We start from the raw sequence: 55468 nt of genomic DNA, 5'->3' as shown, positions 1-55468 counted from the left end.
CAGGAGTCGTGGCTCGGCGCGGTCGCCGCGGGCCTCTTCGCCTGCGCGGTCCTGATGGTCAACAACATCCGCGACATCCCCACCGACCGCGCCTCGGGCAAGCGCACGCTCGCCGTGATCGTCGGACCGACCGTGGCCCGCGCGCTCTACAGCGCGTTCGTGCTGGTGCCGTTCGGCATCTCGGTGATCCTGGCGCTGTTCTACCCGCTCGCGTGGCTCACACTGTTCGTGCTGCTCGCGATCCTGCCGGCGATCCTCATCACCCTGACGGCGCGCACGGCGAAGGAGCTGATCCTGGCGCTGCAGCTGACGAGCCTGGGCGGGCTCGCCTACGCGGCGATCCTCGCGGCGGCGCTCGCGTTCTGAGGCGCTGCGCCGGCGTTCCTCGCTTCTAGCGCTCCTCGCGCGAGCGGTCGACGGCGGCGTCCTCGATGTCGTCGTCGGTCGGAGCGCGCGGCACGTCCTTGCGACGCTCGTAGATCGCCTGCGCGATGGTCTCGCGGGGCTTGCGCAGCACGATGTACGACAGCGACATGCTCGCGACGGCGGCGATCACTCCCGCCGTCACCGCGGCGGTGAGATCGGAGTCGAGGAACGTGCGCGCCGGCAGGTACACCAGCACGAAGACACCGGCGAACATCGCCAGACGCAGGAGCGAGTAGACGACGACGGCGCGGCTGAGTTTCACCGGGACAGTGTACGTCGGGCCCCTGCGCGAGGACCGCTGCACACCCGTCCGTGAGCACCCCGGGAGGCTCCTGTCCAGCCTCCGAGCGCCCGGTCGGCGAACAGCGTGCGGACGTAGACTGAATTCCGTGATCCGCCTCTTCATCGGCCTGCTCGTGGCCCTCGCCGTCTTCACGGTCTACACCGTGATCGACGTCGCGATGAGCAACCGGCACGCGGTGCGCGCGATCCCGAAGTGGTCCTGGATCCTGGTCGTCCTCCTGCTGCCGCTGATCGGCGCGGGCCTGTGGTTCTGGATCGGGCGACCGCGCAAGGACCGCTCGGCGGGCCGGCGCTTCACGGCTCCCGACGACGACCCCGACTTCCTCGGCACGATCCGCCAGGAGCGCGATCCCGAGAAGGAGCGCGAGCAGGCCGAGCGCATCGCCCAGCTCGAGCGCGACCTGGCCGACCTCGACGACCCCGACAAGTCCGACGGCCCCGGCCGACGGGATGCCTGAGCACCCCCCGGTCGCGCCCTCCACCCGTTCCGCGGTCGACCTCCTCACCCGCTTCGTCGCGCTCGGCGTCCGCGACGTCGTCGTCGCTCCCGGATCGCGGTCGCAGGCCCTGGCACTCGTCGCCGCCGAGCTCGAGACCCGCGGAGCGATCCGCCTGCACGTGCGCGTCGACGAGCGCTCGGCCGGATTCCTCGCCCTCGGGCTCGCGCTCGAGACGGGGCTGCCCGCGCTGGTGATGACCACCTCCGGGACCGCGACCGCGAACCTGCACCCCGCCGTGCTCGAGGCGGACGCCTCGGACGTGCCGCTGATCGTGCTCACCGCCGACCGCCCGGACGAGCTGCGCGGCATCCGCTCGAACCAGACGACGGAGCAGCGCGAGCTGTACGGCCGCGCCGTGCGGCTGTTCGAGGACGTCGCCGCGCCCGGGCCCTCGTCGCTGCCGGAGGAGACCGCGGCGCTCGCCGACCGCGCCTTCTCGGCGGCGCTGCATCCGGGCGGGCCGGTGCACCTGAATCTCGCGTTCCGCGATCCGCTGTCCTCGCGCCTGCCGGAGTTCGAGATCCCGCCGGCGGCCGAGCCGCTCGCCGCAGGGCCCTCGGAGGAGGTCGAGCGGGTCGCCGCCGGTCCCGACGAGCCGCTGACGGTCGTCATCGCCGGAGACAAGGCGGGCGACGTCGCGGAGGCCGTCGCGCGCGCGGGCGACTGGCCGCTGCTCGCCGAGGTCTCCTCCGGCGCCCGTTTCGGACCGCAGCTCGTCGTCGCCTGGCGCCGGCTGCTGGGTGAGGCCGACTTCGGCGGACGCGTCCGCCGCGCGATCGTGTTCGGCCACCCGACGCTCTCGCGCGAGGTGCCGGAGCTCCTGCGCCGGGACGACGTCGAGGTGATCGTCGTCGACCGCGGCCGCCCGCAGTTCTACAACCCGGGCCGCCGTGCGCGCCGGGTCGCCGGGATCGAGGTGCAGCGCCCCTCCGACTCGCCGCGCCCCGACCGCGCCGAGCGCGCCTGGGCCGGGTCGTGGGTGTTCCGCAGCCGCGCGCTCGTCGTCGACCCCGACGCCCTGCCCGAGGTCGCCGACGGCGGCACGATGTCGCTGGAGGACCGCCGCGGCTTCGCCCGCAACGCCCTCGCCGCCGTGCGCGCGCCGCTGACCCGCGAATTCGTGGTGTCAGCGGTCTGGCGCGTGACCTGGCCGCACGACCGCCTGCTCTTCGGGGCTTCGCGCCTCATCCGCGTGGCCGACGGGTCGCTGCCGGGGAAGAAGATCACCGTGCACTCCAACCGCGGCCTCGCGGGGATCGACGGGACCGTCTCGACCGCGCTCGGCATCGCCGTGGCCTCGCAGGCGGGCGAGCGGGGGGCCGCCGGAGTGACGCGTGTCGTCCTCGGCGATCTCACGCTGCTGCACGAGGCGGGCGGGCTGATGCTCGCCCCCGGCGAGCGGAGGCCGCGCGTGCAGCTCGTCGTGGTGAACGACGGGGGAGGCACGATCTTCGACGGCCTGGAGGTCGCGTCGAGCTCTGCCCCGGACGCGTTCGACCGGGTGCAGTTCACTCCGCAGTCCGTGGATCTGGAGTCGCTGGCGCGGGCATACGGATGGGCGTACTCGCGGGTCTCGACGCGCGGTGAGCTGGAGCAGGCGCTGACGGCGCCGGGCGACGGGCCGGGGATCGTGGAGATCCCGCTGGGGCGCTGAGAGCACGGTCGATCGGGACGATGGCGTCGCTCCTCCCCAAGGGGACGGTACGACGTTCTTCCACTGATCCGTGACCGGGCGGAACGGGTTGCGGCGGACCCGGCTTGACTCGGCGCATGGCAGGAACAGGGGCAGCGGAGGCGGCGCTGCGGGAGGTTCGGGCGCACGGCGACCGCGCGGCCGAGCTGGCGCTCAGTGCCGCGCCGGTCCTGCTCGCGGCCGCCGAAGCGCTGCACGCGGGCTACGTGGCGGCTCTCGCCTGCCCGGAATGGTTCGCACGCGGGCGGAGCGAGTCGCCCGGCCTGGTGGAGCGATCCATCCGAGCCGAGTTCGCCGTGGTGCTGCAGGTGTCCGAGCGGGTCGCCTCGCGCGAGATCGAGCACGCTCGGCTGCTGGTCGAGGAGCTCCCGCGGACGCGCGCCTCTCTCGGCGCGGCTCGGATGCGATGGGAAGCGGGCAGGATCGTCTGCTCGGTCGCGGCCACCCTCCCGCCCCGATCCCGCGCCGAGTTCGACGCCCGCGCGGCAGAGCTCGCCGTCGCGATGACCCCGACGCAGCTGAGGCGCGCGCTCGCGCAGCTGCGAGAGGAGTTGCACGAGCAGCCGCTCGCCGAGCGGCACGCACGCGCTCGAGCGGACAGGTCGGTGTGGATCACGTCCGACGATGACGGGATGGCGACGCTCTGCGCCCGCCTACCGGCGCCGATCGCGGTCGGCGCCCTGACACGCCTCGACAGGATCGCCCGCGAGCTCCGCTGCGACGAGGACCTGCGCACTCTCGCGCAGCTGCGAGCCGATGCGCTCGGCGACCTGCTGTGCCACGGCGAGGTGGCCGGTACGGTTCCGTCCGACGAGCTCTCCACGACCTTCGCGCCCGGCATCCGCGCCGAGGTGAGGCTGATGATGTCGGACGCCACCGCTTCCGGATCCGACGACGCCGCGGTCGATCTGGACGGCTACGGGCTCGTCCCCGCCGACGCCGCCCGCGATCTCGTCGGAGCGGACGCGACATTTACCCCGGTTCGGACCGACCCGAGGACGGGCGTGATCGTCTCGGTCGGGCGAGCGCACCGCACGCCGCCTCCGCCGATGCGCCTGCTCGTCCGACTGCGGGACCGGACCTGTCGATTCCCGGGCTGCACCCGGTCGGCGACCGCCGCGGAAGCCGATCACACCATCGAGTGGCGGAACGGCGGCGAGACGACACCCTCGAACCTCGCCTCGCTCTGCGTCGCGCACCACCACGTCCGACACGGGGACCGCTGGACGTACGTCCTGCATTCCGACGGGGTCGCGGACTGGACGACGCCGACAGGCCGTCGCATCACGACGCGGCCGTCGGCGACAGCTGCGGCACTTGTTCCACGACTCGGATCGGACCATCCGCCGTCACCACTCCGCGAGGAGTGACCGCTGCGCGTGCCGGGTCGAGGAGGCCCGGTGACGCTCAGCTCAGAGCGTCCTGCACCGGACGGAACTTGATCCGCGTCTCCGCGAGTTCGGCGTCGGGGTCGCTGTCGGCGACGATGCCGGCGCCGGCCCAGGCTGTGACCGCGCCGTCCGGAGCGATCTGGGCGCTGCGGAGGCCCACGGCCCACTCCCCGTCGCCGCGACCGTCGATCCAGCCCACGGGGCCGGCGTAGCGGCCGCGGTCGAACGGCTCGAGCGCGTCGATCAGCTCGAGCGCGGTGCCGGTGGGCGTGCCGGCGACGGCGGCCGTCGGGTGCAGGGCGTCGACCAGGTCGAGCGCGGTGGAGGCGTCGCCGAGCGTGCCGCGCACGTCGGTGGCCAGGTGCCACAGGTTCGGCAGCTTCAACGTGAACGGCTCGCCGCTCGTGCTGAGCGACGAGGTGTGCGGCCGCAGCTCCCTGAGCAGGCTCGCGATCGCGAAGGCGTGCTCGGAGCGGTCCTTCGTGCTCTCGAGGAGCGCCTGCGCGATCGCCGCGTCGGCCGCCGCATCCGTTCCGCGCGCACTCGTACCGGCGAGGACCCGCGCAGTGATCGCTCCGTGATCGACCCCGACGAGGGTCTCCGGGCTCGCGCCGACGAAGCCGTCGACGGCGAAGGTCCAGCAGTCGGGGTAGGTGCTCGCGAACTCCACCAGGATCCGCCGCAGGTCGGCCCCGCGGGGCAGGCGCCCGCGGAGGTCCCGGGCGAGCACGACCTTCTCGAGCGCCCCCGCGCGGATGCTGCCGACCGCCGAGGCCACCGCCGAGCGGTAGCCGTCGGGAGTCATCGCGCCCGGCAGGAGCGGGACGCGGTACTCGTCCCCGAACGGCCGCGCGGCAGTCGGCTCCGAGCCGGTAGCGCCCTCCGAGGAGATCCTCGTGACCCAGGAGCGCCCCCCGCGGGACCCGACGACCGTCCGCGGCACGATCAGCACGCTGGTGGCCGACGATCGGCCCGAGAAAGCGAACGCCCCGAAGGCGACGAGCCCCGTCCCCGGCAGTCCGATCGGGTCGTCCACCTCGGCGGAGGCGGACAGCACCTTCCACGCGTCGGCCGCCTCGCGCAGGCGGTCCGGCCCGGAGAACTCGAGACGCAGCGCCTCACCGAGTCCTACCAGCCCGGCACCGTTGCGCTGCCAGAGGAGGGGACGCCGCGGGTCCGCGAGAGAGGGGAGCGCTGCGGGGGAGTCCAGCGGGGTCGTTCCCACGTGAAGAGGGGGAGCCCCGGCGCCGATGAGCGTCACGTCCCCAGGGTACGCCCGCGGCTGGACGGGGCCGCTCGGAGCGGGAGGGTGTGCAGACAGCGCGAGGAGCGCCAGAGGAGCGGACGTCCCACGCCCCGCCCTCGCCCGCCGGATCCGCGCCGGTACTGTGATCCGCGCCGGAGCCGCCCGCTAGGCGGAGCTGGGCGGTTCCGGTGTCCCGCACGTCCTCCCGGAACGCTCCGGCGGGGGCGGATGCACAGCCGCCGCCCCGCCGCCCGCTCTAGACTCGTTGATCGTGACTAAGGCAGACCTCACCAAGCGCCCCGACGAGGTCGCCGCCATGTTCGACACGGTGGCACCGGCCTACGACCTGACCAACACGGTCCTCTCGGCGGGCAACGACCACCTGTGGCGCATCGCCACGACCCGAGCCGTGAATCCGGCGCCGGGCGAGCGGATCCTGGACGTCGCGGCGGGCACGGGCACCTCCTCCGCCTCGCTCGCCCGCTCGGGCGCGCACGTCGTCGCGGCCGACTTCTCGCCGGGGATGATCGCGGTCGGCCGCACCCGTCAGGCGGGCGACGACCGGATCGAGTTCGTGCAGGCCGACGCCATGGACCTGCCCTTCGAGGACGAGTCGTTCGACGCCGTCACGATCTCGTTCGGCCTGCGCAACGTCGCCGAGCCGCGCACGGCGCTCGCCGAGTTCTTCCGCGTCGTGAAGCCGGGCGGCCGCGTCGTGATCTGCGAGTTCTCGACTCCGCCGCAGAAGCTCCTCGCCGCCGCCTACGACCTCTACCTCGCGAAAATCATGCCCGCGATCGTCGGACTCGCGTCCTCGAACGACCCGGCCTACGACTACCTCGGAGACTCCATCCGTGCGTGGCCCGAGCAGAAGGTCGTGGCGTCCTGGCTCCGCGCCGCCGGCTTCGAGCGGGTCGCCTACAAGGACCTCACCTTCGGCATCGTCGCGCTGCACCGCGGGATCAAGCCGATCGTCGCCACCTCATGACACCCGGGGGCCTCGAAGGCCGAGACGTTAGGGTTTCAGTGTGAACGCCACTGCGCCCGTCGCCCGCCGCAGCCCGTCCCTGACGGCGCAGCTCGGCCTCTCCGAGCGCATCTTCTCGACCGCATCCGACCGCTCGCTCGCGCGTGCGATCGACGAGGGGCTCGAGCAGGTCGAGACGGGGCTGGTCCACCAGCTGTCCTTCGCCGACCAGGTCGCCGACGTGTCGACGCGCTACCTCCTCGAGGCCGGGGGCAAGCGCGTGCGCCCCATGCTCACGCTCCTCGCCGCGCAGCTGGGCCGCGGCAACACCCCGCAGGTGCTGCTGGGCGCCCAGGCCATCGAGATCACGCATCTCGCGTCGCTGTACCACGACGACGTCATGGACGAGGCGGAGAAGCGCCGCGGCGTCCCCTCCGCCCAGACCGTGTGGGGCAACAACGTCGCGATCCTCACCGGCGATCTGCTCTTCGCCCGCGCCAACCAGCTCATGATCGAGCTCGGCGATCGCGCGATCCGCCTCCAGGCCGACACGTTCGAGCGCCTCGTCCTCGGTCAGCTGCACGAGACCGTCGGGCCGACCGAGGGGGAGGACCCGGTCGAGCACTACCTCTCGGTGCTCGCCGACAAGACCGGCTCGCTGATCGCTGCGGCCGGGCGCACCGGAGTCGTCTTCGCCGAGGGTCCCGCCGAGTACGAGGAGGCGATGCGCGTCTTCGGCGAGAAGATCGGCGTCGCGTTCCAGATCGTCGACGACGTGATCGACCTGTCCCCGCAGCCCGAGGAGACCGGCAAGAACCCGGGCACCGACATCCGCGCCGGCGTCTCGACCCTGCCGATCCTCCGCCTGCGCGAGCGCGCCGCCTCCGACCGCGGTGCCGCCGAGCTCCTCGCCCGGATCGAGAGCTACGTCAGCCGCTCGAACGACGAGATCGCGCACACCGACGAGCAGCACGCGGACATCTCCGACGCCATCGCGCAGCTGCGCGACCACGATGTGACGGCGCAGACCCTCGCCGAGGCCCACCGCTGGGCCGACGAGGCCGTCGCCGCTCTCGCCCCGCTGCCCGACGGCTCCGTCCGCAAGGCGCTCACGCGCTTCGCGGACACGGTCGTCGACCGCAACGGCTGAACCCGATCGTCGCGGCGCTCCCTGCGCCGCAGGAAATGAGACCGGACGTGCGCCACGGCGCCCCGGCAGGAGGAACGCAATGACCAAGCTCAGGCTGGCCATCGTCGGTGCGGGGCCCGCGGGCATCTACGCCGCCGACCTCATGATCAAGGCCGAGAAGAAGTACGACGTCTCGATCGACCTGTTCGAGCAGCTGCCGGCTCCCTACGGTCTCGTCCGCTACGGAGTCGCGCCCGATCACCCGCGCATCAAGGGCATCATCACGGCCCTGCGCGAGGTCCTCGACCGCGGCGACATCCGCATCTTCGGCAACGTGCACTTCGGCTCCGACCTCACCCTCGAGGACCTCAAGCGCCACTACCACGCGGTGATCTTCTCGACGGGAGCGATCCGCGACGCCCCGCTCGACGTCCCCGGCGTCGACCTCGAGGGCTCGTACGGAGCGGCCGACTTCGTCAGCTGGTTCGACGGCCACCCCGACGTGCCGCGCACCTGGCCGCTCGAGGCCTCCTCCGTCGCGGTGATCGGCAACGGCAACGTGGCGCTCGACGTCTCGCGGATGCTCGCGAAGCATGCCGACGACCTGCTGCCCACCGAGGTCCCGCCGAACGTCTACGAGGGTCTGAAGGCCTCTCCCGTCACCGACGTGCACGTCTTCGGCCGCCGCGGACCCGCGCAGGTCAAGTTCACTCCGCTCGAGCTGCGCGAGCTCGGCGAGCTGCGCGACGTCGACATGATCGTCCACGACGAGGACTTCGTGCTCGACCCCGCCTCGCAGGCCGCGATCGAGACCAACAAGCAGGTCATGGTCATCAACCGTGTCCTGAACCAGTGGCGCACCCGCGAGACCGGCAGCGCCTCCCGTCGCCTCCACCTGCACTTCTGGGCGAAGCCGCTCGAGTTCGTCGACGACGGGCAGGGCCGCGTCGCCGCGATCCGCTACGAGCGCACGGAGCCCGACGGCGAGGGCGGCGTGCGCGGCACCGGCGAGATCCGCGAGGTCGCGGTGCAGGCCGTCTACCGCGCGGTCGGCTACTTCGGCTCCCCGCTCGACGGCCTGCCGTTCGACGAGATGCGCGGAGTGATCCCGAACCGCGAGGGCCAGGTTCTGGACGACGAGGACCAGCAGGTCCACGGCGTCTACGCGACCGGCTGGATCAAGCGCGGCCCGGTCGGCCTGATCGGTCACACCAAGTCCGACGCGATGGAGACCGTGGGCCACGTGCTGCGCGACCAGGCGTCGTGGTGGACCCCCGCGCACCCCGAGGAGTCGGCCATCGTCGGGCTGCTCGACGAGCGCGGCATCGCGTACACCGACCTCGAGGGCTGGCACCGCCTCGACGAGCACGAGCAGGCGCTCGGGGCTCCGGAGGGACGCGCCCGCGTCAAGGTCGTCCCCCGCGAGGACATGATCGCCATCTCGCGCGCCGAGCTCGTCTCGGACTGAGCCCGTCGCGGGCCGATCCGCCCGCGTCGACGAGGACCCTCCGGTGCATGCCGGGGGTCCTCGTGCATGTCGGAGGGCTCCCGTACACTGCGGGCAGCCACGAGGGCGGGACGGACGGGGACATGATGACGAGCACGACGCAGCCGGGGCCCCACGACGTGATCCGGGTGCGGGGCGCCCGGCAGAACAACCTGCGCGGCGTCGACGTCGACATCCCCAAGCGCCGCATCACGGTCTTCACGGGCGTCTCCGGCTCGGGCAAGTCCTCGCTCGTCTTCGGCACGATCGCCGCGGAGTCGCAGCGGCTGATCAACGAGACGTACTCCGCCTTCCTGCAGCAGTTCATGGGCTCGCCCGCCAGGCCCGACGTCGAGTCGCTCGACGGGCTCTCGGCCACGATCGTGGTCGACCAAGAGCGGATGGGGGCAAACGGCCGCTCCACGGTCGGCACCGCGACCGACGCCTACACGATGCTGCGGATCCTCTTCAGCCGGATCGGCGACCCGCACGTCGGCACGAGCGGCGCGTTCTCGTTCAACCTGCCCGAGGGCATGTGCCCGCGCTGCGAGGGCACGGGCCGCGCCTCCGACATCGACCTCGACGCCCTCTTCGACCGCTCGAAGTCCCTCGAGGGCGGCGCGCTCGATGCGATCCCCAACTTCGTCGTCGGCGGCTGGTACTGGAAGGGGCTCGCCGAATCCGGCCTGTACCCGGCCGACGTCCCGATCGCCGAGTTCACTCCGGAGCAGCTCGACGCGTTCCTCTATCGCCCCGCCACCAAGATGGCGATCGCGGGCATGAACATGACCTACGAGGGCCTCGTGGTCAAGGTCACCCGGCTCTACCTCGCGAAGGAGTCGCCGCAGGCGCACATCCGCGCGTTCGCCGAGCGGGTGGCCACCTTCGCCGCCTGCCCCGAGTGCGGGGGAGCGCGGCTCACCGGAGCCGCCCTCTCCTCCCGCATCGGCGGCCGGAACATCGCCGAGTGCTCGTCGATGCAGGCGACCGACCTGGCCGAGTGGCTGCGCGGGGTCGACGACCCCTCGGTCGCCCCGATCGTCGAGACCCTGCTCGGCACGCTCGACTCGCTCGTCCAGGTCGGGCTCGGGTACCTCTCGCTCGACCGCGAGTCGGGCACCCTCTCGGGAGGTGAGGCGCAGCGCGTCAAGATGGTCCGGCACCTGGGGTCGAGCCTCACCGACATCACCTACGTCTTCGACGAGCCGACCGCGGGCCTGCACCCGCATGACGTCTCGCGCATGATCGAGCTGCTCCGGCGCCTCCGCGACAAGGGCAACACCGTTCTGGTCGTCGAGCACAAGCCCGAGATCATCCTGATCGCCGACCACGTGGTCGATCTCGGGCCGCGGGCCGGCGCGCACGGCGGCGAGATCCGCTACGAGGGCTCCGTCGAGGGGCTGCGCGCCTCCGACACCCTCACCGGCGAGCACCTCGACCACCGCGTCCCGCTCAAGGAGTCGGTGCGCCGCCCGACGGCGTTCGCCGAGATCCGCGGTGCCGCGACCCACAACCTGCGCGGCGTCGATGTCGACGTGCCGCTCGGGGTACTCACTGTCGTGACCGGAGTCGCGGGCTCGGGCAAGTCGTCCCTCCTGCACGGCAGTCTGGCGAAGCGCCCCGGAGTGGTCGTGGCCGACCAGTCGCCGATCCGCGGCTCCCGCAGGAGCAACCCGGCCACCTACACCGGCGTGCTCGACGCCATCCGCACCGCGTTCGCGAAGGAGAACGGCGTGAAGCCCGCGCTGTTCAGCGCCAACTCCGCCGGAGCCTGTCCCGTCTGCAAGGGGGCCGGCCTGATCTTCACCGAGCTGGGCCCGGCCGCCACGGTCTCGTCGGTCTGCGAGGAGTGCGAGGGCAAGCGGTTCACCGCGGAGGTGCTCGAGTACCGTCTCCGCGGCCTGAACATCCACGAGGTGCTGTCGCTGCCGATCGTCGAGGCGGCCGAGTTCTTCGGCTCCGGTCCGGCGCACACGATCCTCGCTCGACTGGTCGACGTCGGCCTGGGCTACCTCACGCTCGGCCAGCCGCTCAACACCCTCTCGGGCGGCGAGCGGCAGCGGCTGAAGCTCGCGATCAACATGGCGTCGAAGGGCGCGGTCTACCTCCTCGACGAGCCGACCACAGGGCTCCACCTCGCCGACGTCGACAATCTGCTGGGACTGCTCGACCGGCTGGTCGACTCCGGGAGCTCGGTGATCGTGATCGAGCACCACCAGGCGGTGATGGCCCACGCCGACTGGATCATCGACGTCGGCCCGGGCGCCGGCCACGAGGGCGGCTCGATCGTCTTCGAGGGTCCGCCGAGCGCCCTCGTCGCCGACGGGTCGACCCTGACCGCCCGCGCCCTGAAGGCGTACGCGTCCTGAGCGGCGAGTGGCGGCCGGACGTCCTCGGCGCCGGCTTCGAGCAGCGGACGCTCCCGCTGGGGGAGGACGACGAGGGAGAGGTCGTCGCCACGCTCGTCCGCCATCGTCCGGTCGCGCCGCGCTGGCGGGGGCCGGCGTCCGGCATCGACGTGCTCTACGTCCACGGCTGGAGCGACTACTTCTTCCAGACGGGGCTGGCCGAGTTCTGGCACGGGCTCGGGGCCCGCTTCTTCGCGCTCGATCTGCGCAAGTACGGCCGCAGCCTGCGCCCGCACCAGACCCCCGGGTTCGCCTCCGATCTCGCCGTCTACGACGAGGACATCGCGGCAGCGCGGTCGGTGATGGGGGAGCACGGTCACCGCGGCCGGCGACTCGTGCTGATGGGCCACTCGACCGGCGGCCTCACCCTCAGCCTCTGGGCCGCGCGGCACCCCGAGGAGCTCACCGCACTCGTGCTCAACAGCCCCTGGCTCGAGTTCCAGGCGCGGGCGGTCGGGAGGCAGATGCTCGCGCCGTGGATGATGCTGCGCGCCCGCGTCGCTCCGCACGGCACGCTGCCGGTTATCGACCAGGGCTTCTACTCGCGCACGGTGTCGGCGACGCTCGAGGGCGAGTGGGAGTACGACCCGGCCTGGCGTCCGGAGCGCGGCTTCCCCGTCAGCCCGGCCTGGTTGACGGCCGTGCTCGCGGGGCACCGCCGCGTCGAGCGGGGCCTGAACCTGCGGATGCCGGTGCTCACCCTGCTCTCCTCCCGCAGCGTGCTGCTGCCGTGGTGGAGCGACGAGATGCGCTCGGCCGACGTGGCGCTCGACGTGCGCTCGATCGGCGAGCGGGCCGCCACGCTCGGAACGACGATCACGATCGCCCGGATCGAGGGCGCGGTGCACGACGTCGTGCTGTCGGCCCCGCGCATCCGAGCCCGGGCGTACGCCGAGATCGAGCGGTGGGCGCGAGGCTACCTCCCGGCCGACCGCCCGATCAGCGGGCGAACGGGCCGCGCAGCGCCGCCCACTGGAGCAGCATGATCGTCTTCGCGTCGACGATCTGCACGCCGATCTGCGTCAGGGCCTCGTCGAACGACAGCTCGACGACCTCGGTGTCCTCGCCCTCGTCGGCGAGGCCCGCGAAGGCGCCCTCGCGGGAGCCTGCGCGGTAGCGCCCCGCGTAGAAGTGCAGCATCTCGGTGATCGAGCCGGGGCTCATGTAGGAGTCGAAGACGTGCTCGAGGCGGCCGACCTCGAGTCCGGTCTCCTCCGACGCCTCGCGGCGCGCGCCCTCCTCGGGCCCGTCCTCGTCGAGCAGCCCGGCGGGCACCTCGAGCAGCATGCCGTCGAGGTTGCCGTTGACGTAGGTGGGGTAGCGGAACTGCCGCACGAGCACGACCGTCCGCGCCTCGAGGTCGTAGAGCAGCACGGCCGCCCCGTTGCCGCGGTCGTACGTCTCGCGGTGCTCGGTGGTCACCCGGCCGTCGCGGTGGCGGTACTCGAACTCGGTCGTGCGCAGCACGTACCAGTGGCTCGAGAGCAGGGTGACCCGCTTCACCACCACGTCCGGGTTGCCGGTGAGGTCGTAGCCCTCCTGGTCGAGGCCGGTGCGGCCCCGACGGTCGGGCTCGTCGATGCCGACGCTCATGCGCGTGCTCCTGTGCTCAGCACGCCTCAGCGGAAGTTGACGAACTGGAGGTCGAGATCGAGGTCGGCGCCTCGGAGCAGCGACATCGTCGCCTGCAGGTCGTCGCGGCTCTTGGACGAGACGCGCAGCTCGTCGCCCTGGATCTGCGACTTCACCGACTTGGGGGCCTCGTCGCGGATCAGCTTGTTGATCTTCTTCGCGTGCTCCTGGTCGATGCCGTCCTTCAGGGTGGCCTCGATCCGGTACTCCTTGCCCGAGGCGAAGGGCTCGCCGGCGTCGAGGCTCTTGAGGCTGATGCCGCGCTTGATCAGCTTCGACTGGAAGACGTCGAGGATCGCGTTCGCGCGCTCCTCCGTGTTGGCCTTGATCAGGATCTTCTCGCCGCTCCACGCGATCGAGGCGCCGACGTTCTTGAAGTCGTAGCGCTGCTCGACCTCCTTGTGGGCCTGGTTCAGGGCGTTGTCCGCCTCCATCTTGTCGACCTTGCTGACGACGTCGAACGTTGAATCTGCCATGGCTCCGAGTTTAGCTTCCGGGCGTCGCGGACTCCCGGGCGGTGCGGGGCGTCCGCGGAGGCTGTCCTGGTACCACTGGAGGATGCGCCGTCTCCCCGCCCTGCTCCTGCTGCCGCTCGTCGGCGCGCTGCTCGCGGGCTGCAGCGCCGCCACCACGTCGACGATCGAGTACGAGGGGGGAGTGGTGACGGTCCCGCCCGCGGCACCGGCTCCCGCGGCACTCGATCCCGCTCTGCTCGAGGACTCGGACGCGACGGCCGCGACTCCCGTGCGCTTCCTGACCAGCCCGGAGTGGCTGTCCGGCACCGCCGAGGGGAGCGGGATCCCGGAGCGGGCGCTGACCGCGTATGCGGGAGCCGCGCTCCTCACCTCCTCCGTCGATCCGGACTGCAGCCTCGACTGGGCGACGCTCGCCGGCATCGGCTACGTCGAGAGCCGGCACGGCACCATCTTCGGCAGCGCGCTCGGCGAGGACGGCCGTGCTGCGGAGCCGATCTACGGCCCGCGCCTGGACGGCACCGAGTTCGACCGGGTCGAGGACAACGACGGAGGGGCGCTGGACGGCGACCCGGAGGTGGACCGCGCGATGGGTCCGCTCCAGATCATCCCGGCCACGTGGATGCGGTGGGCCTCCAGCGGCTGGGATCCGCAGAACGTCGACCAGCAGGCGGTGACCGCGGCGCGCTACCTCTGCGAGGCCGGCGGGGACCTGTCGACGGAGTCGGGCTGGCGCGCGGCGATCGCGGCCTACAACCCGGCGACGAGCTACGCGGGCAAGGTGGCCGAGGCGGCGTCCCGCTACGCCGCGGCGGCGGAGTGAGGCGCCGATTTCCGATCGTCGGGCCCCGCGGGTATATTTGTCCAGCGCCTTCGGTCGAGAGCACGATTCCCGGTCGGGTGCGCCTCGGCGAGTTACCCTAGCGGCCAAAGGGATCTGACTGTAAATCAGACGGCGTAGCCTTCGGGGGTTCGAATCCCTCACTCGCCACACACTCCGCGGAACGCCCCGGCACCCTCAGGTGCACGGGGCGTTCTGCTGTCCGGCTCCTAGGCTGGAGCCATGAGCGCCCACGCCTCCCTCCTCGCCATCGCCCGCTCGATCGCCGTCGAGGCGGCGCACCTCGCCCGACAGCGGCGGGAGGACGGCGTCGAGATCGCGGCGTCCAAGTCGTCGCCCGAGGACGTGGTCACGGCCGCCGACCGCGAGGTCGAGCAGCTGATCCGACGACGTCTCGAGGAGGCGCGTCCCGACGACGGCTTCCTGGGGGAGGAGTCGGGCGGCGGAGGCGGGACCAGCGGGCTGACCTGGGTCGTCGATCCGATCGACGGCACCGTCAACTACCTCTACGGCATCCCGTCCTACGCGGTCAGCATCGCGGTCGTCGAGGGCGAGCCGGATCCGCGGACGTGGACGGCGCTCGCCGGCGCCGTGGTCAACGGGTCGACCGGGGAGGTGTACGCGGCCTCCCAGGGCGGCGGCGCCTCGCGGGACGGAGCCGTGCTGCGCGCCGTCGCGCCCGCCTCGCTCTCTCTGGCGCTGGTCGGGACGGGCTTCGGCTACGACTCCGCGCGGAGGATGCGCCAGGGCGCGGTGGTGCAGGAGCTGCTGGGGTCCGTGCGCGACATCCGCCGGATCGGTTCGGCGGCGCTGGATCTGTGCGCCGTCGCGTCGGGTCAGCTGAACGCCTACTTCGAGCGGGGGCTGAACCCGTGGGATCAGGCGGCGGGCGTGCTGATCGCCCAGGAGGCGGGCGTGCGCGTCGAGGGCTTCGACGGCCGTCCGGCGAGTTCCGACCTGCTGATCGCGGCGCCGGACCCGTTGTTCGGCGAGCTCGAGCCTCTGCTCCGCCGCTTGCGCGCCGACGAGGTGTGAGCGCTCTCCGAGACCGGTCGGAGTGCGGAGTCGATGCATGCGTGTGAATGGGCACGCAACGGAGCAGTGGTCGCAGCGGCGTCCGACGCTCGGATCGTGCCTCTGCATCGACCGCTCTGGTCGGATTCCGTAGTCCGTGGGTATCCTTTATGAATTCGTGACATTCGCACAGGATGCCCTCGCGAAGACCCGAGACGCCGTCCGGCCCCTGACGGAGTGCGCCTCGTCCGCCTGTCCCCGACGGAAGATCCCGATTTCGTGAGCCCCGATTCGCCCTCCCCCGCTGCGTCCGCATCGACCCCCGGCGAATCGACCCCACCGCTCTCCCGACGCGCGCTGCGCGAGCGCGAGCGGGCTCAGGCCCTCGCGGCCGAGGTGGCCGCCGAGACCGACACCGCCGCTCCGGTCGCCACCGACCTGCTCGACGCCGAGCGCCGGGTCGCCCGGGCGCGTGCCGCTGCGACCCGCGCCCCCGCTCCTGTGCCGGCTCCCCGGGTGACCCCCTCCGACCCGCGCCGCGCACCCGCGTCGGCGGGCTCGTCGCCCTGTCCTTCGTCGCCGCCATCGTCGCCGCGACCTCGCTGCCGGCGACCTCCCTCCTCACCGCCGAGGACGTCCAGGCGCAGAACCTGACCGGTGTGCTCGCTCCGGGCGTCGACCTGCGCGAGGGCTCGCAGTCCTTCGTCGCCGGGGCCGTCGGCGCCGAGACCGTCGCGCGCGACGGCTTCGGGGTCCAGGAGCGCAAGACGCAGACCGACGTCGCGGCCATCGTCCGCACCTCCGACGCCGGCTTCACGAACGACCAGAACGCCTCGATCCAGTGGCCCTTCGCCGTCGGAGTGCCGGTGGGCGACCGCTTCGGCTACCGCAACTGCGCGGGCTGCTCGGTGAACCACGGCGGCACGGACTTCAACCCCGGCAACGGCTCGCCGATCCAGGCGATCGCCGACGGAGTCGTGCGCACCGTGATCGACGGCGAGGGCTCGCTGGGCGTGCACGTGATCGTCGACCACGAGATCGACGGCGAGCTGATCTCGAGCGTCTACGCCCACATGCAGCACGGCACCGCCGCGGTGAAGGAGGGCGACCCGGTGAAGGTCGGCCAGCTCCTCGGACTCGTCGGCAGCACGGGCATGTCGACCGGACCGCACCTGCACTTCGAGATCCGGATCGACGGGGTCACGAAGGTCGACTCGTACCTCTGGCTGAAGGCCAACGCCGGACGCTGACCGCCGGTGGAGCCGGGCCCGGCCGCTGGGCCGGTACCGTGACCGGACGCGAGTGCGATGTGCAGGTATTCGTACGATCTGCAGGCCTTCGCAGCGTGAGAGCGCGCTCAGCCGCGAAGACTCCTCCGCTCGACCGCGGAAGCCCTGCACATCGCACCGACGCCTGCAGATCGCACGGACGCCTGCAGATCGCACGGACGCCCGCAGAGCGTGCAGGCGCCGGACCTGCCCGAGCCGTCAGCTCGTGCGCAGCCAGACCGTCGTGTCGCCCGGCAGCGCCGGCTCGTGCAGCTCCACGGAGGAGAGCACGACCGTGCCGACCGGCAGCTCCACGGGCTCGGAGCCGGTGTTCGCGACGACCGTGACGCCTCCGTTCCGGAACGCCACGACCTCCTCCGGGTACCCGTCGAGCCACTCGATCGACCCCTCGCCCAGCCGCGACGCGCGGCGCTCGGCGAGCAGCGCCCGGTAGAGCTCGAGGGTCGACCCCTCGACTCCGCGCTGCGCGTCGCGGGCGAAGGGCGCCCAGTCGCGGGGCTGCGGCAGCCAGGAGTCGCCCGACGTGTTGAAGCCGTAGGCGGGAGCCCCGGCCTCCCAGGGCAGGGGGACGCGGCAGCCGTCGCGGCCGTAGCGCTCGCCCTTCGTGCGGAACCAGGTCGGATCCTGCCGCGACTCGTCCGGCAGATCGATCGCCTCCGGCAGGCCGAGCTCCTCGCCCTGGTACACGTAGGCGGAGCCGGGCAGCGCGAGCATCAGCGCCGTGGCGGCGCGGGCGCGGCGCAGACCCAGCACCGGGTCGGGGAGTCCGGCGGACTTCGGGCCGATGCCGTAGCCCTGCGGGTTGTCGGCGGTGAGGGCGAGGCGGCTCGCGTGGCGCACGACGTCGTGGTTCGAGAGCACCCAGGTCGACGGGGCGCCCACCGCGGCGAACGCCGTGAGCGAGGAGTCGATGATGTCGCGCAGGGTGGGACCGGCCCACGGCGTCTCGAGGTAGGCGAAGTTGAACGCCTGGTGCATCTCGTCGGGCCGGACCCAGCGGGCGAGCTTCGGCAGAGGCTGCACCCACGCCTCGGCGCAGAGCACGCGGTCGGCCGGGTACTCGGCGAGCAGCGCGTGCCAGTCGCGGTAGATCTCGTGCACGCCGTCCTGGGCCCAGTAGGGGGCCGTCTCGGGGTCGGGGTCGTCGGCCGGCGCCACTCCGCCCATGGAGCCGCTGTCGGCGGGCGGCGTGTAGTCGGGCAGGCCGTCGGCCTTGATCATGCCGTGCGCCACATCGACCCTGAAGCCGTCGACTCCGCGGTCGAGCCAGAAGCGCAGCACCTCGCGGAAGCGCTCGCGCACCCACTCGTTCGTCCAGTCGAAGTCGGGCTGCGACGTGTCGAAGAGGTGCAGGTACCACTGGCCGGCCGCGCCGTCGGGCTCGGTGATCCGCGTCCACGCCGGGCCGCCGAAGACGGACTCCCAGTTGTTCGGCGGCAGTTCGCCGGTCTCGCCCCGGCCGTCGCGGAACAGGTAGCGCGCGCGCTCGGCGCTGCCCGCGGGCGCCGCCAGCGCCTCCTGGAACCAGCGGTGCGCGCTGGACGAGTGGTTGGGCACGAGGTCGACGATGATGCGGATGCCCAGCGCGTGCGCGCGGGCGAGCATCGCGTCGAAGTCGGCGAGGGTGCCGAAGAGCGGATCGACGTCGCAGTAGTCGGCGACGTCGTAGCCCGCATCGTTCTGCGGGGAGGTCATGAAGGGCGAGAGCCAGATGGCGTCGACGCCCAGCTCGGCCAGGCTGTCGAGGCGGCCGGTGATGCCGGGGAGGTCGCCGATGCCGTCGCCGTCCGCGTCCGCGAAGGACCGCGGGTAGATCTGGTAGATGACGGCGGAGCGCCACCACTCGGAGCCCGGAGTGCTCGGCGAGTCGGCGGGGAACACGACCGGCTCGTTCGCGGGCGCGCCGGAAACAGGGGATTCGAGGGGCATGCGGCCAGGATAGAGCACCCCTCGCGGGCAGGTGGTGCACGACGTCGTAGGGTCGACGGGTGACCGACGAGACTCCCGACGAGGCCAGAGCCCGCCGCCGCCGCGCCCTGCTCTGGGTGGTGCCGCTGCTGGTGCTCCTGCTCGGCGGCCTGCTCGCCGCGACCCTCGCGATCGGCGGCTTCGCGGCACGCTCGATGATGGGCGCTGCGGGAGCACCGGCCGCCGGAGCGGCGCTCCTGCGCTGAACGCCTCGGCGCCTGCTCGAGGCCCCGCTCCGGGCTCGAGCCGTCGTAGACCCGGCCTACGCCGTCGCCGCCGGCCCGTCCTCGTCCTCGGGCTGCGGCGCGCGCGAGGTCCGCGCCGCCTCCTCCGACGTGTGACCCGACTCCGGCCCCGTGGTCGTGCGCGCCTGCTCATCGGCCCGCGACACGGCCTCGGCGAGCTCGTCGGCCACGAGGTACCCGGTCGAGACCGCCTCGGCGCGGTACGCGGCGCGGCCGACCATGTGCGCCGAGACCGGCACGGTCAGCAGCTGGAACCCGATCACCAGGATGATCGTGCCGGCGGCGGCGAACCCGGGGTTCCGGATCGCGACGGCCAGCATCACGCAGATCAGGCCGAGCACCTGCGGCTTGGTCCCCGCGTGCATCCGCGAGAGCAGGTCGTCGAAGCGCATCAGCCCGATCGCCGCGACCAGCGAGAGCAGCCCGCCGGCGAGGAGCAGCACGGCGGTGAGGACGTCGAGCACGAGGTCCATGTCAGTCCTCCTCGCGGTTGGCCATGAACTTGGCGACGCTGATCGAGCCGAAGACGGCGAAGAGCGCGAGGCCGAGGGCGACGGGGAGGGTGGTGGCGTGCCGGTTGACCGCCATCTCGGCTCCGATCCCGCAGATGATCGTGGCGACCAGCACGTCCGCCGCGACCACGCGGTCGAGCACCGAGGGGCCGAGGAGGATGCGCACCAGCGCGAGCACGCACGCGATGCCGAACACGGGCACGAGGATCCAGACGAGCCAGTCGATCATCGGAGCACCCCCGCACCCTCGCCGAGCGGCTGGTTCACGCGTGCGACGTCCTCCTTCGAGCCGATCGCGCGGACGATGCGCGCCTCGGTCCGGAGCACCGTGCGGCGCACCTCCTCGATCCGCTCGCCCTCGTCGTGGGTGACGCCGAGGACGTGCAGGTAGAGCACGTTCTGCTGCGGGTCGACGTCGATCACGAGCGAGCCCGGGACGAGCGACACCGCCTCGGTGGTCCAGACGAGCATGCCCTCGGAGCGGCTGCGCAGGTGCACCGCCACGATCGCGTTGTGCACCGGGACCGGAAGGGTGAGGATCTGCCACGACACGCGCACGGACGCGCTGGCGATGTCGAGCAGCAGGCGCAGGAGGAAGAGCAGCACGAACCACGGGTTGATGCGGTTCGAGAACTCGACGGGCGGGAGGTAGAAGACCCGGGTGATCAGCAGGGCGATCAGGAAGCCCGAGACGATCGAGAGCACCGAGACGTCGTCCCAGAGCAGCACCCAGATGCCGACGAGGGTGACGAACATCGCGACGCGGTTCCAGATGTCCACGCGGCGGCGGGGGCTCATCGGGGGCCCTCCTCTCCGAAGGACGAGTCGCGGTACACGGTGGCGATGTAGGTCGACGGATCGGCGATCTCGGCCGCGGCGTGCTCGCTCGCGTCGTAGAGCGGCCCGGCGCCGACGGTGAGCGCGATGCTCACGAGCACCATGCCGGCGGTCGCGAGCACCATCATGGGCGGCGAATGCCGGGTGCGGACGGTTCCCGTGTCGTGCGGATCCTCCTGCAGCTGGTCGATCAGCGGCGACTCGTAGCCGGGCACCTCCTCCTGGCGGCGCCAGAACGCCATGTTCCACACGCGGGCGACGGCGTAGAGGGTGAGCAGCGAGGTGACGGCGCCGGCGGCGATGACCGCCCAGATCAGCCACGAGGGCTGCTCCGTCGCCGACTCCGTGCCGGCGACGAACAGGCCGACCTTGCCGAGGAAGCCGGTGAACGGAGGGATGCCGCCGAGGTTCATCGCGGGGATGAAGTAGAGGAGCGCCAGCAGCGGCGAGGCCTTCAGCAGACCGCCCAGCCGCAGGATCGACGTCGTCCCTCCCACGCGCTCGATGAGCCCCGTCGCGAGGAACAGGGTGGTCTGCACCGTGATGTGGTGGATGACGTAGAAGATCGTCGCGGCGTAGCCCGCCTGCGACCCGATCGCGATGCCGAAGACCATGTAGCCGATGTGCGAGACCAGCGTGAACGAGAGCATGCGCTTGATGTCGGCCTGCGCGACCGCGCCGAGGATCCCGACGACGAGCGTCAGGAGGGAGACCACGAGCAGGACCGCGCTGAGGTCTCCTCCGGGGAACAGCAGCGTCTCGGTGCGGATCAGCGCGTAGACGCCGACCTTGGTGAGCAGGCCCGCGAACACCGCGGTGACCGGCGCGGGGGCGGTCGGGTACGAGTCGGGCAGCCAGAACGACAGCGGGAACACCGCCGCCTTGATGCCGAAGCCCAGCAGCAGCACCACGTGCAGAACGAGCTGCACGTCGGCGGGGAGCTCGGCGATGCGGATCGAGAGCTGCGCCATGTTGACCGTGCCGGTCGCTCCGTAGAGCAGGCCGATGGCCGAGAGGAAGAACACGCTCGAGACCAGGCTCACGACCACGTAGGTCGTGCCCGCCCGGATGCGCGGCGCGGTGCCGCCCAGCGTGATCAGCACGTAGCTCGCGGCCAGCAGGATCTCGAAGCCGACGTAGAGGTTGAAGAGGTCGCCCGCCACGAAGGCGTTGAGGATGCCCGCCGAGAGGATCAGGTAAGTCGGGTGGAAGATCGTGACCGGTGTCTCGCGGTTGCCGTCGACCAGGCCCTGGCCCACCGAGAACAGCAGGACGCCCAGCAGCGTGATCGAGGTGATCACGAGCATCAGCGCGGCGAGCGGATCGACGACCAGCACGATGCCCCACGGCGGCTCCCAGCCGCCCACGTAGACGGCGCTGCCGCCGTCGCCGTTCGTCAGCACGAGCACGAGCAGCACGGAGGAGATCACGAGGACCGCCGACAGCGTCACGATGTTGACGAGGATCTGGGCGCGGCGGTGCCGGCCGAGGACGAGGGCGACCGCGGCTCCCAGCAGGGGGAGGGTGACGACGAGGGGGATCAGCACGTTCATCGGTCCTCCTTCCTGTCGTCGCTCATCGAGCTCTCTCCGTGCCTGGCCGCCGTGCCCTCGTCGCTCGCCTCGAGCAGGTCGTCGAGGGCCTTGTCGTCGGCCGTGGTCTGCGCCGAGATGCCGGCGGCGTCGGCGCGCACCGACGCGTCGGTCTCGTCGTCCTCCACCTGGTCGGCGTTCGCGAGGCGCCAGCGCCGGTAGATCATGGCGAGCAGGAACGCGGTGATGCCGAACGTGATCACGATCGCGGTCAGGATGAGCGCCTGGGGGAGCGGGTCGGCCATCCCCTCCGCGGTCTCCTCGTAGCTGCGGCCGTCGTTCACGAACGGAGCGAACCCCGACCGGCCGGCCATCAGCAGGATCAGGATGTTGGTCGCGTTGCCGATCAGGACGAAGCCGATCAGGATCCGGGTGAGGCTGCGCTCGAGCATCTGGTAGACGCCGGCGGCGTACATCACGGCCATCACGACCACGAGGACGAGGGTGGTGCTCATGCGCCGTCCCCCCGTCCCGGGCCGCCGACGACCGTGGATCCGGTGGGGAGCTTCGTCTCGAGCCCGTCGACCGTGCCGGCGCCGGGGCCGGGGGTGCTGTCGGTCGAGTGGGTGACGCCGTCGCCCGAGGGCGAGCCCTGCTCGGCCTCCTCGCCGTGGCGGTCGACCTCGCCACCGAGGCTGCGGAGGATGTCGAGCGCCAGGCCGATCACGATGAGGTAGACCCCGATGTCGAAGAGGGTGGACGTGCCCAGGTGCAGCTCGCCGAGGATCGGCAGGTACAGGTCGAGCCAGCTCGACTCGAGCACCTCGAGTCCGAAGAAGAGGGAGGACACCGCGGTGCCGACGGCGAAGAGGAGCCCGAGTCCGAGCACCTTGCCCGCGTCGATCGGAGCGGCCTCGCCGAGCTCGAAGCGACCGCCCGCGAGGTACCGCGCGACCAGGGCGAGGCCGGCGAGCAGGCCGCCCGCGAAGCCTCCGCCCGGGGTGTTGTGGCCGGTGAAGAGCAGGTAGACCGACACGATCATCGCGGGGTGGAACAGGAGGCGCACGAGCACTTCGAGCACGATCGAGCGGTTCTCGGGGCGGAGCGTCCGCCCGGCGACGAGCCAGGAGCCGCGATCGCCCTCGCCCGCGGACTGCTCGGACTGCGGCGCGGGGGCCGTGAGGTCGCTGGCGCGCTCGCGGCGGTCGCCGGCGCCCGGCTGCTCCAGGCGCGGGGCGCCACCGGCCCGGCTCGAGAGGAAGATCAGGCTCGCGACTCCGGTGGCCACGACGACGAGGACCGAGATCTCGCCCATCGTGTCCCAGGCGCGGATGTCGACGAGCAGGACGTTGACGATGTTGCGGCCCTTCCCCTCCTCGTAGGCGAGGCGCGGGAGGTCGACCGAGATCGGAGTCGCGGTGCGGGCACCGAGGGCGATGGTCGCGACGACCGCCATGACGGCTCCGACCGAGATGCCGATCACGGCGCGCAGGCGCTTGCGCATCGGCTGGTGCTTCGCGGCGATCCGAGTCGGGAGGCGGCGCAGCACGAGCACGAAGACGACCAGCGTCACCGTCTCGATGAGCGCCTGAGTCAGGGCGAGGTCGGGGGCGCCCTTGAGCGCGAAGAGCGCGACCATGCCGTAGCCCGTCGCTCCCGCCAGCAGCACGGCCGCGACGCGGTTGCGGGCGAGCGCGCAGAGGATCGCGGCGAGGATCATCACGGCGGCGACCGCCAGCTGGCCCGGGGTGTCCCAGAAGACCAGCTCATCGGGCCAGGTGCGGTTGAACGCCGCGGCACCGCCGGCTCCGACGACGAAGACCGCGAAGATCACGGTGAGGTAGCGGGGGAGCGATCCGCGCTGGACGAACTCGGTCACCGTGCTGGCGACGCGGTCGAGCCAGCGCACCGTGGCCCAGTAGCCCTCGGCCGAGTCGATGCGGTTGGGCACCTTCGACTGCAGGCGGGCGACCGCGACGCGCTTCGCGAAGAGCAGGAGGCCGATCGCGATCACGAGGGCGCTCAGCGCGAGCGCCGGCTCGAAGCCGTGCCAGAGCGCCAGGTGGTAGCCGCCGTGGTCCGACTCCTCGGCCGCCGCGACCAGCTCCGCGTCCCCGTCGGGAGCGCCGAACGGGAGGGTGTCGGCGTAGACCGCGATCAGCGGGTCGAGCACCGACGCGGCGATGCCGAACACGACGCTCGCGGCGGCCAGGAGCACCGGCGGAGCGGTGAAGGTCCACGGCTCGGCGTGCAGGTGAGTGTCCTCCAGCCCCTTCTTGCGCGCGAAGGCGCCCCAGAAGAAGCGCGCCGAGTACGCCACGGTGATGATCGAGCCCAGGACGAGTCCGATCAGCGCCACCCAGGCCCAGGCCGAGCCCTGCTCGATCGCCGAGATCAGGCTCGTGAACACGGCCTCCTTGGCGACGAATCCGAGCAGCGGAGGCACTCCCGCCATCGAGAGCACGCCCAGCAGCGCGGCCCCCGCGAGCACCGGCGCTCGGCGGCCCAGCCCGCTGAGCTTGCGCAGATCGCGGGTGCCCGCGCGGTGGTCGACGATCCCGACGACGAGGAAGAGGAGCGCCTTGAACAGGGCGTGACCGACGAGCAGGGTGAGCCCGGCCAGCGCGGCGTCGCGCGAGCCGAAGCCGACCGCCACGGTCAGGAAGCCGAGCTGGCTGACGGTGCCGTAGGCGAGCACGAGCTTGAGGTCGTACTGGCGGAGCGATCGCCACCCGCCGACGAGCATGGTCCAGACGCCGACGCTCACCACGACGGGCAGCCAGACGGAGTCGTCGGCGAACCCGGGCGCGAGGCGGGCGACCAGGTAGATGCCCGCCTTGACCATCGCGGCGGCGTGCAGGTAGGCGCTGACGGGGGTGGGCGCGGCCATCGCGGCCGGCAGCCAGAAGTGGAAGGGGACGAGCGCCGACTTCGAGAAGGCGCCGAGCAGCACCAGCACCAGGGCGGTCGAGACGATCGGGCCGGACGGCGCCGCGGCGACGATGCCCGCGAGGCTCGTGGTGCCCGACTCGACGATGAGGATCACGACGCCGACGAGCATCGCGAGACCGCCGAGCGTGGTCACGAGCAGGGCCTGGAGACCGGCTCCGCGGCTCTCCTTGCGACCGCTGTAGTGGCCGATCAGGAGGTAGGAGAGGACGCTCGTGGCCTCCCAGAAGACGAAGAGGATGATCACGTCGTCGGCGGTGACCAGCCCGTACATCACTCCGGCGAAGGCGGAGAGCAGAGCGGCGAAGCGGCCCAGCGACGGCTCGTCGCGCGAGAAGTAGGACGCGCAGTACGCCAGCACGAGGGCGCCGACTCCGCTGACCACGAGCGCCAGCACGACCGAGAGGGCGTCGAGGCGGAACGACAGCGCGATGTCGAGCGCGGGGATCCACGGCACGGTCTCGCGGATCTCGCCGCCGTCGAGGATCGCGGGGAGCGCGGTGGCCGTGGCGACGAAGGTGCCGGCGGGCACGACCGCCAGGGCGTAGAAGGTCTTCGGACCGAACCGGTCGACGATCCAGGGCGTCACGACGGCGAGGGAGAACGAGATCGCGAGGATGAGGAGCATCACATGTTCCTCCCAAGGTGTACCCAGCGCAGTCGTAGGTCCAGGGTATCCGAGGGCTGTGGCGCAGAACCTGAGTACGGCGAGGCTTGACGGGTCGCGGGGTCTCGGAGAAGCGCCGGGCTCCTGCCGCGGTGCGCCGCCGCACCGTAGCGTGGGGCCATGGCCCGCTCCCTCCTCCCCGATCAGCTCTGCCGGATCCGTGTGCACGACGTCGCCTCCGGCACGTCGACGACCGTCTTCGAGTCGCGCACTCTGCTCGTCGAAGCGCCCAACTGGTCGCCCGACGGCTCGTTCCTCGTCGTCAACGGCGACGGCCTGCTGTTCCGGCTGCCGCTCGAGGGTGCCGACTCGGGCACGCTCCAGCCGGTCCCGCTCGACGGCGTGCCGGAGGAGCTCAACAACGACCACGTGCTCGCGCCCGCCGGCGGGCTCGCGTACGTGTCGGCGCGCGACGGTCACCTGTACGCGGTGGCCTTGGACGGATCGGCGCCGGCGCGGCGGCTGACGGAGGAGGCGCCCGGAGCGCGCTTCAAGCACTACCTCCACGGAGTCTCGCCCGACGGCACGCTGCTCGCCCTGATCGGTGGCGGCGAGGACGCCTCCGGCCGCTGGGTCACGAACGTGTACACGATGCCCGCCGAGGGAGGCCCGCTCACCGCGCTGACCGCCGACGAGCACCCCGACGACGGGGTCGACTTCGACGAGACCGGCGAGGTCCTCTACTTCAACTCCGAGCGCGGTGGCGGAGGTCGGGCCCAGCTGTTCCGGATGCGCCTCGACGGCTCCGAGCTCGAGCGCGTCGTCGAGTCCGCCACCGTCGACTGGTTCCCGCACGTCTCTCCCGACGGAGCGCTCCTGCTCTCGCTCGCCTACCCGGACGGCACCGCCGGGCACCCGGAGAACCTCCCGGTGGAGCTGCGCCTGCTGGACCTCGCGGGCCGGCCCGCCGGATCCGTCGAGCCCGGCCGCCTGGTGGAGCGCCTCTTCGGCGGGCAGGGCACGATCAACGTCGCCGGCTGGGCTCCCGACTCGTCCCGCTTCGCCTACGCCGACTACCCGCTGCCCGAGCACCTCTGAGAGCGGAGCGGGCTCGGCGCCTGAGTGCTTGCTCCACATGCGCCGGAGGAGGAGCGAGCGCCCCGCACCCAGCGGGTTGAATCGGATCATGACGATCGACAGCGCCCCCACCGCCCACGACTCCTCCACCCGCGCACCGCTCGGCGACTCCGGCATCGAGGTCTTCCCGCTTTCGCTCGGCGGCAACGTCTTCGGCTGGACCGCGGGACGCCAGACCTCCTTCGACGTCCTCGACGGCTACGTGGCCGCAGGCGGGAACTTCATCGACACCGCCGACTCCTACTCGGCGTGGGTCCCCGGCAACAAGGGCGGCGAGTCCGAGACGATCATCGGCGAGTGGCTGAGCCGCCGCTCGGACCGAGACGACGTGGTCGTCGCGACGAAGGTCAGCCGCCACCCCGAGTTCCAGGGCCTCGCCCCCGACACCGTGCGCGCCGCCGCCCGCGCCTCGCTCGAGCGCCTGCGCACCGACCGCATCGACCTCTACTACGCCCACTTCGACGACGACGCGGTCGCGATGGAGGACATCGCCCGCGTCTTCTCGGAGCTCGTCGACGAGGGCCTGGTGCGCGCGATCGGCGTCTCGAACTTCAGCGCCGAGCGCATCGCGGAGTGGCTCCGCATCGCTGCGGCGGAGGGACTGCACGCGCCCGTCGCCCTGCAGCCGCACTACAACCTCGTCGAGCGCGGCATCGAGGCCGACCTGCTGCCGCTCGCCCGCGAGCACGGCCTGGCGGTCGTCCCCTACTACGCCCTCGCCTCCGGGTTCCTGACCGGCAAGTACCGCGACGGCACGACGTCCGACTCGCCCCGTGCCTCCGGAGCCGCGCAGTACCTCGACGACCGCGGTCGCCGGGTGCTCGGCGCGCTGGACGCGGTGGCGGAGGGTCACGGGGTCGAGGTTGCGACGGTCGCGCTGGCCTGGCTCCGCTCGCAGCCCGGAGTCGTCGCGCCGATCGCCAGCGCCCGCGTGATGGAGCAGCTCCCCGCCCTGGTCGCCTCCGCGACCCTCGTCCTCGGCGAGGCCGAGCTCGCCTCCCTCGACGCGGCGAGCCGCTCGTAACGGCGCGGAGGCGGGCCTCGGTCCTGGTGGAGGAGTGCAGCGTCGACGGACGTCGATCGAGCGCCGTCTCCGGAACGGGACGGAACGCCTCCCCGGACATCGTCGGCGGGCCGCGCGGCGCTCGGTGAGCGCCGAGGACGACGTCTACTCGACGCCTTTCAGTGCGCTGGCCATCTCGATCCGCCGGACGCGCCGGGTCAGGAGCAGTGTCGCTGTGAGGGCGAAGAACAAGGTGACGGCGGAGGCGGTCACGAGTGTCGGAGCCGTCACGTGGGGCACGTAGACGGCGCGGTCGTCGCTGAACAGCGCTGTGTACTGCGCGAGGAACCACAGGCCGAGCGGAATGCCGAGGAGCCATCCGACCACGGCGGTGAGGGCGTTCTCCGTGCCGGCCAGGCGGCGGAGTTCGCGAGTGCGGGACCCGAGGACGCGCAAGGTGGCGTAGGAGCGCTGGCGCTCCGAGAAGCTCAGCGCTCCCAGGTTGTACAGGGAGACGACCGCGAGGAGTACCGCGAGGACCTTCATGATCGTGAAGACCCCGCCCAGGCTGGCGATCACCTGTTCCGCGTTCGCGCGCTGCTGACCGAGCGGGAGGGTCGTCGTCGCAGCGGCGGAATCGTCCAGTGCGCCCGGTGGGAGAGGGCTCCGAGTCAGGTAGGCGGTCGGTGCGAAGACGCCGCCGGACTCCGTCCACTCCGCTCGCGTGAGGAGGATGCCCTGCGGCTGTGAGATGACGGCGGTCGACGCCAGGGAGACGTCCACCGTCTGCCCGCCTCCGACCTCGATCCGCACGGGCGATCCGATCACCGCGTCGGCCGTCGCCCGCACTCGAGGAGTGATCGCCGCGCCCGCGCCGAGATCGAGGACGCGGTCGTCCGCATCCCGGAGGACGAAGAGGTCGCCGGGTCCGAGGACGGTGAGCACGTACTCCGTCCTGTCCTTGCCGTCGAAACGGAAGGGGCGCTGCATCACCCACTGTCCCGAGCCCGCCGCGGTCTCGAGAGCAGCGAGCTGCTCCGGAGTCGCACCCGGTGCCACGGCGACCCAGTCGGCGTAGCGGTACTGATCGTCGTATCCCCGTGCGACCTGGTGCGAGAGCGACTCGGGGATCCCAAACCCGGCGAGGAGCAGCATCATGCACCCGGACGAGGCGAGGACGCCGACTCCGATGCGCAGCGGGTTCCCGACCGCGTCCCGCAGAGCCCACCGCTCCCCGAATCCGATCCGCGACCAGGCCCGGGGCGACCGTTCGATCAGCAGGCGGTGAGAGCGCTCCGCAGCCGGCCTCATCCCGACGGCCGGAGAGCGGGACCGCGCACCGGCTGTGACCGCCCAGGCCGCGACCGCGCACGCGAGGAGGAGCCCGAGCGCGAGGAGCGGCGTGGTCCAGGAGTACGAGATGCGCCAGTTCGGAAGGGCGAACGCCTCCTGCTGCGTGCCCAGGACGTACGAGGACAGCGCAGGAGCGAGTGCCGCACCCACGGCGGCACCGATGACGACGACGGTGGAGGACAGGCCGACGAACGAGAGGCCGATCGTCGTCCGCCCGAGGCCGAGTGCGCCGAGGGTGGCGGTCTCGGTCCTCTGGATCTCGACCAGTCTGCGGATCGATGTCGACATCGCCAGCAGGGCGACCAGGACGAAGAGGGAGCTGAACATCACGGAGACGTCGCGGATCTGCCCGACCCGGATGAAGACGGGGGCGATCGAGGGGTTCGAGGTGCGATCGGAGAAACCGAGGTAGCGCTCGCCGAGGATGTCCGGCGCATGCTCCTGGACCTCCGCCGCTCCGCCGACGACGCGGAGCGTGTCGCCCGTGAACGCGATGCCGAAGGCGTCGGCTGCTTCCGCGGCGGACATCAGAGCGGGCGCGTAGTCGTCGAAATCCGGAGCGATCAGACCGGGCGCGGTGAGGGCCAGCGCGTCGGGGACCACGACGAGGCCGCGCACGACCGGCGCGTCGGCGTGTCCGGGGCGGGACAGCTGGATCCGATCTCCGACCACGACGCCGTGCGCCTGCGCGTAGGCCGCATCGATCCAGATGCCCTCGCCGTCAGGATCCACGGGCGCGCCCGCCGTCACCAGGGGACGATTGACGGACGTGGATCCGGACGATGTCACGAGGAGCGTGCCGGTGCCGTCGGCGCGAGCGTGGAGGAGCGGGAAGGTCGTCGAGCTCGAGACGTCGACGACCCCGGGGAGGCGGGTGAGCGCCGCGACGTCCGATGCGGTGCTGGCGGACGCGCGGACCCAGGCGTCGGGGAGAGCACTCTCGGCGGCGAAGCGGTCGATCTCGACCTGCATGCCCCGCCAGGCGCCTTCCAGCCCGGCGTACACCGTCACGCTCAGGGCCGACATCAGCAGCACCGACACGAACTGGCTCCCGTAGCGGAGGAGATCGCGCCGGAGCTTGGTCACCAGGAGACCGATCATCCGATCGCCTCGGACACCGGAACGGGGTGAGGATTCACCTCGGAGCTGACGATCTCGCCGTCGTTCAACCGGATCAAGCGGTCCGCCGTGCCGCCGAGCCGGTGGTCGTGCGTCACGACGACGACCGCGGTCGTCGTGGCGGCGGCGGTGGCCTGCAGAAGCGTCATGATGCGCTCGCCCGTTCTCGAGTCCAGAGCTCCGGTGGGCTCGTCGCAGAGCAGCAGAGCCGGACGCTTGACCAGCGCTCGGGCGATGGCGACCCGCTGCATCTCGCCGCCGGACAACTGGCCGGGGAAGTTGGACGCCCGGTGCGTCAGCCCGACTCCCGCCAGCTCCTCCACAGCGCGGCTCTCGGCCGAGCGGCGGTCCATGGTCAGCGACGCGGCCAGAGCGACGTTCTCGAGCGCCGTCAGATTCGCGATCAGGTTGTAGAACTGGAAGACGAACCCCACCGAATTCCGCCGGTACTCGGTCAGGCTCTTCTCGCGGTACGTCGAGATGGTCTCCTCGCCGACGCGGATGGTCCCGCTGCTGCAGGTGTCCATCCCTCCGAGAAGATTCAGCAGTGTGCTCTTCCCCGAGCCCGACGGGCCGAGGACGACGGTGAAGTGACCCTGCTCGATGTCGAGGTCGGCCTGCCTGAGCGCGGTGACCCGGCGACCTCCCGTTCGGTAGGACTTCGAGACGCCCTCCAGTCGGACGAAGGGCCGGTCGGTCAGCACTGAAGGATCACTGCGCCGTAGTGGGTTCCCGCGCCGGTGCCCACGAGCAGCACGGACTCGCCCTCCTGGATCCGGGCGCGGTGGAGTGCGAGGGGGATCGCGGACCCGATCGTGTTCCCGACCTCGCCGAGGGTGACGATCATCTTCTCGCGACCCCAGAGCCGCGCCATCCCCTCCATCCCGGCCTTGCTGGTCTGATGGGGGACGATGCGGTCGATGCCCGGGGTCCCCTTGCTGAGGCCGGGACGCACGCCTTCGAGGAACCGCGGGAAATGACGGAGGGCGTCGACGAGGAGCTGACCGCCCTTCATGTCGAACTTGAAGTCGCTCAAGCGCTCCGCTGCTTCCTCGACGCGGATCCGGGAGCCCATGCCCCTGATCTCGGCGTGACGGACTCCCGAGGTCTGAGTCTTGAACGACGACGCGACGACGCCCTGACCATCGAGGAGTGCGGGGCCGACGACGACGGCCGCGGCGGCGTCTCCGAACAGGATCGCGCTCTCGGCCTGGGTGAAGTCGATCCCCCTGCTGCCTCCTTCCGTGGCGACGATCAGGACGTGCTGGGCTCGGCCGCTCGCGATGAGGAATCCCGCCTCCTGCAGTGCGAACAGGAACGAGAGGCACGTGGCGTGGAGGCTGTACGCGAACACATCGGTGAGGCCGAGGCCCGCGGCGAGGAGTGCTCCGCCGTCGGGAATGGCCTGGAGCTGGGTTCCGGAGGCGTTGAGCACGACGTCCACGTCCTCGGCGCGCACACCGGAGGCCTCCAGGGCGCGCCGGGCGGCGAGAACGCCCAGGTCCAGAGGATCCTCGTCCTCGGCGAGCCAATGCCTCGTCCGGACTCCTGTCCGCCGGATCGCCTCTTCTGTCGGAATACCGCAGAGCGCCGCTACTTCGGCTGTGGAGACGACCCTCTCCGGCAATGCCTCACCTGTTCCCATAATGCGGATCGGCAGTGTCGCGGACATGATGTCGCCCCTCTGCTTCGAATTGACGGGCGACGAAGCATCATCTGTATAGCAGGGTCGCGTTTCCGCTGTGTAAAGTGCGGATACCGTCTCTCATCACGAGGATCTCCGTTGTCGACTGTCCCCGGGAAAGGCGTGCAACGGGTGATTCCGGAGTAGTCGGGGCGCTTGTCCATCGATCGGTCACAAGAGAAGAGACCAATGTCACCGGAATTGTCACAGGCGTCCTCGGAAGTGGATGTCATCCGATCAGTCCGGAGAGAATGCACAAGGGCGAGTGCCGAGGAATCGGGCGGACGCTCATCCCCTTCGTGTCGTCCTGCGGTCGTCCGGACATCGGAGATCACGTCGTCGTCCGCGAGGAGGACGTGACCGGGGATCGACGGGTCCTGATCACCGGGGCCACAGGATTCCTCGGCGGGTACGCGGTGTCCGAATTCGCGGCGAACGGTGACGACGTCATCGCGTCCGGACGGAACACCGCCGTGCTGGATCGTCTCGCGCGAACGCATCGACTGGAGACCATCGCACGGGATCTGCACGGGCTCGCCTCCACGGCGGTGCGCGCGGACGTGCTGGTGCACGCAGCTGCGCTGTCGAGCCCGTGGGCCCGGAGCAAGGACTTCCAGGAGCACAACGTCGTCGGCACGCGCCGCATGATCGATCTCGTCGAGCGCTCGGGAGTGCGCAGGATGGTGTTCGTCTCCTCGCCGAGCATCTACTCGGCGCACCGTCATCGCTTCGATGTCCGCGAGGACGAGGTCGACCCCCGCAACACGATGAGCCTCTACATCCGCAGCAAGATCACCGCTGAGCGGATGCTGCAGACCGCTCACGCCGAGGGCCGCATCCCCGAACTGGTGATCCTCCGACCGCGCGGGCTGATCGGGGTCGGCGACCCGAGCCTCCTCCCTCGACTCGTCGAGGCGAGCCGGCGAGGAGGGATCCCGCTGTTCGACGACGGCGAGAACCTCGTCGACGTGACCTGCGTCGAGAACGCCGCCACCGCCCTCCGTCTCGCGGCGGACACCCCCACCGCGCACGGCTCCGTCTACAACATCACGAACGGGGAGCCGACGCCCTTCGGAGCGCTCCTGGACCGGTTCTTCGCCGCGATGGGAGAAGTGCCGCGGTACCGGAGAGTCGATCTGAGGGTCCTGCGTGCGGCAGCGGTCGCGCTGGAGCGGATCTACACGCTCGCCCCGGTCGGGGCCGAACCGCCGTTCACCCGATACACGGTCGCGACGCTCGCCTACGCGCAGACGCTCGACATCTCCCGGGCCCGCGCCGAGCTCGGCTACCGTCCGTCAGTCCCTCTCAGTGAGGGGATCGCCCGGGTCGGCGCTCACTTCCGGGCGCTCCGTGGCTGACCCGGTCCTGCAGTGCTTCCGCTGCGGTCGGACGTCGTCCACCGGCGTCGCACTCTGCTTCAGCCACGACCACGACTCCTCGAAGGTGCTGATCCCGTGATGTCCGCTCTGACAGTCCTCCGCGCTTTCTCGCAGACGCGCTGGTCGCGGCGGTTCCGCTCACCCGACCGACTCGCGGCGCACCAGCGACGACTGCTGCTCCGCCACCTCCGTTTCCTCGGGCGGCACTCCCCGTACTTCACGGCTCTCGCCGCGCAGCAGGAGCGTCCCGGCGATCCTCTCGAACTCCAGCGCCTCCCGCTGATGGACAAAGCGGTCATGATGGCGACCTTCGACGCGATGAACACGGTCGGCCTGCGCCGGGACGACGTGCTGGCGCTGGCCCTCGAGAGCGAGCGGAGCCGCGACTTCACTCCCACTCTCCACGGCGTCTCCGTCGGACTCTCGTCCGGTACGAGCGGGCACCGGGGCTTGTTCGTCGTGAGCCGACGCGAGCGGGAGCGCTGGGCCGGGACCGTGCTGGCCCGGTTCCTCCCGCCCGGACGGATACTCGGCCAGCGGATCGCCTTCTTCCTGCGGGCCGACAACACGCTCTACGAGACGGTGCAGTCACGAGTCGTCTCCTTCCGCTTCTTCGACGTCTACGACGAGGCGGCCGAGAACGTCCGCCGCCTCGGCGCGTACCGGCCCACCCTCCTCGTCGCTCCTCCGTCGGTTCTGCTGATGCTCGCCGCCGCTGTCCGCGCGGGGGAGCTGGACATCGATCCGATCCGTGTCGTCTCGGTCGCCGAAGTCCTGCAACCGGGTGATGAGGCGGTCATCGCTGCGGCATTCGGTCAGGAGGTGATCCATCAGGCCTATCAGTGCACAGAAGGATTCCTCGCGCACACGTGCGCACTCGGAACGCTGCACCTCAACGAGGATCTCGTCGCCGTCGAACGCGAAGAGCTCGGGGACGGGCGCTTCATCCCCATCGTGACGGATCTCACCCGGAGAGCGCAGCCGATCGTGCGCTACCGCCTGAACGACGTCCTGCGCAGCCGCTCCACCCCTTGCCCCTGCGGCAGCGCCCTCACGGCCCTCGACGGCATCGAGGGCCGTGAGGACGACGTCCTCCTCCTGCCCGGCCCGGACGGACAGCCGATCCGGGTCTACTCCGACCTGATCGTGCGGGCGATGATGTACGCCGAGGGATTCGAGGAGTTCCGCGTGGTGCAGACCGGCGAGGAGCAGCTCACCGTCGCGGTCGATGCGCTGAACGCCGAGGTGGAGCGGTCGGTCGCGCTCGAGATGTCGATCCTCGGCCGGAGGCTCGGGTTCCGTCCGCCGGCGCTCGTCTTCCAGCAGTACTCCCACGACGGATCCAAGAAGCTGCGGCGGGTGGAGCGGGCTCTCTGAGCGGATGGCGTCCGGAGCGCTGTCGACCCGGCTGGACCCTGCCCCACCGCGGTCACCGCCCCTCCAGCGAGGTGCTATTGTCTAACGGTGCCAAATCGCGGGCACGCCCCGAGAGGGGCAGGCCCCCCGGGGCCGGAGCCCGCAGGTGCGCCCCCTTAGCTCATTGGTAGAGCACTTCCTTGGTAAGGAAGAGGTAGTGGGTCCGATTCCCACAGGGGGCTCCGTTCCCCGCAGGTCGAGCCTGCGAAGAACGCGCGGCGGGGTAGCTCAGGTGGTTAGAGCACACGGCTCATAATCGTGGTGTCGCGGGTTCAAGTCCCGCTCCCGCTACGTTCCGGAAGAACCCCGGCTCCTCGTGAGCCGGGGTTCTTCTGCTTCCAGGCCGCGCCGTCAGACCGCGCAGCCCGCGAAGAGCACGTCGTCCGAGGCGACCAGGTCCTCCAGTCGCAGCAGCCGCTCCAGGTCGTGACCGGCGGCCAGAGCGTTCGCCCGCTCGCCGTTCGTCTGCGGCGCGAGCCGCCCCTCCATGACACCGCCCAGCGCACGGACGGCGCACGCCGCGACGACGCCCTCCGGCGTCCCCCCGATGCCGAGAACCAGATCGACCGCGCCGTCGGGGTCGGCCGCCTCGATCGCGACCGACACGTCTCCTTCGCCGCGCAGCGACAGCGCGACTCCGACGCCGCGCAGCTCGGCGATCAGGGCGACGTGCCGCGGCTTGTCGAGCACCGCGACCACGAGCTCCTCCACAGGCCTGCCCAGCGCCTCTGCCAGCGCCCGCGCGTTGTCGCCGGGGGAGCGGTCGAGCGAGACCACTCCCGCACCCGCCGCCGAGCAGACCAGCTTGTCCATGTAGAAGACGTCGCGCGGATCGAAGAGCGTGCCCCGCGGCGCCAGCGCGATCACGCAGACCGATCCGGGCAGCCCCTCGGCGGTCAGCCGGGTGCCGTCGAGCGGATCGACCGCCACGTCGCACGAGGGAGAGGTCGCGCGGCCGAGGCGCTCGCCGTTCGCGAGCATCGGCGCCTCGTCCTTCTCGCCCTCACCGATCACCACGACTCCGTCGAACGGAGCGTCGGCCAGCACCTCGCGCATCGCCGCGACGGCGGCGGCGTCGGCCGCCTCCTTGTCGCCGCGCCCGTGCCAGGCCCTGGCCGCTTCCGCCGCCGCCCGCACACTGTCGGCGATCGCGTAGCGCAGCTCCAGGGAGTAGGCGTCCGACGCGATCAGCCGCACGTCGCTCATGCGCGAGCCGGCTGCGCCGTCGCGGTGCGCACGAGGCGCTCGAGCGTGCGCAGCCCGTCCGAGGACAGCACCGACTCCAGGTGGCCCTGCACCGACGCGACGTGCTCGCCGCGGAGCGCGTCGACCACTCCGCTGACCGGGTCGCCCGACACCTCGAGATCGAGCAGCGGGGTGCGCTCGACACCCGATCCCGCCACCGACGAGAAGGTGTTGTAGAAGCCGATCGCCGCCTCCTCGCCGAAGACGTCGACGGCGAGGCGCACGCCCTGCCGCGGAGCGGGCAGAGGCTCGACCGGCAGTCCGGCGAGCAGCGAGAGCATCTGGTGGCTGAGGCAGACGGCGAGCATCGGCCGCTCCGACTCGAGCCGCTCGGTCATCAGCTCCCGGAGTCGCGCGATGCGCGGCTCGGACCCGTCGCGCGGATCGCCGGGGCCGGGCCCGAACACCACGAGGTCGTCCGTGAGCACGTCCTCCACGCTCGACCAGCGCTCGACCCGGGCATCCATGCCGAGGTGCCGCAGCTGGTGCGCGAGCATCGTCGTGAACTGGTCCTCGTTGTCCACGATCAGTGCGGTGTGGCCGTCGAGCCCGGCGATGTGCTCGGGCGCCTGGGGCCGGAGCCAGAACGACGCGAGGCGCTCGTTGCGCGCCTCGAGCGCCTCGGCGACTCCGGGCTGCGCGTTGAGGTCGACGGCCGGCGGGACCGCCCGGCCCGGCAGGAGCCCGAGCGCCGACAGCACGCCGGACGCCTTGGCGCGCGTCTCGGCGACCTCCCCCTCCGGGGTGGAGTGGCGCACGAGGGTCGCACCCGCGGGCACGGTGAGGCGCCCGTCGGGGCGGAGGTAGGCGGTGCGGATCAGGATCGGGGCGTCGACGGTGTAGCCGTGCTCCTCGGGCTCGAAAAGGGCGAGGACGCCGGAGTAGTAGCCGCGCGGCTCCTTCTCGTACTCGGCGATGACGGCGCAGGCGTTCTCCATCGGGGAGCCGGTGACGGTGGGCGCGAACATCGTCAGGCGCAGCACCTCGCGGACGTCGAGGTCGGTGCGCCCCTCGAGGAGGTACTCGGTGTGGCTGAGCCGCGACATCTGCTTGAGGAAGGGGCCCAGGATGCGTCCGCCGTTCGGGCAGACCGCGCTCATCATCTTCATCTCCTCGTCCACGACCATGAAGAGCTCCTCGCTCTCCTTCACGTCGGCGAGGAACGCGAGCACCTCCTCGCCCGTGGGCCCGGCGGCCGGGTGGCGGAACGTGCCGCTGATGGGGTTCATCATCGCGACGCCGTCGCGCACCGAGACGTGCCGCTCGGGGGTCGCTCCGACCGCGGTCACGGTCTGGGCGCCGTCGACGCCGGGCGTGTGGATCGCGAAGGTCCAGTAGGCGCCCGACTCGTCGGTCAGCAGCCGGCGGAACCAGGCCAGCACCGCCTCGACCGGGGGAGCGTCGGTGTGGGCGACGAACGCGCGGTTGATGACGAAGTTCGCGCCCTCCCCACGGCCGATCTCGTTCTCGATCACGCGGCGCACGATGTCCGCGTACTCGTCGTCGGGCACGTCGAACCCGCGCTCCTCGACGGGGATCTCGCGCTCGGGCAGCAGGCGGAGCACGTCGTCCAGGGGCACGCTCTCGCGCTCGCGGACGATCAGGTTGCGCAGCGGCGCTCCGTCGTCCTTCGCGGCGAACCCGCGCTCGCGCACCTGGCGGTAGGGGACGAGGGTGAGGACGTCCTCGCCGTTCAGCGGGATGTCGGCGAGCCCCTCGACGTCGACGACGTCGCCGGTGAAGACGTCCACCTCGGACCGGCCCTGCCGGAGCACGACGGCGAACGGCAGCGATCCGTCGGAGGAGAGGATGCGGGAGAGGAGCGAGGTCATCGTGGTCCTTGGTTCGGGGTGTCCCTCACCCGGGCCCTGACATGCAGAACGACCGCCCGGATGAGGCGGTCGTGTGCGAGGGGTTCGCGCGTCGGTCCGCCTAGGAGGCGGGCCACCAGGGGCTTCGGGTCGACGTGCGCACGGGGGGAGTCTAGGGGACGCCCGGCCGGGCGGCCAAGCGGATCAGGGGGTCCCGGACGCGGCGACGCGCTCGGTCGTCTCGCCCCGGAGCGTGCGCAGGAGGAGCGTCGCCCCCGCGGTCGCAGCGGGGGTGGCGATGACCGCGCCGCCCGGGACGAGGAACGCGAGATAGACGGCGATCCCGAAGCCGAGCGACACGGCCCGGCGCTCGCCGAGGAGCCGTCGCCGTTCGCCGAGAGCCATGCCGCGTGCGTCGCCGGCGAAGCCCGTCAGCTCGAGGGCGAGCGCGCGACCGCCGACGAGGGCTCCCGCCACGAGGCCGATCACCTGGCCGACGATCGGGATCACGCCCAGCAGCACCAGCACGATCCCGATGCCCAGCGACGTCGCGATGAGCACGGCCGAGTCTCGGAGCGAGCGGGCCAGCCCGGCCCAGAACCCGGATTCCCGCTCGTCCGGCACGCCGCCGAGCTCGTCCTCGACACCGCGCCAGATCCGCTCGTAGAACGGGTCGCCCACCAGCAGGGTGACCGCCGCGAACACGACGACCCCGAGGGCGACGAGGGCGCCGACCGCCGCGATCGAGATCGCCAGTCGTGCGTTCGACGCCCAGGTGTCGCTCCAGTCGTCGGCGAACGGGGTCAGCGCGGCGACGACGTCGCCCACGCGGGTCACGACGAGCACGAGCAGGCCGAGGAACACGAGGCCCACGATCAGCGGAGGGATCGCCCCCAGCAGCATCGCGCGGGGCGAGCGCACCCAGGTGCCGAAGCCGCGGAGGAAGAGGCGGGCGCCGAGGGCGAGTTCGCGCAGGACCGTCATGCCCCGATCCTCGCAGCCCGGTGCGACCGCTGTCAGACCCGCGCGAACGGAGCGAGCAGGCCCGACATCGCTTTCGGGCGCGGTGCGGCGAACTCGTCGCGCCGCGAGGTCGTGACGCCCATCGCCACGAGGCCTTCGACGAGGCGGACGGCTGCCGCGACTCCGTCGATCACCGGTACCCCCAGCTCGCTCGAGAGTTCGCGGCAGAAGTCGGCCATGCCGGCACAGCCCAGCACGATCACGTCCGAGCCGTCGGCGGCCAGGGCGGCGGCGCACTCCTCCAGGACCGCCCGGCGGGCGTCCGAGTCCGGATCGTCGAGCTCGAGCACCGGGATGTCGCAGGCGTGCACGCCGGCGCAGGCGTCCCCGAAGCCCGCTCGTCGCGCGATGTCCCACGCGCGACCGCTGGTCCGCGACAGAGTGGTCACCACGCTGAAGCGGCGGCCCACCAGGGTGGCCGTGTGCATCGCGGCCTCGGCGATGCCGACGACCGGGCCGCGCGCGATCTCGCGGGCGGCGTCCACTCCGGGATCCCCGAAGCACGCCACCACGAAGCCGTCGCTGCCCGCCGCGTCAGCCCGGACGATCTCGTGCAGCAGCCCGGGCACCGCCAGTGCCTCGTCGTAGTGGCTCTCGATCGAGGCGGGCCCCATCGGAGGCGTCACCGCAGTGATCACGGTGCCGATCGAGGCGACGGAGCGGGCGGCCCGGCCGATCGCCTCCGTCATCCGCTCGCTGGTGTTCGGGTTGACGACGGTGATGCGCATGGCGTTCCTCGGGGACGTGGCGGGTGCGGGGAGGGCGGCCGCCCGGAGCGAGCGGCCGCCCGGGCGGATCAGGCGGCGCTGCCGTCGCTGACGTTCTCGAGGTCCTCCTCGAGTCGGCCGATCCGCGGTGCGCGGCGCTCGAGCAGGGCCATGGCGACGAAGCCGAGACCGCAGCCCAGGAACCAGCTGTAGTCGCCGAGCCAGGTGAAGGAGGGGCCGCCCGCCTCCGCGATCCAGCGGGGCACGAGCACCGAGGCGACCGACGGCACTCCGCCGATGACGGTGGCCCACACCGCGTTGGGGTTGAACCCCTTCGAGAACCAGTATCGTCCCGTCTCGCTCATCGTGTAGAGGTCGTCGACCCACACTCGCTGGCGGCTGATCAGGTAGTAGCCGGCGATGAGCACGCCGAACAGCGGGCCGATGAGGGCGCCCAGGATCCCGAGCGTGTAGTGGATGGCGGTGTCGTTCGAGTACCAGTTCCACGGGGTCAGCAGCACCGAGCCGACGGCGGCGATCATGCCGCCCATCCGCCAGCTGATCTTCTTCGGGTTGACGTTCGAGAAGTCGAACGCGGGCGAGATGAAGTTGGCGACGATGTTGATGCCGATCGTCGCGATGACGAAGGTCAGCCCGCCGAGCAGCACCGCGAACCAGGTGTCGATCCGCTCGACCGTCTCGATCGGATCGGTGATGAGCTCGCCGAAGACCGGCACCGTCGCGGACGCGGTGATGACGGTGAGGAGGGAGAAGAAGAGGAAGTTGATCGGCAACCCGAGCAGGTTCCCCTTCTTCACCGCGCCGTAGCTGCGGGCGTAGCGCGAGAAGTCGCCGAAGTTGAGCATCGGCCCCGAGAAGTAGGAGACGACGAGCGCGACGGCCGAGATCATGACGGGCAGCGAGGCGGCGAAGTCGAGGACCTCGCCCGAGCCGAGGTTCAGCGAGATGTTCTCCCAGCCCGCCTGCGACACGAGGTAGACGGCCAGGACCAGCATCACCACGTAGACGGCGGGTCCGGCCCAGTCGATGAAGCGGCGGATCGACTCCATGCCCCGCCAGAACAGCGCGGCCTGGGCGACCCAGAGGATCGCGTACGAGAGGTAGCCCAGCGCGGACAGCCCGAGGAAGGACGCCTCCGGAGTGTTCCAGGCGGCGAGGTCGGGGAAGAACTTGAGGAACACGATGTTCAGCGACTGCGCCGCGAGGTAGGTCTGGACGCCGTACCAGGCGATCGCGATGAGGCCGCGGATGATCGCGGGGATGTTCGCCCCGCGGATGCCGAAGATCGCCCGGTTGATGACGGGGTAGGGCACGCCGGTGATCTGGCTCGGCTTGGCGACGAGGTTGCAGAAGATCTGCACGATCACGATGCCGACGACCAGTGCGACGAGCACCTGCCAGCCGGCGAGTCCGAGCGCGAAGAGGGATCCGGCGGTGACGTAGCCGCCGACGCTGTGCACGTCCGACATCCAGAACGCGAAGATGTTGTAGCTCGACCAGCGCTGCTTCACCAGCGGAGCGAGGTCCTCGTTCGCCAGGCGGTCGTCGTAGCCGGGCTTGATCAGCGCGGCGCCGGCCGGGAGCTCGGGGGCGTCGGGTGGGACGGCGGGCAGGTCGGTGCGGGGTGCTGTGGCGCGGTCGGTCATGGAGGATCCACCTCTCGGGCGGCCGGGCGCGGGCCCGGCTCGGATCGGATGTGTCAGGGTGGTCGTGGTGGCGGACCGAGGCGGTCGGCCGTCCCCGCGGAGTGCGTGAGGCGCTGTTCGTGGAGTCCGGTGCCGTGAAGCAGTGGCTTCACAGCATGTGAACCTATTGCTTGACACACTCCGGCTCGTTTCGGGTCCGTTACGGGTGTGTGACGATCGCCGAAGGAGGGCCGCCCGATGCTCACCGAGGACTCGACTCCCGATGCCGGTGCCCCCGAGAGCCCGGTCGAGATCGCCGCGGGGGCGCTCGCCGCAGGCGTCGACCGCGAGCGCCTCGGTGCGCGCCTGCGCGAGCTGCGGCTCGCCTCCGGCATGTCGCTGCGCGCCCTCGCCCGGGAGCTAGGGATCTCGGCGAGCGCGGTCTCGCAGATCGAGCGCGGCTCGATGCAGCCCTCGGTCGGCCGCCTGATCGCCGTGGTCGGCGCGCTCGGGGTGCCGCTGTCGGCGGTCTTCGACGAGCCGGCGCCCCCGTCGGTCGCCACGGCGGTCGTGCGCGCGGGCGACGTCGCTCCGGTGACCCTCGACGGCGGCGTGCTGTTCCGTCGGCTCGCGCCCCGCCCGGTCGAGGCGGTCGACTTCTTCGAGTCGACCTACCCGCCGGGGTCGACCTCGACCGCGCATCGCCAGTTCCTGCGGCACGACGGCTTCGAGGTCGGCACGGTGACGCTCGGCGAGCTCACGGTGGAGTTCGAGGATGAGACCGTCGTGCTGGCGGCCGGCGACGCGATCACCTTCCCCTGCGAGCGTCCGCACCGCATGGTGAACCGCGGGGCGTCGACGGCCGTCGCGACCTGGCTGATCGTGCACCGCTGACCCGCCCGGCGCCGTCGTGCGCGGAACCATCTGAGTATGGGAGAGTGGCGTCGCTCCTCCACAGAGGGGGAGGGGTCGGAGGCTGTCCACACCCGCGACGAAACGCGGTCGAGGGCCCTCCTCGATGTCGGTGCCGACTGGTGTGCTGTGCGCCTCGAGCGATTGGTGCGGAACATGGACGGACGACAGAACGGCGGGCGCGACCACGGGTGCCCGATGTGGTGCGCGGGCGAGCACGACGAGGTGGGAGGGCGGGCGCGGCGGCTGCACCGCTCCGAGGCGCGCAGCGTGCCGGTCGTGCGATGGCGGCCCGAGGTCTCCGCCGACGAGCCCGAGGCGCTCGTCGTGCACGTCTCGGTCTGCCGCCCGGGGGACGACGGCGAGGAGCGGCTCCGGATCGAGTCCGACGCGCTCGGAGCGCTCGATCTCGATCTCAGCGGAGCGGCCCGCTTCGTCCGGGCGGTCGAGCGGGCGCTCCTGCTACGAGGAGTCGCGGGATGAGACGCGGGGAGGATTCGGCGGGAGCAGGTCCGCCAGCTCGACGTCCAGCGCCTCGCAGAGCGCGAAGAGGGTCTTCAGCTGCGGATTCGCGGGGGAGCCGGGCTTCGACTCCCCCTTCTCGAACTTCTGGTAGGTGTAGCCCGCGAGTCCGGCGGCGTGGGCGATGCGCTCCTGGCTCTCGTTCTTGGCCATGCGCGCGCGGTGGAGGTTGGTGCCGAGCTCGCGGGCGTACTCGGCCCAGTCGCGTTCGGGGAGGGGTGTCGACATGCTGGCCAGCTTCCGAGAAGAACGCGCGCGGGTCACCCATACGTGCATGGGAAATTGCGGATGGTCATACGCGCGTGCCACCCGGGCGAGGGGAGACCGCCGCCGCGAGAAGGGCACCGCGTACACTGTCCGGGTGCCCGTGAACCCCGAACTGACCGGCCGCGCCTTCGCGCCCACCGCCGTCTACCAGGTGGGTCGAGAGAAGGTCCGCGAATTCGCGCGCGCCGTGCTCGCCACCTCTCCGCTCCACCACGACCCCGAGGCCGCGCGCCGCGCCGGGTACGCCGACGTGATCGCGCCGCCGACCTTCGCCGTCGTGCTGCAGGAGCTCACCGTCTCGCAGGTGCTGGCCGAGCCCGACTCCGGGATCGACTTCAGCCGGGTCGTCCACGGCGACCAGCGCTTCGTGCACTCCCGCCCCATCGTCGCCGGCGACGAGCTCGTGGCCGTGCTGAGCGTCTCGAGCGTCAAGCAGCTCGGTCCGCACTCCATGGTGACGATGGAGTCCGCCGTCACCGACAGCGACGGCGCGCACGTCGTCACCGCTGTGTCCACCCTCGTCGTCAGGGGAGACGAATGAGCACCGAGTCCGCCGCCGTGCCCACCGGGGAGCCGCTCGCGCCGCTCCCCGTCCTCGCCGAGCTCCAGCAGGGCCAGGTCCTCGGCGAGCGCCGTCTGCACTTCGAGCGCGACACCCTCGTGCGCTACGCGGGTGCGTCGGGCGACTTCAACCCGATCCACTACCGCGACGACGTCGCCGCCGAGGTCGGGCTCCCCGGCGTCCTCGCGCACGGGATGCTCACCATGGGCACCGCGGTCCAGGTCGTCGTCGACTGGGTCGGCGATGCCGGCCGCATCCTCGACTACCAGGTCCGCTTCACCCGCCCCGTCGTCGTCGACCCCCGCGAGGGCGCCGATGTCGACGTGGTCGCCAAGGTCGGAGCGATCGACGCCGAGGCCGGCTGGGTCCGGGTCGATCTGGTTGTCTCGGTCGCCGGTCAGGCCGTGCTGGGCAAGGCCCAGGCGCGCGTCCGGCTCGTCTGACCCGGTGCCGATGACGCCGCCGTCCCTCTCCACGCTGACCACGCTGCGCGTCGGCGGCGCTCCCGAGCGCTACTTCGAGCCCGCCACCGCGACCGAGCTGGTCTCGGTGCTGCAGGAGCTGTGGGCCGACGACGAGCCGTGGCTGCTGCTGGGAGGCGGGTCGAACCTCCTCATCGGCGACGACGGAGTCGAGGGCGCGGTCGTCCGCGTCCGCACGACGGGAGTCGAGCGGCTGCACTCGGATCGGCCCGGCTCCGTGCACCTGCGCGTGCAGGCGGGTGAGTCGTGGGACGGGCTGGTCGCGACCACCGTCCGGAACGGCTGGACCGGACTGGAGGCCCTCAGCGGGATCCCCGGAACCGTCGGAGCCTCGCCCGTCCAGAACATCGGCGCCTACGGCCAGGAGCTCAGCGACACGCTCGTCGCTGTCGACTTCCTCGACGAGGGCGCCCGCGAGCCCGTGCGCCTCACTGCGGCCGAGCTCGAGCTCGGCTACCGCACGTCGGTGCTCAAGCAGGGCCGCCGGGGCGCGGTCCTCGCCGTCGAGTTCGCCCTCGAGGAGACGGAGGGGGTCGGCGCCCCGATCGCGTACGCGCAGCTCGCCTCGGCGCTCGGCGTCGAGCTCGGCGACCGGGTCCCCGTCGACCGCGTGCGCGAGACCGTGCTCCGGCTGCGCTCCTCCAAGGGCATGGTGCTCGACGCCGACGACCCCGACACCGCCAGCGCAGGGTCCTTCTTCACGAACCCGATCGTCACGAGCGCCGCCGCCGCCGGGCTGCCGCCGACCGCACCGCGCTGGCCGGTCGAGCCGGCCGCCGAGGCCGACGTCGTCACTCCGCTCGACGCCGTCGCCGCGGGCGCGCCGATCGGTCTGCCCGCGCCCTCGGCGCCCGACGCCCTCGTCAAGCTCAGCGCCGCATGGCTGATCGAGCACTCCGGAGTCTCGCGCGGGTTCGCCCTGCCCGGCTCGCGAGCGGCTGTGTCGAGCAAGCACACCCTCGCGCTGACCAACCGCGGCGGCGCCCGCGCCGAGGAGGTCGCGGAGCTCGCCCGCTACGTCCAGGGCCGCGTGCTCTCCGAGTTCGGCGTGCTGCTGCACCCCGAGCCCGTGGTCGTCGGCACCACGGTCTGAGGCGGCGCGGCCGTCCCCTGCTGGTCGAGCAGCCGCGGAGCGGCGGATCGAGACCCGTGATGGCCGACTGGGGTGGATCTCGAGACGCGGCCTCCGGCCGCTACTCGATCAGCGAGAGCTGCTGCTGGTCGAGTAGCCGCGGAGCGGCGGATCGAGACCCGTGATGTCCGGCGGGGGTGGATCTCGAGACGCGGCCTGCGGCCGCTACTCGATCAGCGAGAGCTGCTGCTGGTCGAGCAGCCGCGGAGCGGCGTATCGAGACCCGCGATGTCCGGCTGGGGTGGATCTCGAGACGCGGCCTGCGGCCGCTACTCGATCAGCGAGGCCGGTCAGGCGTCGCGGCGGATCCAGCGGAACGTCAGGCGGCTCGCGAGGAGCCCGAGGACGAGCCAGACGCCGAGCACGATCGCCACGCCGCCGAGATCCCAGGCGCCGTCGACCTCGAGCTGCTCGAAGTCGGCGGGGAGGAACACGGCGCGCATGCCCTGCGCGATCCACTTCAGCGGGAACACGCTCGCGATGTTCTGCAGCCAGTCGGGCAGCGTGGTGAACGACAGGTACGAGCCCGAGATGAACTGCAGGACCAGCAGCGGCGGCACGATCACCGCGGTCGCGCTCTTGCCGGACCGGGGGAGCGCCGAGACCGCGATGCCGAGGATCGCGGAGGTCGCGACTCCGGCGAGGTAGATCCACGTGAAGGTCGCCCAGCGCCCGCCGTCGGTCGGGAGCTCGACCGAGAAGGCGGTGGCGGCGACGACCAGCAGGAGCGCCGTCTGCGCGACGCTCGTGACCAGCACCTGGCCGAACTTGCCGAGGAAGTAGCTCAGTACGGGCAGCGGAGCGCCGGCGAGGCGCTTCAGCGTGCCGTCGCTCCGCTCCACCGCGATGTCGACGCCGAGGTTCTGCACGCCCGAGAGCAGGATGCCCGCGGCGACCAGCCCGGGCACGTAGTACTCGGCCATGGTGATGCCCGGATCCTGCGGGTCCGCCTGCATGATCGCGTTCTCGCCGAACGCGACCGAGAAGATCGTGAGCAGCAGCACCGGGAAGAGGAAGGTGAAGAACACCTGGTCGGGCGCCCGGAAGTAGGAGCGGACCTCGTAGCGGGCGCGGGCGGCGCCGAGGCGCAGGGTGCGGCCCGGTCCGGTGCGCAGGCGGGTGCGGGGGCGGGCCTGGGTGATCGCGCTCATGCCGGCTCTCCGATCATGTCGAGGGCGATGCCGCCGTCGCTCGCCCGGTCGTCCCGGATGAGGTCGAGGTAGATGTCCTCGAGGCTGGGCCGCTGGACCTCGAGAGCCGGCGGCTCGCCGAGCCGCGCCGAGAGCTCGGCGACGAAGCGGGTCGGCTCGCTCGTTCGGACCCGGTGGAGCACGCCGGCCTCCTCCCACTGCACGATGGGCACCCGCGCCTCGTCACCGCCGATCTCGCCGATGGGGCCGATGGCCAGGAGCCGACCGCCCGCGATGACCGCGGCCCGATCGCCGAGACGGGCGGCCTCGTCGAGGTAGTGGGTGGTGAGGAGGATCGTGGTGCCCTCGCTCTTCAGGAGCGCGACGAGCTCCCAGAACGAGTGCCGCGCCTCCGGGTCGAAGCCCGTGGTGGGCTCGTCGAGGAACACCAGTTCGGGACGCCCGATGATGCCCAGGGCGACGTCGACCCTGCGGCGCTGACCGCCCGAGAGCTTGCCGATGCGCGAGCGCGCCTTCGACGTGAGTCCGACGGCCTCGATGGTCTCGTCGACGTCGCGCGGCCGCGGGTAGAGGCCGGCGAAGTGCGCGATCTGCTCGCGGACCGTCGCGTTGCCTGACTCTCCGCTGGACTGCAGCACGATGCCGAGCCGGGACTTCCAGGCGAGGTCGCCGTGGCGCGGGTCGACTCCGAGCACCGAGGCCTCGCCGCCGGAGCGGTCGCGGTAGCCCTCGAGGATCTCGATCGTCGTCGACTTGCCGGCGCCGTTGGGCCCCAGGAGGGCGAACGTCTCTCCGCGGTGGATGTCGAACGAGATGCCGGTCAGTGCGGGCGCGCCACCGTAGTCCTTCCGCAGATCTCGGACTCGGACTGCTGCGTCAGGGCTCATCGCACCAGCGTGCCCTGTCCCGGCCCCCATTGACAGCTCTGCACCCTTTTCGCCACCCCCTCTTGCGATTTCCCCCCTCGTCCCCCAGAGCCGACGCGCCCCGAAACCGGAAGGAGCGGCCTCCGGCTCGCCGGCACGGCCGAGCCGGACCGGTGATCCGCGTGCGAGCGGATCGCCGTAGGCGGACGCTGGACGCTCTGCGGATCGCAACCACCTCGCGAGCCGACCGCGGCCGATCGACGACGGAGGAGGAGAGAGGCTTACGAGAACAGCTTCTGCAACCGCCGCACGCCCTCGAGCAGTGCGTCGTCGCCGAGCGCGTAGGAGAGGCGCAGGTATCCGCTCGGGCCGAACGCCTCTCCGGGGACGGTGGCGACCTCGGCCTTCTCGAGGATCAGGTCGGCCAGCTCGAGGGAGGTGGTCGGCGTGACGCCGTCCCACTCGCGGTTCAGCAGGCCCCGGACGTCGGGGTAGACGTAGAACGCGCCGCCCGGGGTGGGGCAGTCGACGCCGTCGATCGCGTTCAGCTCGGCGACGATGGTGCGGCGGCGGCGGTCGAAGGCGAGACGCATCTCCTCGGCCGGCTCCTGCGGGCCCGTCAGGGCCGCGATGGCGGCGCGCTGCGAGACGTTGGAGACGTTGCTCGAGAGGTGCGACTGCAGGTTCGAGGCGCCCGAGATCGCGTCGGCGGGGCCGACCATCCATCCCACGCGCCAACCGGTCATCGCGTAGGTCTTCGCGACTCCGTTGACGAGGATCGTGCGGTCGCGCAGCTCCGGAACGGCCTCGACGATGGAGGTCGCCCGCTCGAGGGGACCGGCGTCGTCCTGGCCGTCGACGGCGTAGACGAGGTTCTGGTAGATCTCGTCCGCGATGACCCAGAGGCCGTGCTCCTGCGCCCACTCGCCGATGGCGCGGGTCTGCTCGGCCGAGTAGACCGCTCCGGTGGGGTTCGACGGCGAGACGAACAGGAGGACCTTGGTGCGCTCGGTGCGCGCCTCCTCGAGCTGCTCGACCGTGACGAGGTAGCCCTGGTCGGCTCCGGCGAAGACGTCGACCTGCACGCCGCCGGCGAGCTTGATCGCCTCGGGGTAGGTGGTCCAGTAGGGGGTCGGCACGAGGACCTCGTCGCCGTCGTCGAGGAGGGTCTGGAACGCCTGGTAGACGGCCTGCTTGCCGCCGTTGGTCACGACGACCTGCGACGCCTCGACGGCCCATCCGGAGTCGCGCGCCGTCTTCTCGGCGATCGCGGCGCGGAGATCCGGCAGGCCCGCCGCCGGGGTGTAGCGGTAGTTCTTCGGGTCGAGCACGGCGGCCGACGCGGCCTCGACGATGTGCTCGGGAGTGAGGAAGTCCGGCTCTCCCGCCGCGTACGAGATGACGGGCCGGCCCTGCGCCTGGAGGGCCTTGGCCTTCGCGTCGACCTTGAGGGTCGCGGACTCGGCGATGGCGGAGATTCGGGCGGAGACGCGCGTGGGAGCAGACACGAGCGCCAGCGTATCCTCTGCGCGCGCGAGGCCGCATCCGTGCGCCGGGGCCCGGCTGGACACTCCTGGCGGGTCCACGTACACTCTTCCGAGGTAGTCGAACTCTGCCACTCTTCACCGCGCCCGACAGGGCTGCGACGGGTGTTGGAGGGTTCGGTTCCTCCTCGGATGCCCGCAACGGCATCCATAGGGCGGTGGCTCAATTGGTAGAGCAGCGGTCTCCAAAACCGCAGGTTGCAGGTTCGAGCCCTGTCCGCCCTGCACATCGATGCCCGTCGCACGCGGTCCCCGCGATGCAGCGGACATCGGTCCAGGGTCGCCCGATGGGCGGCCGGCCACACCGGAGGTTCCGGTGCGGGAAAGGTGCGTGCAGGTGGCCGGGAAAGCAGTCGACGAGCCGAGCGAGGACGTCGTCGCGATCGCGAATCAGCAGCGTGCGGCGCGGCGCAATCCGTTCGCGCGGATCGCCCTCTTCATCCGGCAGGTCATCGCCGAGCTGAAGAAGGTCGTGACGCCGACCAGGAAAGAACTCGGCAACTACGTCGTGGTGGTCCTGATCTTCGTCGTCATCATGATGGCGCTGGTGTCGTTCCTCGACTGGGTGTTCGCGCTGGCCGTCACGTACGTCTTCGGCACACCGGGCGCCTGACCCGGCGGCGTCCCGATCCGCTCAGCGGAGGACGCCGGCCACAGCGGGACGCGCCCTCGGGGCGCCGACCGCATCGATCGAGAGAGAGTTGTGACGAGTGTCTGACAGAAACCGCGACGACGTCGACTGGTCGACGGCTGCCGAGCAGTCGTCGGAGGTCGAGGAGACGCAGGAGGGCGGCACCCTCACGCAGGCGGAGGACTCCGTCGAGCCCGCCGAGGAGGGCGCCCTGAGCGTCATCGACGAGAACGAGTCCGAGGAGGACCTCGCGTCCGACCTCGAGGCCGCGCTCGACGCCATCGGGTCGGTCGACGACCCCGATGCCGACCGCGCCGTCGACGAGGCCGCGCACATCGACACCGTCGAGGAGGCCGAAGCGGCCCTCGAGGCCGTCGAGGACGAGGCCGAGGTCGCCGCCGAGGACGCGGAGGCCGCCGGCGAGGACCTCGCCGACATCGACCCCTACGAGGCGTTCCGCACCGAGCTCCGCGGCAAGCCCGGCAAGTGGTACGTCATCCACTCCTACGCCGGCTTCGAGAAGCGCGTGAAGTCGAACATCGAGAACCGCAAGGTCTCGCTCGAGGCCGAGGACTACATCTTCGAGGTCCAGGTCCCGATGGAGGACGTCGTCGAGATCAAGAACGGCCAGCGCAAGATGGTCACGCGCGTGCGAATCCCCGGCTACGTGCTGGTGCGCATGGACCTGAACGAGGACTCGTGGTCGGTCGTCCGCCACACCCCGGGCGTCACCGGCTTCGTGGGCAACGCCCACAACCCGACTCCGCTGCGCTTCGAGGAGGCCTTCACGATGCTGAAGAGCCTCGTCGAGATCAAGGACGTCGCCCCCTCGAAGGCGCCCGGCGCGAAGGGCCAGAAGCAGGCCCAGCGCGTGCTGCCCGCCGAAGTCGACTTCGAGATCGGCGAGACCATCACCATTAAGGAGGGCTCGTTCGCCGGGCTCCCCGGCTCCATCAGCGAGATCAAGCCCGAGAGCGGCAAGCTCACGGTGCTCGTGTCGCTGTTCGAGCGCGAGACCCCCGTCGAGCTGTCGTTCGACCAGGTCACCAAGCTCTGACGTCCCGACGTCCCGACGTCGCGACGACGCCCTCTCCGCTGCCGCGGAGGGGGCGTTCGCCGTTCCGGGGGTGCTCCTCGGCGCGGGTGCCGGTGCGATCTGCAGGGGATCCCGGCGAAGAAGCGCTTTCCTCCGCCTCGCAGGCGCGGGCGGGCGCGATTCCCCTGCAGACGGTGCGGATGCCTGCAGATGGTGCGCATGCCTGCAGAAGATGCGGGGCCCGTGGATCCGCCCTGTCGGGAGTGGCGGGAGCCGTGTAAGCTCGTACGGGTTTTCGTGTCGGCGCCCGTTCGCGTGCGCGCCGGCCGACCCTCCTCCACCGCGATCCGACTCCGTCGGGTGCGCGGGAGAGCGGCCGGGAACCCCCGACCACTCGAACCCTGAGAAAAGGAATCAGAATGGCCCCCAAGAAGAAGGTCACCGGCCTGATCAAGCTCCAGATCAAGGCCGGCGCGGCGAACCCCGCGCCCCCGATCGGTCCGGCGCTCGGTCAGCACGGCGTCAACATCATGGAGTTCTGCAAGGCGTACAACGCGCAGACCGAGTCGCAGCGCGGCAACGTCATCCCCGTCGAGATCACCGTCTACGAGGACCGCTCGTTCACCTTCATCCTGAAGACCCCGCCCGCCGCGGAGCTCATCAAGAAGGCCGCCGGCGTCGCCAAGGGCTCCTCGACCCCGCACACCGTGAAGGTCGCGAAGCTCACCCAGGCGCAGGTCCGCGAGATCGCCGAGGCGAAGCAGGTCGACCTGAACGCCAACGACATCGACGCCGCCGCGAAGATCATCGCCGGTACTGCTCGCTCGATGGGCATCACGGTAGAGGGCTAGTCCTCCGCCCTTCCAGAACTCAACATCCGTGGGAGAGCCCGCCAGGCTCTAGAACCACATTCTCGTTTCAAGGAGAAACAACATGGCACAGAAGTCGAAGGCCTACCGGGCCGCCGCGGCCAAGCTCGAAGAGGGCAAGTACTACACCGCCGAGGAGGCCGTCGCGCTCGCTCGCGAGACCGGCTCCGCGAAGTTCAACAGCACCGTCGAGGTCGCGCTGAAGCTGGGCGTCGACCCGCGCAAGGCCGACCAGATGGTCCGCGGCACGGTCATCCTGCCGCACGGCACGGGCAAGACCGCCCGCGTCATCGTGTTCGCGACGGGTCCGGCCGCTGAGGCTGCGATCGCCGCGGGCGCCGACGAGGTCGGCGGCGCCGAGCTCATCGAGAAGGTCGCCGGCGGTTACGTCGCGTTCGACTCCGCCGTCTCGACGCCGGAGCTCATGGGCCAGGTCGGACGTCTCGGAAAGGTGCTCGGCCCCCGCGGCCTCATGCCCAACCCGAAGACCGGCACCGTGACCCCGGACGTGGCCAAGGCCGTGAACGAGATCAAGGGCGGAAAGATCGAGTTCCGCGTCGACAAGCACGCCAACGTGCACCTCGTCGTCGGCAAGGCCGCGTTCACCGAGGAGCAGCTCCAGGAGAACTTCAAGACGGCTCTCGACGAGATCAACCGCCTCAAGCCCTCCTCCTCGAAGGGCCGCTACATCCAGAAGGCCGCCGTCTCGACGACCTTCGGCCCCGGCATCCCGCTGGACGTCAACGTCCTCGCGTAAGTCGGAGTCGCTGCACTGCAGCACCGACAGGAGGGGGTCCGCTTCGGCGGGCCCCCTCCTTCGTTCTCGATGTCCGGGACAACCGCGTGAAGGTGAACGTCGGGTGAACGAACGGCGCGGCGGCTCCCGGACGTTTGGCGTGCCGCGGGGCGCGACGCACACTGTTCGTCGTGCCCGAACTGCTCGTCCTGATCCTGGTGATCACCACCGCACTCGCCTTCGACTTCACGAACGGGTTCCACGACACCGGCAACGCGATGGCGTCGTCGATCGCGACGGGGGCACTGAAGCCCAAGCGCGCGGTCGCCCTCTCGGCGGTCCTCAACCTGGGGGGCGCGTTCCTCTCGATCGAGGTCGCGAAGACCGTCGGCGGCGACGTGGTCGATCTCAGCGCCGCCCAGGGCGAGCAGCTGATGCTCATCGTCTTCGCGGGACTCGTGGGCGGCATCATCTGGAACCTCGCGACGTGGCTGTTCGGCCTGCCCTCCAGCTCCTCGCACGCTCTCTTCGGGGGCCTCATCGGCGCCGCGCTCGTCTGGGGTCTCGTCGCTGGGCTGAACGGCGTGAAGTGGGACGGAGTGCTGGCGAAGGTCGTCGTACCGGCGCTCCTCGCTCCGGTGATCGCCTCGCTGGTCGCGGCGACGGGGACGCGCCTCATCACCCGGATCACCCGCTCACTGCCGCGCGAGTCGTCCGAGCGCCGGTTCCGCTACGGCCAGATCGGCTCCGCCTCGCTCATCTCACTGGCGCACGGCACCAACGACGCGCAGAAGACGATGGGCGTCATCTTCCTCGCCCTCATCGCCTACGGAGCGGCGACTCCCGAGAGCGACGTGCCGTTCTGGGTCAAGGCGTCGTGCGCCGTCGCGATCGCGCTCGGCACCTACCTCGGCGGCTGGCGCATCATCCGGACGCTCGGCAAGGGTCTCGTCGACATCACGGCTCCGCAGGGACTCGCGGCCGACACCTCCTCGGCCGCCATCATCCTGACGTCGAGCCACCTCGGCCTGCCGCTGTCGACCACGCACGTCGCGACCGGCTCGATCCTGGGGTCGGGCCTCGGGCTCCCCGGCGGCTCGGTCCGCTGGCGGGTGGCGGGCCGGATGGTCCTCGCCTGGTTCATCACGCTCCCGGCCGCCGCCGTCGTGGGGGCGCTCTGCTGGCTGCTCGCGAACACGGTGGGCGGACTCGGCGGCGTGCTGGTCGTCTTCGTGCTTCTCGTCGCCGCCGCGACCGCGATGTGGCTGCACTCGCGCCGCTCTCCGATCACCGCGGACAACGTCACCGAGGACTGGGAGGCCGCCGTGCCGGTTCCCGAACCCGTCCGCCCCGTCACCGTGGAGGGCTCGCGATGAGCATCGACCTCGCCGCCATCGGCGGATCCGTCCTGCAGGTCCTCGTCGTCGGGCTGCTGTTCGGCGCCGGGCTGCCCGCCCTGTTCGCCCTGGGGGTGCGCGCGTCGGCCGTCGCCGACGGTTCCGTCGAGGGGCGGCCCGCTCGGGGGCGGGCCGTCGCGGTGCTGTGCTTCGGCCTCGCCGCCGTGGCGGTCGCGGCCGGCATCGTCGTGATCGTCTTCGGCAAGCAGATCTTCGGGGGCTGAGTGGGCCCGCACTCGAGGGGCCTGACGGACGGTGCCGTGATCCGTCGGGCGGTCGCGTCCGATGCCCGCGAGCTCGCCCGGGTGGCCGCGATGACGTTCCCGCTCGCCTGCCCGCCGCACACGAGCGAGGAGGCGAAGGCCGCGTTCATTCGCACGGTGCTGTCGGAGGAGCGCTTCGCGGGCTACCTCGCGGATCCCGACCGGTCGCTGTTCGTCGCCGAGGACGACTCCGGGGCTGCGATCGGCTACACGATGCTCGTGCGGGGCGAACCGGGCGACGCTGATGCGGCCGCCGCGGTGCGCCTGCGACCGACCGTCGAGCTGAGCAAGTGCTACGTCCTGCCCGGCAGCCACGGGAGCGGAGTCGCCTCCGCGCTGATGGAGGAGTCGCTCGAGGACGCCCGGGGGAGCGGGGCCGCCGGGGTGTGGCTCGGAGTGAACCGGCTCAACGAGCGCGCGCAGCGGTTCTACGCGCGGCACGGCTTCGCGGTGGTGGGGGAGAAGCGCTTCCTCGTCGGCGACCGATATGAGGACGACTTCGTGCTGGAGCGCCCGCTGCCCTGATGCTCGCGGAGGATCCGGGAGGGTCAGCCCTCGCAGACGGTGAGGACGATCTTGCCGCGCGTGTGGCCGGTCTCGAGCTGCTCGTGGGCCTCCGACGCCTTCTCGAGCGGGAAGACGCCGTCGATGAAGACGCGCACGTCGCCCGACTCGAGCAGGCGTGAGACGACGGCCAGCGTCGCTCCGTCGGGCGCGACCTTGAACGTCGAGGCGCGCACGCCCGCGGCGGCCGCCTCCTCGAAGAACCCGGGCCAGCTGCCGGTCGGCGCGTTCACGATCAGTCCGCCGGGCCGCAGCACGCTCAGCGACCGGGAGCCGGTGTCGTCGTGCACGTTGCCGACGAGGTCGATCACGACGTCGACGTCGGCGAGCACCTCGTCGAAGCGCTCGGCGGTGTGGTCGACGACCTGGGAGGCGCCGAGCTCGCGAAGCCACTGCAGGTTGCGCGTGGATCCGGTCGCGATGACGGAGGCGCCGAAGTAGGCGGCGAACTGCACCGCGAAGTGGCCCACTCCGCCCGATCCGGCGTGGATGAGGATCCGCTGGCCCTCGTGCGCCTTGGCGAGCTCGACGACCATGCCCCACGCGGTGAGCGCGGCGAGCGGGACGCCGGCCGCCTCGACGTGCGACAGCGTCGAGGGCTTCCGCGAGACGGAGACGCTGGGCACGCTGACGTACTGGGCGTAGGAGCCCGAGTAGCGGGGCACCATCACGAAGCCGTAGACCTCGTCACCGGGGCGCAGCGGGTGCGCCGGGTACGGGCTCGAGACGACGACGCCGGAGAAGTCGTGGCCGAGGACCGCGGGGTAGGAGGTGATCTGCGACGCGACTCCGCGGCCCGCGCGAGTCTTCACGTCGAGGGGATTCACTCCGGCCGCGATCACCTTGACCGTGAACTCGGCGTTGATGGCCGTGGGGGTCGGCACCGTCGCGAGGTGCAGCACCGAGGCGTCGCCCGGCGCGTCGATGACCGCCGCCGTCATGGTGTCGGGCAGGACCACCTCCTCCGGGATCTCGCCGATCGTGAGGCCGTGTCCGAGCGCACTGCTGTGCATCATCGCCCTTCCTGTGTCCCGGCCCCGGTGGTGGTTCCAGGGGTGGGCGACGCTCTGGCGTGCGTCCCCCGACCCCGTCTCCGAGCGCCGCGCTCAGTCAATCGAGGTAATGAGTCCGGGCTGTTACGGCGGTGTCACCCGCCCGAGAAGATTGGCTCTCGGTCCCCCGTACGGGAGGTGAGGCGGGCTCGGAGGCGCGGTCTGGCACCATGGGGGGATGCAGCGTGGACGAGTCGAGGGCCCCCTGCTGATCGCCGGTTCCGTGCTCGTCCTGGCCGGCCTGGCGCTGCTGCTGGGCGCGCGCCTGAGCCTCACCCGCTGGGTCTACGTCAGCGAGATGGGCGCCCCCGACATGCCGACCGCCGGGGTCGTGCAGGCCGCTCTGCTCCTGGTCGCCGCGGGAGGCACCGCCGTCGCGATCGGCGCCCGCGCGGTGCGCACGCGGCTGCTGCCGGCTCTCCCGCCCGCGCTGGCCCTCCTGCTGGCGTCGGCGTGCTTCGCCCTCGCCTCGCAAGTGACCTGCACGGCCGGCTGCCCGCTGCCGGTCGGG

At 71.4% G+C, this 55468-nt stretch carries 53 protein-coding genes, 4 tRNA genes and 1 pseudogene (2 of these 58 cut by a window edge); 34 read left to right on the top strand and 24 right to left on the bottom strand.

What is annotated here, in order from left to right; all coding sequences use genetic code 11:
- Positions 1-366, top strand: partial view of a 1,4-dihydroxy-2-naphthoate polyprenyltransferase gene (locus C1I63_RS01050; protein ID WP_056868074.1) — the end only. The gene continues 594 nt to the left of window position 1, outside the view; only the last 366 of its 960 coding nucleotides appear in the window; its start codon lies off the left edge, out of view; the stop codon is at positions 364-366.
- A 25-nt stretch (positions 367-391) separates the two neighbouring features.
- Here C1I63_RS01050 and C1I63_RS01045 read toward each other — a convergent pair whose 3' ends face one another.
- Positions 392-688, bottom strand: a complete 297-nt coding sequence (locus tag C1I63_RS01045) for a DUF4229 domain-containing protein (RefSeq protein WP_055790499.1) — start codon at positions 686-688, stop codon at positions 392-394.
- Between the two features lie 127 nt (positions 689-815).
- On the opposite strand from C1I63_RS01045, the gene C1I63_RS01040 reads away from it, so the two are divergent.
- The 3 genes from C1I63_RS01040 (at position 816) to C1I63_RS01030 (ending at position 4292) form a co-directional block, all read left to right on the top strand.
- Entirely contained in the window at positions 816-1187 is a 372-nt protein-coding gene (locus tag C1I63_RS01040; protein WP_107573431.1) for a PLDc N-terminal domain-containing protein, read from the top strand.
- Positions 1180-2883, top strand: a complete 1704-nt coding sequence (gene menD, locus C1I63_RS01035; protein WP_107573430.1) for a 2-succinyl-5-enolpyruvyl-6-hydroxy-3-cyclohexene-1-carboxylic-acid synthase — start codon at positions 1180-1182, stop codon at positions 2881-2883. The genes C1I63_RS01040 and menD overlap by 8 nt, the downstream gene beginning before the upstream one ends.
- Positions 2884-2999: 116 nt before the next feature.
- Complete coding sequence (locus C1I63_RS01030) at positions 3000-4292, top strand: HNH endonuclease signature motif containing protein (RefSeq protein WP_107573429.1); 1293 nt, start codon at positions 3000-3002, stop codon at positions 4290-4292.
- Between the two features lie 37 nt (positions 4293-4329).
- On the opposite strand, the gene C1I63_RS01025 is transcribed toward C1I63_RS01030, so the two are convergent.
- Positions 4330-5574 (bottom strand): isochorismate synthase, encoded by a 1245-nt coding sequence (locus tag C1I63_RS01025; RefSeq protein WP_425326968.1) that lies wholly within the window; start codon positions 5572-5574, stop codon positions 4330-4332.
- Between the two features lie 256 nt (positions 5575-5830).
- On the opposite strand from C1I63_RS01025, the gene ubiE reads away from it, so the two are divergent.
- The 5 genes from ubiE to C1I63_RS01000 all read left to right on the top strand — a co-directional run bounded on the left by ubiE (position 5831) and on the right by C1I63_RS01000 (position 12535).
- Positions 5831-6547 carry a bifunctional demethylmenaquinone methyltransferase/2-methoxy-6-polyprenyl-1,4-benzoquinol methylase UbiE gene (ubiE, locus tag C1I63_RS01020; protein WP_211315540.1) on the top strand — a complete coding sequence of 239 codons (717 nt, stop codon included), beginning with the start codon at positions 5831-5833 and terminating at the stop codon, positions 6545-6547.
- A gap of 40 nt (positions 6548-6587) precedes the next feature.
- Positions 6588-7676, top strand: coding sequence for a polyprenyl synthetase family protein (locus tag C1I63_RS01015; protein WP_055790515.1), 1089 nt, complete (start codon positions 6588-6590; stop codon positions 7674-7676).
- Positions 7677-7755: 79 nt separating this feature from the next.
- Entirely contained in the window at positions 7756-9123 is a 1368-nt protein-coding gene (locus tag C1I63_RS01010; RefSeq protein ID WP_107573427.1) for an FAD-dependent oxidoreductase, read from the top strand.
- Between the two features lie 125 nt (positions 9124-9248).
- Entirely contained in the window at positions 9249-11510 is a 2262-nt protein-coding gene (locus C1I63_RS01005) for an ATP-binding cassette domain-containing protein (protein WP_170116414.1), read from the top strand.
- A 149-nt stretch (positions 11511-11659) separates the two neighbouring features.
- Positions 11660-12535: an alpha/beta hydrolase gene (locus tag C1I63_RS01000; protein WP_244906941.1), complete on the top strand. Its 876-nt coding sequence runs from the start codon at positions 11660-11662 to the stop codon at positions 12533-12535.
- Here the strand turns inward: C1I63_RS01000 and C1I63_RS00995 are convergent.
- Together C1I63_RS00995 and C1I63_RS00990 are read right to left on the bottom strand one after the other, a co-directional pair.
- Entirely contained in the window at positions 12489-13142 is a 654-nt protein-coding gene (locus C1I63_RS00995; RefSeq protein ID WP_107573426.1) for an NUDIX domain-containing protein, read from the bottom strand. The genes C1I63_RS01000 and C1I63_RS00995 overlap by 47 nt on opposite strands.
- A 26-nt stretch (positions 13143-13168) precedes the next feature.
- Positions 13169-13657 carry a YajQ family cyclic di-GMP-binding protein gene (locus tag C1I63_RS00990; protein WP_055790527.1) on the bottom strand — a complete coding sequence of 163 codons (489 nt, stop codon included), beginning with the start codon at positions 13655-13657 and terminating at the stop codon, positions 13169-13171.
- 82 nt (positions 13658-13739) lie between these two features.
- Here C1I63_RS00990 and C1I63_RS00985 point away from each other — a divergent pair, with 82 nt between their 5' ends.
- From C1I63_RS00985 to C1I63_RS20240, 4 genes are all read left to right on the top strand, one after another.
- Positions 13740-14477, top strand: coding sequence for a lysozyme family protein (locus C1I63_RS00985; protein WP_107573425.1), 738 nt, complete (start codon positions 13740-13742; stop codon positions 14475-14477).
- An 86-nt stretch (positions 14478-14563) separates the two neighbouring features.
- Positions 14564-14645, top strand: a tRNA-Tyr gene (locus C1I63_RS00980).
- Positions 14646-14717: 72 nt separating this feature from the next.
- Entirely contained in the window at positions 14718-15530 is an 813-nt protein-coding gene (locus tag C1I63_RS00975; protein WP_107573424.1) for an inositol monophosphatase family protein, read from the top strand.
- Positions 15531-16168: 638 nt separating this feature from the next.
- Positions 16169-16759, top strand: coding sequence for a M23 family metallopeptidase (locus tag C1I63_RS20240; protein WP_170116283.1), 591 nt, complete (start codon positions 16169-16171; stop codon positions 16757-16759).
- A gap of 237 nt (positions 16760-16996) precedes the next feature.
- Here the strand turns inward: C1I63_RS20240 and C1I63_RS00965 are convergent, their stop codons facing one another.
- Positions 16997-18727: a glycoside hydrolase family 13 protein gene (locus tag C1I63_RS00965; RefSeq protein WP_107573422.1), complete on the bottom strand. Its 1731-nt coding sequence runs from the start codon at positions 18725-18727 to the stop codon at positions 16997-16999.
- Between the two features lie 59 nt (positions 18728-18786).
- Between C1I63_RS00965 and C1I63_RS00960 the strand changes: the two genes are divergently transcribed.
- Positions 18787-18972, top strand: coding sequence for a hypothetical protein (locus C1I63_RS00960; protein ID WP_107573421.1), 186 nt, complete (start codon positions 18787-18789; stop codon positions 18970-18972).
- Positions 18973-19028: 56 nt separating this feature from the next.
- On the opposite strand, the gene mnhG is transcribed toward C1I63_RS00960, so the two are convergent.
- From mnhG to C1I63_RS00930, 6 genes are read right to left on the bottom strand one after another with little or no spacing between them, the layout of a single operon-like run.
- Positions 19029-19484: a monovalent cation/H(+) antiporter subunit G gene (gene mnhG / locus C1I63_RS00955; protein WP_082481217.1), complete on the bottom strand. Its 456-nt coding sequence runs from the start codon at positions 19482-19484 to the stop codon at positions 19029-19031.
- Position 19485: 1 nt separating this feature from the next.
- Positions 19486-19752, bottom strand: a complete 267-nt coding sequence (locus C1I63_RS00950) for an MrpF/PhaF family protein (RefSeq protein ID WP_170116282.1) — start codon at positions 19750-19752, stop codon at positions 19486-19488.
- Positions 19749-20321 carry a Na+/H+ antiporter subunit E gene (locus C1I63_RS00945; protein WP_107573420.1) on the bottom strand — a complete coding sequence of 191 codons (573 nt, stop codon included), beginning with the start codon at positions 20319-20321 and terminating at the stop codon, positions 19749-19751. The genes C1I63_RS00950 and C1I63_RS00945 overlap by 4 nt, the downstream gene beginning before the upstream one ends.
- Positions 20318-21913 (bottom strand): Na+/H+ antiporter subunit D, encoded by a 1596-nt coding sequence (locus C1I63_RS00940; RefSeq protein ID WP_107573419.1) that lies wholly within the window; start codon positions 21911-21913, stop codon positions 20318-20320. The genes C1I63_RS00945 and C1I63_RS00940 overlap by 4 nt, the downstream gene beginning before the upstream one ends.
- Complete coding sequence (locus C1I63_RS00935) at positions 21910-22407, bottom strand: Na(+)/H(+) antiporter subunit C (RefSeq protein ID WP_055790568.1); 498 nt, start codon at positions 22405-22407, stop codon at positions 21910-21912. Before C1I63_RS00935 ends, C1I63_RS00940 begins: the two co-directional genes overlap by 4 nt.
- On the bottom strand, positions 22404-25469 hold the full coding sequence (locus C1I63_RS00930; RefSeq protein ID WP_107573418.1) for a Na+/H+ antiporter subunit A: 3066 nt from the start codon (positions 25467-25469) through the stop codon (positions 22404-22406). The genes C1I63_RS00935 and C1I63_RS00930 overlap by 4 nt, the downstream gene beginning before the upstream one ends.
- A 159-nt stretch (positions 25470-25628) precedes the next feature.
- Here C1I63_RS00930 and C1I63_RS00925 point away from each other — a divergent pair, with 159 nt between their 5' ends.
- Positions 25629-26546, top strand: a complete 918-nt coding sequence (locus tag C1I63_RS00925; RefSeq protein ID WP_107573417.1) for a TolB family protein — start codon at positions 25629-25631, stop codon at positions 26544-26546.
- Between the two features lie 88 nt (positions 26547-26634).
- Positions 26635-27609, top strand: a complete 975-nt coding sequence (locus C1I63_RS00920; protein WP_107573416.1) for an aldo/keto reductase — start codon at positions 26635-26637, stop codon at positions 27607-27609.
- 144 nt (positions 27610-27753) lie between these two features.
- Here the strand turns inward: C1I63_RS00920 and C1I63_RS00915 are convergent, their stop codons facing one another.
- The 3 genes from C1I63_RS00915 to C1I63_RS00905 are packed head-to-tail and all read right to left on the bottom strand — an operon-like array spanning position 27754 to position 31519.
- Positions 27754-30042, bottom strand: coding sequence for an ABC transporter permease (locus C1I63_RS00915; protein ID WP_107573415.1), 2289 nt, complete (start codon positions 30040-30042; stop codon positions 27754-27756).
- The gene (locus tag C1I63_RS00910; RefSeq protein ID WP_211315539.1) at positions 30039-30764 is read right to left on the bottom strand and encodes an ABC transporter ATP-binding protein; all 726 of its coding nucleotides are present in this window, start codon (positions 30762-30764) and stop codon (positions 30039-30041) included. Before C1I63_RS00910 ends, C1I63_RS00915 begins: the two co-directional genes overlap by 4 nt.
- Entirely contained in the window at positions 30758-31519 is a 762-nt protein-coding gene (locus C1I63_RS00905) for a 3-oxoacyl-ACP synthase III family protein (protein WP_211315538.1), read from the bottom strand. The genes C1I63_RS00910 and C1I63_RS00905 overlap by 7 nt, the downstream gene beginning before the upstream one ends.
- Positions 31520-32100: 581 nt before the next feature.
- Here C1I63_RS00905 and C1I63_RS00900 point away from each other — a divergent pair.
- From C1I63_RS00900 to C1I63_RS00885, 4 genes are all read left to right on the top strand, one after another.
- On the top strand, positions 32101-33102 hold the full coding sequence (locus C1I63_RS00900) for an NAD-dependent epimerase/dehydratase family protein (RefSeq protein WP_211315537.1): 1002 nt from the start codon (positions 32101-32103) through the stop codon (positions 33100-33102).
- Positions 33103-33201: 99 nt separating this feature from the next.
- Complete coding sequence (locus tag C1I63_RS00895; protein WP_107573412.1) at positions 33202-34500, top strand: F390 synthetase-related protein; 1299 nt, start codon at positions 33202-33204, stop codon at positions 34498-34500.
- 149 nt (positions 34501-34649) lie between these two features.
- Positions 34650-34721, top strand: a tRNA-Thr gene (locus C1I63_RS00890).
- Between the two features lie 35 nt (positions 34722-34756).
- A tRNA-Met gene (locus C1I63_RS00885) sits at positions 34757-34830 on the top strand.
- Between the two features lie 60 nt (positions 34831-34890).
- On the opposite strand, the gene C1I63_RS00880 is transcribed toward C1I63_RS00885, so the two are convergent.
- From C1I63_RS00880 to C1I63_RS00860, 5 genes are all read right to left on the bottom strand, one after another.
- Positions 34891-35745 (bottom strand): class II fructose-bisphosphatase family protein, encoded by an 855-nt coding sequence (locus tag C1I63_RS00880; RefSeq protein WP_107573411.1) that lies wholly within the window; start codon positions 35743-35745, stop codon positions 34891-34893.
- Entirely contained in the window at positions 35742-37616 is a 1875-nt protein-coding gene (locus C1I63_RS00875; RefSeq protein WP_107573410.1) for an anthranilate synthase family protein, read from the bottom strand. Before C1I63_RS00875 ends, C1I63_RS00880 begins: the two co-directional genes overlap by 4 nt.
- 183 nt (positions 37617-37799) lie before the next feature.
- Positions 37800-38579, bottom strand: coding sequence for an EI24 domain-containing protein (locus tag C1I63_RS00870; protein WP_055790586.1), 780 nt, complete (start codon positions 38577-38579; stop codon positions 37800-37802).
- 32 nt (positions 38580-38611) lie between these two features.
- Positions 38612-39346 carry an aspartate/glutamate racemase family protein gene (locus tag C1I63_RS00865; RefSeq protein ID WP_107573409.1) on the bottom strand — a complete coding sequence of 245 codons (735 nt, stop codon included), beginning with the start codon at positions 39344-39346 and terminating at the stop codon, positions 38612-38614.
- 68 nt (positions 39347-39414) lie between these two features.
- A complete protein-coding gene (locus tag C1I63_RS00860) occupies positions 39415-40992 on the bottom strand; it encodes an NCS1 family nucleobase:cation symporter-1 (RefSeq protein WP_107573408.1) in 1578 nt (525 codons plus the stop codon).
- 237 nt (positions 40993-41229) lie between these two features.
- Between C1I63_RS00860 and C1I63_RS00855 the strand changes: the two genes are divergently transcribed.
- Together C1I63_RS00855 and C1I63_RS00850 are read left to right on the top strand one after the other, a co-directional pair.
- Positions 41230-41865, top strand: a complete 636-nt coding sequence (locus C1I63_RS00855) for a helix-turn-helix domain-containing protein (protein ID WP_107573407.1) — start codon at positions 41230-41232, stop codon at positions 41863-41865.
- 174 nt (positions 41866-42039) lie between these two features.
- Positions 42040-42366, top strand: coding sequence for a DUF6907 domain-containing protein (locus C1I63_RS00850; protein ID WP_146168329.1), 327 nt, complete (start codon positions 42040-42042; stop codon positions 42364-42366).
- Here C1I63_RS00850 and C1I63_RS00845 read toward each other — a convergent pair.
- The gene (locus tag C1I63_RS00845) at positions 42346-42633 is read right to left on the bottom strand and encodes a helix-turn-helix domain-containing protein (protein ID WP_055790599.1); all 288 of its coding nucleotides are present in this window, start codon (positions 42631-42633) and stop codon (positions 42346-42348) included. The two genes, C1I63_RS00850 and C1I63_RS00845, sit on opposite strands and share 21 nt — an antisense overlap.
- 133 nt (positions 42634-42766) lie before the next feature.
- Between C1I63_RS00845 and C1I63_RS00840 the strand changes: the two genes are divergently transcribed.
- From C1I63_RS00840 to C1I63_RS00830, 3 genes are read left to right on the top strand one after another with little or no spacing between them, the layout of a single operon-like run.
- Positions 42767-43213 carry an FAS1-like dehydratase domain-containing protein gene (locus C1I63_RS00840; RefSeq protein WP_082481220.1) on the top strand — a complete coding sequence of 149 codons (447 nt, stop codon included), beginning with the start codon at positions 42767-42769 and terminating at the stop codon, positions 43211-43213.
- A complete protein-coding gene (locus tag C1I63_RS00835) occupies positions 43210-43677 on the top strand; it encodes a MaoC/PaaZ C-terminal domain-containing protein (RefSeq protein WP_107573405.1) in 468 nt (155 codons plus the stop codon). Before C1I63_RS00840 ends, C1I63_RS00835 begins: the two co-directional genes overlap by 4 nt.
- Before the next feature lie 10 nt (positions 43678-43687).
- Entirely contained in the window at positions 43688-44809 is a 1122-nt protein-coding gene (locus C1I63_RS00830; RefSeq protein WP_211315536.1) for a UDP-N-acetylmuramate dehydrogenase, read from the top strand.
- A gap of 329 nt (positions 44810-45138) precedes the next feature.
- Here C1I63_RS00830 and C1I63_RS00825 read toward each other — a convergent pair whose 3' ends face one another.
- The 3 genes from C1I63_RS00825 to C1I63_RS00815 all read right to left on the bottom strand — a co-directional run bounded on the left by C1I63_RS00825 (position 45139) and on the right by C1I63_RS00815 (position 48373).
- On the bottom strand, positions 45139-45999 hold the full coding sequence (locus tag C1I63_RS00825) for an ABC transporter permease (protein ID WP_055790605.1): 861 nt from the start codon (positions 45997-45999) through the stop codon (positions 45139-45141).
- On the bottom strand, positions 45996-46886 hold the full coding sequence (locus tag C1I63_RS00820) for an ABC transporter ATP-binding protein (RefSeq protein ID WP_055790608.1): 891 nt from the start codon (positions 46884-46886) through the stop codon (positions 45996-45998). Before C1I63_RS00820 ends, C1I63_RS00825 begins: the two co-directional genes overlap by 4 nt.
- A gap of 260 nt (positions 46887-47146) precedes the next feature.
- Positions 47147-48373: a pyridoxal phosphate-dependent aminotransferase gene (locus C1I63_RS00815; protein WP_107573403.1), complete on the bottom strand. Its 1227-nt coding sequence runs from the start codon at positions 48371-48373 to the stop codon at positions 47147-47149.
- Positions 48374-48561: 188 nt separating this feature from the next.
- On the opposite strand from C1I63_RS00815, the gene C1I63_RS00810 reads away from it, so the two are divergent.
- The 8 genes from C1I63_RS00810 (at position 48562) to C1I63_RS00775 (ending at position 53866) form a co-directional block, all read left to right on the top strand.
- Positions 48562-48634 (top strand) — tRNA-Trp (locus tag C1I63_RS00810).
- A 112-nt stretch (positions 48635-48746) separates the two neighbouring features.
- Positions 48747-49022 (top strand): preprotein translocase subunit SecE, encoded by a 276-nt coding sequence (gene secE, locus C1I63_RS00805; protein WP_055790614.1) that lies wholly within the window; start codon positions 48747-48749, stop codon positions 49020-49022.
- Positions 49023-49119: 97 nt separating this feature from the next.
- Positions 49120-50097 (top strand): transcription termination/antitermination protein NusG, encoded by a 978-nt coding sequence (gene nusG, locus C1I63_RS00800; protein ID WP_055790617.1) that lies wholly within the window; start codon positions 49120-49122, stop codon positions 50095-50097.
- A gap of 398 nt (positions 50098-50495) precedes the next feature.
- Positions 50496-50927 carry a 50S ribosomal protein L11 gene (gene rplK / locus C1I63_RS00795; protein WP_055790620.1) on the top strand — a complete coding sequence of 144 codons (432 nt, stop codon included), beginning with the start codon at positions 50496-50498 and terminating at the stop codon, positions 50925-50927.
- Positions 50928-51009: 82 nt separating this feature from the next.
- Entirely contained in the window at positions 51010-51702 is a 693-nt protein-coding gene (gene rplA / locus C1I63_RS00790; protein WP_055790630.1) for a 50S ribosomal protein L1, read from the top strand.
- Positions 51703-51872: 170 nt separating this feature from the next.
- A complete protein-coding gene (locus C1I63_RS00785) occupies positions 51873-53057 on the top strand; it encodes an inorganic phosphate transporter (RefSeq protein WP_244906940.1) in 1185 nt (394 codons plus the stop codon).
- On the top strand, positions 53054-53302 hold the full coding sequence (locus C1I63_RS00780; protein WP_107573401.1) for a hypothetical protein: 249 nt from the start codon (positions 53054-53056) through the stop codon (positions 53300-53302). Before C1I63_RS00785 ends, C1I63_RS00780 begins: the two co-directional genes overlap by 4 nt.
- A gap of 36 nt (positions 53303-53338) precedes the next feature.
- Positions 53339-53866: a GNAT family N-acetyltransferase gene (locus tag C1I63_RS00775; RefSeq protein WP_342353100.1), complete on the top strand. Its 528-nt coding sequence runs from the start codon at positions 53339-53341 to the stop codon at positions 53864-53866.
- A 23-nt stretch (positions 53867-53889) separates the two neighbouring features.
- Here C1I63_RS00775 and C1I63_RS00770 read toward each other — a convergent pair whose 3' ends face one another.
- Complete coding sequence (locus tag C1I63_RS00770) at positions 53890-54918, bottom strand: NADP-dependent oxidoreductase (protein ID WP_425326983.1); 1029 nt, start codon at positions 54916-54918, stop codon at positions 53890-53892.
- A gap of 217 nt (positions 54919-55135) precedes the next feature.
- On the opposite strand from C1I63_RS00770, the pseudogene C1I63_RS00765 reads away from it, so the two are divergent.
- Positions 55136-55468: pseudogene (locus C1I63_RS00765) on the top strand (DUF998 domain-containing protein); its annotated part runs 252 nt beyond the window's last position; the annotation flags it as partial.

Origin of the sequence: Rathayibacter caricis DSM 15933 (assembly GCF_003044275.1) — a bacterium.
Taxonomy (GTDB): Bacteria; Actinomycetota; Actinomycetes; order Actinomycetales; family Microbacteriaceae; genus Rathayibacter; species Rathayibacter caricis.
The sequence above is the reverse complement of the archived record's forward strand: the minus strand, read 5'-3'. Positions and strand labels throughout refer to the sequence as shown.

Excerpts from the sequence above, each read along its gene's own strand:
- menD (WP_107573430.1), top strand. The coding sequence starts at position 1,180 with ATGCCTGAGCACCCCCCGGTCGCGCCCTCCACCCGTTCCGCGGTCGAC.
- C1I63_RS01030 (WP_107573429.1), top strand. The coding sequence starts at position 3,000 with ATGGCAGGAACAGGGGCAGCGGAGGCGGCGCTGCGGGAGGTTCGGGCG.
- C1I63_RS01010 (WP_107573427.1), top strand. The coding sequence starts at position 7,756 with ATGACCAAGCTCAGGCTGGCCATCGTCGGTGCGGGGCCCGCGGGCATC.
- C1I63_RS01005 (WP_170116414.1), top strand. The coding sequence starts at position 9,249 with ATGACGAGCACGACGCAGCCGGGGCCCCACGACGTGATCCGGGTGCGG.
- C1I63_RS00995 (WP_107573426.1), bottom strand. The coding sequence starts at position 13,142 with ATGAGCGTCGGCATCGACGAGCCCGACCGTCGGGGCCGCACCGGCCTC.
- C1I63_RS00990 (WP_055790527.1), bottom strand. The coding sequence starts at position 13,657 with ATGGCAGATTCAACGTTCGACGTCGTCAGCAAGGTCGACAAGATGGAG.
- C1I63_RS00985 (WP_107573425.1), top strand. The coding sequence starts at position 13,740 with ATGCGCCGTCTCCCCGCCCTGCTCCTGCTGCCGCTCGTCGGCGCGCTG.
- C1I63_RS00975 (WP_107573424.1), top strand. The coding sequence starts at position 14,718 with ATGAGCGCCCACGCCTCCCTCCTCGCCATCGCCCGCTCGATCGCCGTC.
- C1I63_RS00965 (WP_107573422.1), bottom strand. The coding sequence starts at position 18,727 with ATGCCCCTCGAATCCCCTGTTTCCGGCGCGCCCGCGAACGAGCCGGTC.
- mnhG (WP_082481217.1), bottom strand. The coding sequence starts at position 19,484 with ATGGACCTCGTGCTCGACGTCCTCACCGCCGTGCTGCTCCTCGCCGGC.
- C1I63_RS00950 (WP_170116282.1), bottom strand. The coding sequence starts at position 19,752 with ATGATCGACTGGCTCGTCTGGATCCTCGTGCCCGTGTTCGGCATCGCG.
- C1I63_RS00945 (WP_107573420.1), bottom strand. The coding sequence starts at position 20,321 with ATGAGCCCCCGCCGCCGCGTGGACATCTGGAACCGCGTCGCGATGTTC.
- C1I63_RS00940 (WP_107573419.1), bottom strand. The coding sequence starts at position 21,913 with ATGAACGTGCTGATCCCCCTCGTCGTCACCCTCCCCCTGCTGGGAGCC.
- C1I63_RS00935 (WP_055790568.1), bottom strand. The coding sequence starts at position 22,407 with ATGAGCACCACCCTCGTCCTCGTGGTCGTGATGGCCGTGATGTACGCC.
- C1I63_RS00930 (WP_107573418.1), bottom strand. The coding sequence starts at position 25,469 with ATGCTCCTCATCCTCGCGATCTCGTTCTCCCTCGCCGTCGTGACGCCC.
- C1I63_RS00925 (WP_107573417.1), top strand. The coding sequence starts at position 25,629 with ATGGCCCGCTCCCTCCTCCCCGATCAGCTCTGCCGGATCCGTGTGCAC.
- C1I63_RS00920 (WP_107573416.1), top strand. The coding sequence starts at position 26,635 with ATGACGATCGACAGCGCCCCCACCGCCCACGACTCCTCCACCCGCGCA.
- C1I63_RS00915 (WP_107573415.1), bottom strand. The coding sequence starts at position 30,042 with ATGATCGGTCTCCTGGTGACCAAGCTCCGGCGCGATCTCCTCCGCTAC.
- C1I63_RS00895 (WP_107573412.1), top strand. The coding sequence starts at position 33,202 with ATGTCCGCTCTGACAGTCCTCCGCGCTTTCTCGCAGACGCGCTGGTCG.
- C1I63_RS00880 (WP_107573411.1), bottom strand. The coding sequence starts at position 35,745 with ATGAGCGACGTGCGGCTGATCGCGTCGGACGCCTACTCCCTGGAGCTG.
- C1I63_RS00875 (WP_107573410.1), bottom strand. The coding sequence starts at position 37,616 with ATGACCTCGCTCCTCTCCCGCATCCTCTCCTCCGACGGATCGCTGCCG.
- C1I63_RS00870 (WP_055790586.1), bottom strand. The coding sequence starts at position 38,579 with ATGACGGTCCTGCGCGAACTCGCCCTCGGCGCCCGCCTCTTCCTCCGC.
- C1I63_RS00865 (WP_107573409.1), bottom strand. The coding sequence starts at position 39,346 with ATGCGCATCACCGTCGTCAACCCGAACACCAGCGAGCGGATGACGGAG.
- C1I63_RS00860 (WP_107573408.1), bottom strand. The coding sequence starts at position 40,992 with ATGACCGACCGCGCCACAGCACCCCGCACCGACCTGCCCGCCGTCCCA.
- C1I63_RS00855 (WP_107573407.1), top strand. The coding sequence starts at position 41,230 with ATGCTCACCGAGGACTCGACTCCCGATGCCGGTGCCCCCGAGAGCCCG.
- C1I63_RS00850 (WP_146168329.1), top strand. The coding sequence starts at position 42,040 with ATGGACGGACGACAGAACGGCGGGCGCGACCACGGGTGCCCGATGTGG.
- C1I63_RS00845 (WP_055790599.1), bottom strand. The coding sequence starts at position 42,633 with ATGTCGACACCCCTCCCCGAACGCGACTGGGCCGAGTACGCCCGCGAG.
- C1I63_RS00835 (WP_107573405.1), top strand. The coding sequence starts at position 43,210 with ATGAGCACCGAGTCCGCCGCCGTGCCCACCGGGGAGCCGCTCGCGCCG.
- C1I63_RS00830 (WP_211315536.1), top strand. The coding sequence starts at position 43,688 with ATGACGCCGCCGTCCCTCTCCACGCTGACCACGCTGCGCGTCGGCGGC.
- C1I63_RS00825 (WP_055790605.1), bottom strand. The coding sequence starts at position 45,999 with ATGAGCGCGATCACCCAGGCCCGCCCCCGCACCCGCCTGCGCACCGGA.
- C1I63_RS00820 (WP_055790608.1), bottom strand. The coding sequence starts at position 46,886 with ATGAGCCCTGACGCAGCAGTCCGAGTCCGAGATCTGCGGAAGGACTAC.
- rplK (WP_055790620.1), top strand. The coding sequence starts at position 50,496 with ATGGCCCCCAAGAAGAAGGTCACCGGCCTGATCAAGCTCCAGATCAAG.
- rplA (WP_055790630.1), top strand. The coding sequence starts at position 51,010 with ATGGCACAGAAGTCGAAGGCCTACCGGGCCGCCGCGGCCAAGCTCGAA.
- C1I63_RS00780 (WP_107573401.1), top strand. The coding sequence starts at position 53,054 with ATGAGCATCGACCTCGCCGCCATCGGCGGATCCGTCCTGCAGGTCCTC.
- C1I63_RS00770 (WP_425326983.1), bottom strand. The coding sequence starts at position 54,918 with ATGCACAGCAGTGCGCTCGGACACGGCCTCACGATCGGCGAGATCCCG.